This is a genomic window from Nostoc sp., assembly GCF_036917375.1.
GTDB lineage: Bacteria > Cyanobacteriota > Cyanobacteriia > Cyanobacteriales > Nostocaceae > Nostoc.
Map to the genome: position 1 here is coordinate 57672 of NZ_JBALDN010000096.1, position 57671 is coordinate 115342.

Sequence of the window (57671 nt, forward strand, 5' to 3'; positions counted from 1 at the left end):
GACAAATTTCCCCTTCTGGATAAAATGGACGTTGTACCTTCAGGGGTGCTTGTTGGCGATCGTAAATTAATTGGGTTTTACCCTGGCGATCGGCATAGACTAAATTAAGTTTGCCATGCCAACCTTCTGCTATTTGCGGATTGCAGGTCATTTATAAATTCAAGATTAAAGTTCAGATATCTTATATTTATTTAATGCATTATCTGCTACTTTACTTGCAATTTATCATTGTTTTTCGCCAAGGTGTACGCTAGTGCGATAGACCATATAAATAAAACCACTCTCATCACAAAAGCGCTGATATAATTCTTGAAAATTATCAATAAGCTGTTCGTATACCGAGCCTTCACGCGGAAGGTAAGAAACACTCATTGCTCGTCCGATAAGTCCAGTTAAATCTAACTTTTGTCTATAAGTAAATTTATATTCACGGATATTAATAAAATGGGGAGTTACTAACAATGGCTCTACCGATTGCATTCGAGATTCTGCTGGATGATTATTAGATGCTTCGCGGACTATTCGGCTATATTCTGTAGTTAATGCATCTTCTCGATCGCGGTTATTCCACACCACAGCCAAGCGTGCTGATGGTTTTAAAATGCGGTGAAATTCCAATAAAGTTGGTTCGGAATTGAACCAGTGGAAAGCTTGAAAACAAGTAACTAAATCAACTGAATTATCAGGTAGTTGGGTAAATTCTGCTGTTCCATCACGAAACTCTATCAAAGGATGTGATTTAGCAGCTTCTCGCATCGCCGCGTTTGGTTCTATGGCTATAACATTAACCCTCCGTTCAGCTAACAATCTGGAAGCAATTCCTGTACCTGCACCAATATCTGCTGCTACGAGTTGTGAATTTTCACCTAATCCTTCCAAGATAATATCAATTGCATCTGCGGGGTAGCTTGGTCGATATTTTACATAATCCTCTGCTCTGTCAGAAAATCGGTTGAGTGGGTTTAAGGTATGTAAGGGGGTTGTTTCAGGATTAATTTGGCTCATGGGTTTTGATGTAAAAGTAAAAATGAACCTGTTAGTTGGGCATATTTTCAGGGAAGCATAGAACTGTAGCTCATGAAATGCGTCAATCTACCAGAAATTATGACAGCTAAAGTGATAAGTATTTGCAACCTCAAGGGTGGAGTTGGTAAAACTACCATAGTCATGGCATTAGCAGAATACTTAGCAGGCGATACAATGTACAAAAAGCGTGTACTTGCTATTGACCTTGATCCTCAAAGTAATTTGACTAGTGCTTTAATGTCAGAAGAGGTTTGGGAAAAAGAATTTGAAAGTAAAAAATTGACATTGCCTTATTTATTTAAAGATCCTGAATATTTTTTAGAAAATATTAAAAATGAAAATTTTATAGTTAAAAACAATGTTTCAAATGTGAGAAACAGAAATTCCTTTGCCCACTTACATCTGATACCTAGCAGCCCAAGGTTATTTGAAATTCAGGAAGAATTGCCATCAGGTTACTATTCTTTTAACATTAAACCTGTTGATCTTATTCGTAGAATCCTCAAACCATTATTGAAGAATTATGACTATATTTTAATAGACTGTGCCCCAAATATTAACACAGTAGTTAAAAGTGCATTTCTAGCTAGCCATGCTTGTATAATTCCTTGTGTACCAAACCGAATGTCAATTCATGGATTAGATTTATTACTTGAACATATTGAAAAGTTTAATAGAGATTATGTATATAACTTAAAAACCGTTGGAACATTAATTTCTCGTTACAATCGAACTATAGCCCAAAGTGAAAATTTGAACTCTATTATTGTTAATCCTTTCTATCCACAAGTTTTTGAAACCAAAATTTTAGAAAGAGCCAAAATAGCAGAAGGGTTAGAGTTGAGTAGTTATTTGACATATAAACAAAAATATGATGATTCTCATGATTCTATGGTGAAATTAACTAAAGAATTTATTCAGAGAGTAGGTAAATAATGGAAGCATTACAAATTGCAGATTTATTAAGAGCGATCGCAGAAGCTATAGAATCCGATCCAAAACTTGCTAAGGCTGTAGAAAAATGTCTAACTAACAGTTTAAATGCTCAAAAAAGTAAAGATTCATCCGACGCAACACCAAAGCAGTCAGAGGCTAGTAAAACTCTCCAAAATGGCGATATTACCCTAACTGAATGTCGGCAAATTTTACGCAAACAGGGTGAAGAACAACTGAGGTTTTACTTAACTGAGCTAGGAGAACAGGTTAGAGAATTATTGAAACACGGTCAACTTGACCCGAAACGCTCTATGCGCCGCCGGAAGGATTTGAATAGTATTATTGAGCATATTATTCAAAAATTGCAAGCTCAAGATAAAAGCGGAAAACTACTTGCAGCCTCAATCTCTAAAATATGATGCAGCTTTATTAATTCCTTTATTGCTGTTCTAACCAAGCTATCAAATCAGTAACTTCTGAAAAATCTAACAACGCCTCTCCCAAATTTTCTAACTGTTCAGCAGATAAATTCCGAATCTGCTCGACTAACGATCCATCAATATCACCAAAGCGCCGCTTAAGCTGACGACTAATCAATTTAAAGGCTTCTTTTTGAACGATATCTTGATAAATTACAGACTTTTTCATAATATCCTCCCGCAAAAATTGCCGAACCAAATCTTTGTCAAATCGCAAACCCGCCAGAATTTCTACACAACCTGCGATATTTTGTCGCTCCTCCCTATCTGGAATTGTAGCGACTTGTTCAGCCACTTGTGCCAGTAAAGTTTGTGGCGAGTCAGTTCGCGTCAAACTTGCTAAAGGTAACAGTGCCGGATTAGCTAAAAATAGTGTTGAATCTTGCTCCCAAAGACGAACAACCTGATATTGGTGAATCGTCCTGTTGTCCCGATATTCTTCAGTAAAAACGATTTCGTTAGTAGTTTCTTGCAAAAAGATTAGCACTTGCACTACAGGACAACGGTACTGACGCTTCAACCTCACAGAATAATCGAGCATTCGGAAATTCAGCGCCGGATTAGATTTTGCCAAAGTTTGAAATTCAATGTGCAAAATTTGGTTAGCTGCTTGCAAAAATGTCACAGTATCCGCGCGAATTCGTTCAAGCGTGAGTTCCGTTTTTAAGACTTCAATTTCTTACACCTCTATCCCAAGTAACCAACGCACAAACTCTGCTGGGTACTGTTCAGCTAAATATTTACAAGCTTTGTCGTAACTCACCCATCTTCTCTTGACACAAAAAACAGCCACCTCCATAAAGGAAGCAGCTGTTTTACAAATTATCTAACTACAAAGTATTAGTAATCGAAGTCGCCGCCACCAGCACCAGCGCCAGCAGGAGCGCTATCTTTAGGCTCAGGCTTGTCAACTATAATACATTCGGTTGTCAACACCATACCAGCGATGGAAGCAGCGTTTTGCAGAGCAGAACGAGTCACCTTAGCAGGGTCAACAATACCAGCAGCTAACAAATCGACGAATTCGTTTGTCGCAGCGTTGTAGCCAACGTTGAAGTCTTTTTCTTTCACGCGTTCAGCGATTACAGCACCATTCTGACCGGCGTTTTCAGCAATCCGCTTCAGAGGTGCAGGTAAGGCACGAACGACAATCAACGCACCAATCAACTCTTCATCCTTAAGATTGCTCTTCGCCCAAACTTCTAATTCAGGAGCAAGGTGAGCCAGAGTTGTACCACCGCCAGGAACGATACCTTCTTCCACAGCAGCTTTGGTGGCGTTGATAGCGTCTTCTAGGCGCAACTTTTTGTCTTTCATTTCGGTTTCGGTTGCTGCACCAACTTTCACTACAGCAACACCACCAGAGAGTTTAGCAAGACGCTCTTGTAATTTCTCTTTGTCGTAAGAAGATTCGGTTTCATCGATTTGACGACGAATCTGTTCTACACGAGCCTTAACAGCAGCTTCGTTACCTTCGGCAACAATTGTGGTGCTGTCCTTGGTAATGGTGATCCGGCGAGCTTTACCCAGGCTATCCAGCTTGGTGTTATCTAGCTTCAAACCAGCATCTTCAGTAATTAGTTGACCACCAGTTAAAACAGCGATGTCTTCTAGTAGTGCTTTGCGGCGATCGCCAAAGCCAGGAGCCTTAACAGCAGCCACGTTGAGTACACCGCGCAAACGGTTTACTACCAAGGTTGCCAAAGCTTCTTTTTCAATATCTTCGGCGATAATCACCAAAGGACGACCAGCACGAGCTACTTGCTCTAATACTGGCACAAGGTCTTGTACCAAAGCGATTTTCTTATCGGTCAGCAGTATGAAAGGCTCATCAAAAACCGCTTCCATCCGCTCAGGGTCGGTAGCGAAATAAGGAGAGATGTAGCCTTTGTCAAAGCGCATCCCTTCAGTGATTTCCAACTCGGTGAACATAGATTTCCCTTCTTCTAGGGAAATTACGCCTTCCTTACCCACCTTGTCCATTGCTTGGGCAATCATCTGACCAACTTCTTCGTCATTACCAGCCGAGATCGCACCAACTTGGGCAATGGCTTTGGAATCTTCCACTGGACGGGCGTGTTCTTTGATTTTGTCTACCAAAAAGGCAGTAGCTTTATCAATACCACGCTTGAGCGAAATTGCGTTAGCACCAGCTGCAACGTTCCGCAAGCCTTCTTTGACGATCGCATGAGCTAAAACGGTAGCGGTGGTAGTACCATCGCCCGCAGCATCATTGGTCTTAGAAGCAGCTTGACGAATCAGAGCTACACCAGTGTTTTCAATGTGGTCTTCTAATTCGATTTCTTTGGCGATCGTTACACCGTCATTAACAATTTGCGGTGCGCCAAATTTCTTTTCTAGGACTACGTTACGACCTTTGGGGCCAAGGGTAACAGCTACAGCCTCAGCCAGGATGTCAATGCCTCGTTCCAAGGCGCGACGGGCGTTTTCGTTGTAGATAATGCGCTTTGCCATAGGTGTCTAAATTCCGGGAGTAAGTCAATTTTTTTCTTGAATTGGGCATTGGGTATTGGGCATTGGGCATTGTCTTTGACATTCCCTATTGCTTATTCCCGACTCCCCACTAGATAACAACTGCTAAAATATCTTTTTCAGAAAGCAGTACATATTCTTCGGTGCCTAGCTTGATGTCAGTGCCAGCGTACTTAGAGTACAGCACCTTATCGCCGACTTTAATTTCCAATTCCTGACGGTTTCCATCGTCATTACGCTTGCCAGGACCAAGGGCGACTACTTCCCCTACTTGGGGCTTTTCCTTGGCGGTATCGGGCAAATACAGACCACCTGCGGTCTTTTCCTCAGAGGCGTTCACTTTTACGAAAACGCGATCGCCTAAAGGTTTAACTGTAGAAACGCTTAGAGATAAAGCAGCCATAATTATTTTCTCCAGAGTTTAGCACTCTCAACTCCTGAGTGCTAATTTACCGAAAAGTGGCGTCCAATGGCAAGAATGCCTTGAGTACGGGTTCCCGAACTAGAGAGTCATAAACGTACTTAAGTATAAATGCTTAATTATTTCTACCTTTCAGGTTTTGTTCTGAAAGTTACGAAGAGAGTAGGGGTAGGGAGTTAAGAGTTATGAGAATTCTTTCCCATTCCCTGTTCCCCACTCCCAGTCAACTTTATTTGCAAAGCTTGCAAATTGTTATAGAACTGTAATCAGGGAGCCGCTCGATGAGTAACAATACAGTGACAGCGATCCAGTCCAGCCATCAAATTCTCAAAAACATTAAATCTCTGGAACATAAGACCCTGAGTAATTGTGTAGAAAGTTTAGGACTTGCAAAAATTCAGCAACACATTTTTATTTGCGCTGACCAGGCAATTGCTGCTCAAAACGAGCTAGTCTGGAATTCTGGGATTACTTAAAAAAAGCGACTTAAAGATTTAAAATTCAATGAGCCGCACTAAAGTCATTCTATTTGCGTCTATAAAACTAAAGCCAATTGCTTGCGTGTTTCTTGTTCTAGACCCATAATGGTGGTTTACCCTGATGGTGTCTGGTATCGCCAAGCAAACCCGGAAGTTACCCTGCGGATTATCCGAGAACACTGAATAGGCAATAAGGTGGTAGAAAAATATGCGTTTTCAATCCATCTTTTGCCAGAAACTTCCCTAGTTTCTTGTGAACACCTCATAGAGGCTTAACAACCAAAAGATATGGTATAGCAGTAAGCTTTAAGAAAGTGCGGGTTGGTTTTGAGGTAGGGTCATCTTTAAGCCAATACTTACTTGTGAGTCCGAAAGATTATTATTTAATCAGTGTTTTTTACCCCGCCCCTTTCAAAGCGATATATAATAGCGCATTATAGATACTACTGCTATACGTATCCTTGCTGGACTTTTGCTATCGAGCTACTAGTCTATTGAAAGTGCTCGGCATTTTTGAGACTTCGAGACAGTAAAGGCAAGTTAAGTAGGAAAAAGGACAACATCTCGAATAACCCACCATAGAGGATAAATATTCAAGACTTTGATGGACCGAAGCGCGACAAGTGCCACTGCTATGAAAGAGCCCAGCATGAAAGATCACAAACGACTTCTATTGATTGATGATGACCCTAACCTCATCTTGCTGGTGAAGGATTACTTAGAATTCCGGGGATATGAAGTCATCACCGCTGAAAATGGACGTGAAGCTCTGGAAATTTTAGAGCAAGATGTTCCAGACATGATCATCTGCGATGTGATGATGCCGGAAATGGACGGATATACTTTTGTGGAACAAGTCCGGCAAAACGAACGCACCAGCTGGATTCCGGTTCTTTTCCTTTCAGCTAAGGGACAAAGTGCAGACCGAGTTAAGGGTCTGAACAAAGGTGCTGATGTTTATATGGTCAAGCCCTTTGAACCAGAAGAACTCGTAGCGCAAGTTGAGTCCTCGCTGAAACAAACTATCCGTTGGAAAGAACACCAAGCAAAAGGAGGCGAAAACGGTTCCCGCATCCAGGTTCCCTTCGATGTGCAATTAACCCCAACCGAACTGAAAGTAGTCCAGTTTGTCGCTAGGGGTTTAGCTAACCGGGAAATTGCTGAAGAACTAAATGTTAGTCAGCGCACGGTTGAAAGCCATGTGTCCAATATGTTGGGCAAAACCAATCTCCACAACCGCACTGAACTAGCGCGGTGGGCGATTGAAAATCAAATGGCCTAAAATCGGCAACGAGTACTGAGTGCTGAGTGCTGAGTGTTTTTGACTCAGCACTCATAACTCAGGAATCAGCACTCAATTTACCAACCATCTTCTTCAGGGCTGGATTGGTGCAAAACTTCTAAATCTAGTTCATCCAGGTAAGTTAGGGCGCTTTCAATCTGAGAAACAGTACCTTGCAGTTCCAGATCGAAACAGCTATATTGTGGGACGTTTGCCCTTACCTGAGCATCAGCAATAATGACTGTGATACCGTAGTGAGAAACCAGTCGTGAAATGACTGGTTCCTCATGCAAGTCTTTAGGAATAAGAACCTGGATGCGAGTTTGGGTGCGTCTTTTATCTAAAATATCAGTATTAGATTTTACTTGTTTATTTGGAATTGCCATTCTAGCTTCCTATTCGACTTCTTGGATAAGGATTTGACTTTGCACAATTCTTTTAACACTAGCGTCACTTATCCCACGCAGGCAAGCAAGAAAGTATTTACCTTCTCATTGGATTGGTAATTGGCAAACCTAACCAATCGCTTAATTCCTGAGCTAGCCATTCCAGTTCCGCTTCAGATTTAATTGCACCATCACTACCACCAAGTTGATATTTTTTTACTCCTACCCAAATATCCAATTGTGCGGGAACGGCAATTCTCGTGCCTTCAGAATCTTTCGTAAAATGTTTGGGAATGTAAACTAATTTATTAATACTTTGTCTTGGCGATGCACGGGGACGATAAAATTTCCAAGCAAACAATTCCCAAGTTAGGGAAATTTGTTCGGAATTCAGGCGTAAACAGATGCGTCCAAAAAAATGAAAGAAAAATTTATACACCATCATAAAGCCAGCACCCCAAAATGGAAGTGAAAACAACGCAAAGGGGATGTTGACAGGAAAAGGTGCTGAGAGTGCGCCAATTGTCCAAAAAAGAATAAATGAATTCCAGACGATCGCAAATAAACCTGTAAATACTATTGATGGATCGAAACCAGATGGTGGAACGATAATTTCTAGAGAATCCCCATTTTTGGTTAGTTGAATATTACTCCCATCTGGTTTGCCAACAACTAAAGTAGGCAAATTTGTTGATTGTGGTTTTTCTAAAGCTTCAATCGCTTGGTCAGCAGAACTCAAACGCCGTTCTAAACTAGGTTCAATCATCCGCTTTAACCAATTGCTAAAGCTGGGACTGAGATTAGCCAATTTTTCAAACTGAATACGAAAATCCTTTTGGGGTAAATCGGCTGGGTGAGTACCCGTCAGCAAGTAAATTAAGGTTGCGCCTAAACTATAAAGGTCAGATGCTGCAACAGTGCGTCCGCCAAATTGCTCTGGTGGCATATAGCCATAGGTTCCTACTACAGTTCTTGTCCCGGTTTCGCTAGCTAGAACTGTCTGCACTGAGCCAAAATCTATTAAATAAACTTGACCGACACTATTGCCAGAACGCTCCCCTAATAAAATATTGCTAGGCTTAATATCACGGTGAATTACAGGCGGATGTAGTTCATGTAGGTAAACGAGAATCTCTAAAAGTGCTTTGGCTATCTGTTTGACTTCAACTTCGGTAAAAGTCCGCCCAGTCTGTAAACATTGCTCTAAAGTTTGTGCAGGGATATAAGTTTGTACTAGAGCAAATCCTTTGATGGTTGGTAAATTTACCTCAAAATAGTTTAAATAGCCAGGAATTGAGGGATGTGCTAGGTTTTTTAAAGTTTCAGCTTCTCGCTCAAACAACTTGAGTGAATCCCATTCAAAGTCACTACTAAAAGAGAGTAATTTAATGACAACTAATTTTTGAGTTTGCAAATCACGAGCTAATAGCGTCCGCCGCCCTGCTTTTTTTCCTAATAGCTGCTGAACTTCGTAGCGATCGCTTAATATTTCACCAATCATTATGTTTTCTTATAATGCTACCGTTGAAAAGTTTTATAGCTGATAGCTTTTCAATTTGGCAAATCCATATCTTTAGTATAATTGCGTAATTCTATGCCCTCCCAACTTTGGCCTTATATTACCCCAGGTATTCCCGATGACTTATTTGAGCATTTGCCAGGAATTCCCCTGAGTCAGCGAGAAGTCCGACTGCTATTGATTTCTCAACTGCGCCTAAAATCAGATTCTGTGTTGTGGGATATTGGTGCAGGGACAGGTACAATTCCGGTAGAGGTGGGGCTATTGTGTCCAGGCGGACAGATTATCGCTATCGAAAGGGATGAAGAAGTAGCTAGTCTGATCAAGCGTAACTGCGATCGCTTTGATGTGAAAAATGTTGAAGTTGTTGAAGGCAGCGCCCCAGAGTGTTTACATGACCTCAAAATTACCCCTCATCGCGTTTGTATCGAGGGAGGTCGCCCCATTCAGGAAATACTGCAAGCAGCTTGGCATTATTTGCCGCCATCCGGTCGGGTTGTAGCCACAGCTGCTAATCTAGAAAGTCTGTATGCTATTTCCCAGAGCTTTTCCCTATTAAGAGCTAGAAATATCGAAGTCGTCCAATCTGCGGTTAACCGCCTAGAGACACGCGGCTTTTCTCAAACCTTTACCGCCGTCGATCCCATTTTTATCCTCAGTGGTGAGAAACTAGACTAAATCAAAAAGATTTTAGATTTTAGACTTCGGCTCCTTTCGACTTACTTCGGCTACGCTCAGTACAAGTCGCTCAAGGCAAGTCGCTCAGTCGAACGATTTTAGATTTTAGATTGGGGATTTAGGTGATATGTCATCAGAAACCAAGCCACAATTACCAATCCCTAATCTCGAATACCTAATCTCTAATCCAAAATCCAAAATCCAAAATCCAAAATACTTTTATGCCTTGGTCTCGGATTATTAGTGGAATTGTTGCGATCGCTCTTGCTCTTTCCGCAACCCTTTTGGGGGGTTGGTACTTTACCATCATCTTTGCGGTCATCATCTTTTTGGGTCAACAGGAATATTTTAATTTGGTGCGAGCCAGAGGCATCGCTCCCGCCGCTAAAACCACTATGGCTGTCAGCCAAGTATTGCTAGTGATTTGTACCCTTGATGGCAGTTTAGCTGATGCTGTGATGCCAATAGCTGGCACACTTATTTGTTTTTACCTGCTGTTTCAACCCAAATTTGCCACGATCGCTGATGTTTCCGCTTCTATTATGGGGCTGTTTTACGTTGGTTATTTACCAAGCTATTGGGTGCGGTTACGAGCAATTGATAGTGCTGCTTTTAGCAATCTCCCTTTCGGAGGTTACTGGCCCACAACCTGGACAGATTTCTGGGAAAAGGCAAATTCTGCTTCTTTAGCACAAGGTTTTACAGCCACACTACTGACTTTTTTGTGTATTTGGGCAGCCGATATCGGTGCTTACACCATTGGCAAATTCTTTGGGAAAACTCGTTTATCTGACATTAGCCCGAAAAAAACTGTTGAAGGTGCTGTCTTTGGTATTACCTCAAGTGTTGCCGTAGCCATAGCGGGAGCCTATTATCTTCACTTGCCTGAATCTCCTTTCACTGGTTTAGCATTAGGTTTGCTGATTGGTATTGCTAGTCTTTTAGGGGATCTCACAGAATCTATGCTCAAGCGGGATGCTGGAGTTAAAGATTCTGGGCAGTTAATCCCCGGTCATGGTGGTATTTTAGACCGTACCGATAGTTATATTTTTACTGCTCCGTTGGTATATTATTTTGTGACATTGCTGTTGCCGCTACTATAGCGGTTTTCAGTAACAGTTAGAGTATTGCACTGACGCATATCCCGCCCGGAACTTAAGTTCCGGGCTAATAGCTCAAGTCCACTTAAGAGGACTAAAATTCTTGTTTAGTCCTCTGAAGAGGACTTAAGCTATTAGCCTTGGAATTCTATTCCCAGGCGGGATCGCAACGAAGCGCAGAATTCTCTGTATTCTTCCTTCAATGCAATAACTTGGAATTCTATTCCCAGGCGCGATCGCAACGAAGCCAGGGATTGTCTGCCTGCTCTCTCATCGCCTGAGAGCCGCAATATCATTTAAAATAATGTATTAGCATTTTTTAATTTCATAATCATCAAGGGTTAACGTTAATCCGCCCACGACATACTAGCTTGCCTGGGATCAGCGTTAATTCTTCGATATCAACATCTGAGCCAAGATCCAGATTGTACTCATAATTATCTTTTAATATATCTTCCGGATCGCGCTTGATTGGGATATGTACCAGTTGCAACTCATTCCCACTGAGTAATTGTAAGCCTAGACAAATCTCTAAAGGCGTTGTTTCACTATTGGTTACTCTCAAACCTCGCAGTATAATTTGGTTGTTCCCAAGCAGAATTTCTTGCCACTTGATTGGTTGTGACTGGGGATAATCTGTTGGTAAAACCTTAACCAAGAGATCGCTCAAAGCAGTCGATAATAAGTCTGATGAGAGAGAAGCATTCAGATCCTTCTCGTCTACGATCAAATCGCCAACCACTGGTACTGTTTCTAACAGTCGTAGAGGTTTTCCCTTGAGTACGGAACCGATATTTACCCGAATATTTTCTGCTATTAATTGAATTTGTGTAATTAGGAGACCTTGATAAACTGCATGAGTTGCAAAAACAGATACCGAAGGAATGCGTCCAGAGAAAAGTTGGCGATCGCTAGCTTTAATCTCCACTTCTAATTCTGATATTTGGCTGACCTGCGCTCTCAACCAGAGCTTGACTGCTGTTGTGAGTACCTGCGTAATTATGCGGATTTTATTTCCACTTGTTGTTTGGGGATTTTGCTCTGGCATTTAACCAATTTGTTTAGGAGTATTTGCTCAACAACCGAACCGAAATTAAATAAGCTTTAAATGTAACATTTATGCCTACTCGCTACAAAATGCAAATATCATTTAATTGATAACAGTAAATAAGCAATTTCCACATGGAGGTACGGTTACAAAAAATTCTTGCTCAATGGGGTATCGCCTCACGTCGTGAAGCCGAAGAAATGATTAGGCAGTCACGGGTGCGGATTAATGGGGTATTGGCACATTTAGGTCAAAAAGTCGATCCCGAAAAAGATGCGATCGCAATTGATGGTAAGCCTGTATCCCAAAAGCAGCGTCCGGCTTTAATATATCTATTGCTGCACAAACCAGCGGGAGTGGTTTCTACTTGCTACGACCCTCATCGCAGACCAACAGTCCTGGATCTACTGCCGAAAGAATTACGGGAGGGTTCAGGTATTCACCCAGTTGGCCGTCTAGATGCAGACTCTACAGGAGCATTAATCCTGACTAATGACGGAGAACTGACATTTGGACTAACCCATCCACGTCACAGTATTTCCAAGACATATCATGTTTTGGTCAAAGGACATCCTCCAGAAACAGTACTACAGACGTGGCGTCAAGGTGTGATGTTGGAGGGTAGAAAAACCAGGGCCGCTAAGGTACGCCTCATAGAACGTCGTACCGAGGAAAGCCTTTTAGAAATAGTGTTGCAGGAGGGAAGAAATCGCCAAATTCGCCGTATAGCTCAACAGTTAGGATACCCAGTAATCAAGCTGCATCGGACTGCTATCGGCCCAATTCAATTACAAACTCCAAAGCAACCCTTTTTGTCAGAGGGTAAATATCGTTCCCTCAAAGATCGTGAGATTCACTTTTTGCAAGATCAGATCGCGCAACCTAATTATTGATTCAGTGGAGTTAAGGAGTGTCAGTAGGCATGAAATGGCTAAGAAAGAAAAATAAGCACCAGCCATCACTTTCATTAGAGGAACAACGAGCCCAAAAGTTGGCAGAATTAGGCGCTCAACTTTGGGCATTGCGTCAAGAACAGGGTTTATCTCTAGAGCAAGTGGTTGCATTGACCAGGATTCCCCGACGATTATTGCAGGCGATCGAAGAAGGTAATTTAAACGATCTACCAGAACCAGTCTATATTCAGGGTTTGATCAGACAATTTGCCGATGCACTAGGCTTGAATGGAGTAGAATTTTCTGGCACTTTTCCGATCAGTTCTGCACAAGTTAGTCCTCTAAGTAGGGGGAATACTTCACCCCTAGCTCAACTACGTCCGATTCATCTTTACTTTCTTTACATATTCCTAATAGTCTGCTCTGTAAATGGGTTATCTCAGTTATTAAATAACGCCTTACTACAAGCAAGTAATAGCCCAAACCAGCAATATCCAAAACAAAAGTCTGTTGTTAAACCAGAAATAGCTCAACTAAAAGAATCAACACAGGTACAACCTGTCAGCGATACCCTAAGCGGTGTCCAAAAGGGACAGGTTGTACAGGTTGGTGTAACTTTGAAAGCCTCATCTTGGATTCGTATAGTAGCCGATGGCAAAACCGAGTTTGAGGGTATTCTGCCAGAGGGAACTCACCGAGTTTGGAAAGCCCAAAAGCAATTGACAGTGAAAACTGATAATGCTGGTGGTGTGTTGGTGAGCGTCAATCAAGAGAAAGCTAAGGAAATGGGAGAGCCAGGGAAAGAGGAAGAAGTTAGGATTGCTGCCAAGCCTAAGTTTTGAAATATGGGGCATTGGGCATTGGGGATTGAAAAGAGACAGGGTAGACAAGGAAGAGAGGAAAGAACAGGAAAAGATTTATTCAATAATTCCTCCTTGTCCCCCTTGTCCCCCTTGTCCCCTTGTCCCCCTTGTCCCCCTTGTCCCCCTTGTCCCCCTGCTCCCCTGCTCACTCAGCCCCACTCCTCACTGGACTTGATCTTCCGGGGCGCGTCCATTGAGTTTAGTAAGAACTTTCAAGCGATCGCGCAATTCATCTGTTATCGCTCCTGGTTGATAGCGCCACTCCCAGTTCCCCTCAGCAGTACTAGGAAAATTCATCCGCGCTTCGTTTCCTAATCCCAAAATATCTTGCAAGGGAATAATCGCTTGGTTGGCTATAGAACTCAAAGCTAGGCGAATCAAATCCCAGTGAATGCCATCAGGGCTGATAGAACCTAAATAAAGCAACAAGTTTTGCTTTTCCTCGTCCTCAGCTGTATTGAACCAGCCTATAGTTGTATCGTTATCGTGAGTCCCGGTATAAACTACAGCATTGTGCCGATAATTGAATGGTAAAAATGGATTAGTGGAATCAGCACTAAAGGCAAATTGCAAAATTTTCATCCCCGGAAATTCATACTTGTCTCGCAGCGCTTCTACTCCTGGTGTAATTACTCCCAAATCTTCTGCTAAGACGGGTAGCTTGCCCAACTTCTCCCTAATCACTTCAAAAAAAGCATCTCCAGGCGCTTCCACCCATTTCCCATTGATAGCAGTTTGTTCGCCTTGCGGCACAGCCCAATAAGCCTCGAAGCCCCGGAAGTGGTCAATGCGAATTATATCTACATAATCCAGCATTGCCTCAAAGCGCTGTACCCACCACTTAAAGTCTTGTTTTTGCAATTCATCCCAGTTATAAACCGGATTTCCCCACAATTGACCAGTGGCGCTAAAGTAATCTGGTGGAACTCCTGCCATTTGAGCAGCAGCACCTGTCTCCTGATTTAAGCAAAACATGTCGGGATGCGCCCACACGTCGGCACTATCATGAGATACATAGATGGGGATATCGCCAATAATACTAATGCCGCGCATATTAGCGTAACTTTTTAGTTCTGACCACTGGCGGAAAAACTCAAATTGGACGAATTTGTAATAATAAATCTCTCCGTTAAGCCGATGCTGTACTTGCTCCAATGCTTGTGGGTCGCGCTTGACAAATTCTGGTTTCCATGAATGCCAGTTTGCATTGTCGTTGGCATCTTTGAGCGCCATAAATAAGGCGTAATTATCTAGCCAATAAGCTTTACTGTCGCAAAAACCTGCAAACTCTTTCTGCTGAATGGGCGTAGCATTCCCTCTAAAGTTGTCACAGGCTTTTTTGAGTAGCCCAATCTTAATTGGCACAACCTTCTCGAAATCTACCTTTTCTAACGGAAATCCTGGTAAATTAGCAAAGTCTTCCTCAGATAGTAAACCCTCTTCTAAGAGCTTTTCTGGGCTAATTAACAGAGGATTTCCTGCCATTGCCGAGTAGCACATATACGGGGAATTACCGTATCCAGTGGGGCCCAGTGGTAAAACTTGCCAATATTGTTGATGGCTCTCTTTAAGAAAATCAATGAAGTGATAGGCTTCTAAGCCTAAATCCCCAATACCAAATCGACTGGGAAAGGAGGTAGGATGCAGCAAAATGCCACTGGATCTAGGAAAAGGCATAAGTAACCTGAATTATAAGAGGGAGCAATTGTCTGATGGAAACGCTAGGCGATCGCATCGAATTTATCACTGAACGGTATTTGCAGGGGAAATCAAGTAAACTCATCTTGTTTGTCTTTTGTCATTTGTTCTTTGTCCTTGGCTAATGACCAATGACTAATGACCAATGACCAATGACCAATGACTAAATAACTATGACTAAATAACTATGACTTACCGAAATCCTACACCGACAGTTGATATCATCATTGAACTAGTAGATCGACCTCATCGGCCCATAGTGTTAATTGAAAGACATAATCTACCTTTAGGTTGGGCTATTCCTGGTGGTTTTGTAGATTATGGCGAAGCGGTGGAAGTGGCGGCACGGCGAGAAGCTGAGGAAGAGACGGGTTTACAGGTGGAATTAGTTGAACAATTACTGGTATATTCTGACCCAAATCGCGATCCGCGTCAGCATACCATTAGCATTGTGTTTTTGGCGACAGCTACGGGGGAACCTGTGGCTGGAGATGATGCTAAGGGTGTAGGCATTTTTGAGTATTGGCGTGTCCCTGGTAATTTATGTTTTGACCACGATCGCATTCTGCGTGATTATTGGCGATATCGGCATTATGGGATACGTCCGAGGTTGGGGTAGGAGAGGATGGCAAAGCCAAGATTCTAATGCTAAGGCTTGCACCTGTTGTATCCTTTCAAAATCGCTGTCCCCTGAGACGACAGTGAGCTGTCGTAACAGTATTATACGAGTGCGATCGCGATCCTGACCTGAGACAATACTATTCGGTTAAGGCTAAAAAATAACTCCAATGTAGGTTGAGTTGAGGAAGGAAACCCAACATTATCAAGGCTGGTGATGATGGTAAGGGTGTAGAAGTTTTTAAGTCTTGGTATGTACCTGGTAATTTATGTTTTGACCACGATCGCATTTTGCGGAATTATTGGCGATATCGGCATTATGGTATACGTCCGAGGTCGGGGTAGGAGGAACGAACCACAGAGGCGCAGAGAGCGCAGAGGGAAGAAAACAGAGGAATACCTGTGACACAAAGTTTTTGTGATTATACTGTGTCAGTGGTATTTAAAGGTGCATTATGGATGCTGAGGAACTTTTAGAGAAATATGCCGCAGGACAACGGAACTTTCAAGGAGCAGTACTGAAAGAAGTAGACCTCAGAAATACAGAGCTGATTGAAATAGATTTATCGAATGCCGATCTGACTGGCGCTAATTTTAAATGTGCAGATTTAAGTAAGGCAAATCTAACAAAAGCAAAAATTAACGGAACTGACTTCAGTAAAGCATCTCTATCAGTAGCAAATTTTAGTGAGGTGAATGGTACAGGAATTTATTGGAGCCGTGGCAGTTGGCTAAAGCCTCCAGCAAACTTTGGTGGTGCAAACTTAAGCAACGTTAACTTAAGTGGAGCAAATTTGAGTGGTGCAAACTTGAGTCACGCCAATTTAGACAAGGCAGATTTAAGCCATGCAAATTTGAGTGGTGTAAACTTGAGCCACGCCAATTTAGAAAAAGCAAATTTAAATCATGCAAATCTAAGCAGTGCAAAACTTAGAGAAGTATCCTTAGCAGGAGCAGATTTGAGTAATTCAACACTCAATAGCATAGATTTTAGTGGAGTTTCCCTGGTAGGAGTGAATTTGAGTCGAGCTAACTTAGAGGGCGTAAACTTTCAAAAGGCAAATCTACAAGATGCCAAACTGCAAGCAGTGAATTTACAGAACTTTAATCTATCAGGCTTAAATTTGGCTGGAACTGATCTTGCTGGAGCCAATCTCTTACGGGCAAACCTGAGAGAATCTTGTCTCCAAAGAGCAAATTTGGAGAGAGCAGTTCTCCAAGGAGCAGATTTGAAAAAGGTAAATTTGAAGGAAACAAATTTGACCAGAGCAGACTTAACTGATGCCACTACCTATGGATGGTTAATTGAGGATGCTGATTTCAGTCGTGCGATAATGCCAGATGGAGAAGTCTACAAGCCGATCGCAGCTGAAGCGGAAATCGGTAAACAGGAAACATCGTTAGAGAAAGTAATATCTATGACCCGTAAAGTAATTAATACTGATAACGCACCCGCACCAGTCGGCCCTTATAATCAAGCGATCGCAGCTTCAGGTCAATTTGTATTTATCGCTGGACAAATTGCCATCGATCCCCGCCTTGGTGATGTTGTCTACACTGATGATGTTAAAAAGCAAACTGAGCAGGTATTAGCTAATCTTGAAGCCATCCTCACAGCAGCCGGGGCGACTTTTCAAGATGTCGTGAAAACCACTGTATTTTTAGCTGATATGAACGATTTTGCGGCGGTGAATGCCGTTTATGCTAAATATTTCCCGGAAGATACAGCCCCGGCGCGGGCTTGTGTGCAGGTATCGCGCTTACCTAAAGATGTGTTAGTAGAGATTGATGCGATCGCTGTAATTAGCGGTTAGAAGAAATAGAACAATGAGCAAAATCTTAACGGTTCCATTTAATGGTTCTATTTTGCAATGCAAATTTCATATTCTTACTCTAAAAACTCCATCACTTCTTGTAGTACATCGGCTATATGTGGTTTTTCGCAAGCAATTACGTCGTTCAAAAGATGTTTGTGATGCGGGAAGCTAGGCAAATTGGGAAAGTGTGGTGTACTGTCATAACGAAAAATCAGACTATTTTGCTCATCTTGAAAGTGATAACGGTAATCGATATATGTAATTTGATTATCTACAATAACAAAGGCTTCACTGACTGCCAGCAAATATTTAAGAGCGAAACGTATCCTAATGCGGAGATTAGCTCTTTCTGTCGTAAAAATTACCGCACTATATTCCTCAATGTATGTGTTAGAGCAGTTGAGTAAAAGTTGCTCAATTTCATCTAAATAGGCTTGAATAACTTTACGCGACATCTCTGAGTTTGCTCTCTATTTCTAGGTGTAGAGCTAGATAATGTTGGTAGTTTGCTGCCCATTCGACAAATACTTCCTCATCAGAAGTTTCACCTTGGTTATATTTGGCAAAAAATTCTTCTGAATTCATTTGATACTTTATTTCATAAGTATTTAACTGTTTAGTAAGGCCAATCAGTGCATCTAGTGGAGATGTATATTCGATAATTTGTTTACGCATTTATTTCTGTATTCAGCTTCATTAGTTTATCCTAAGCCTCTTCTTATAAACTCCCGTCTCTTTTTTGCAAATCTAGATAAAATTCTGTTAATTACCTCTCAACACACGCGTAGGCGTAGCCCGTCGTAGACATCGCCTTTACAACTTTGGGAATACTGAAATTAAGTACCCTAAAGGAGTATTAAAAATGGCAAAAAATCGTATCAGTGCCAGCCTCGCCCCAGCAGACAAAGAAGCAGTCATGCAGGCGATCGCTACAATTAGAGAAAAGTTACCATTTTTGGTTGATTTGACCCCTGAAGATCGGCGAACAATGCTGAAGATGGGAGATAAAAGTCGGGCTTTTGTGAGCAAAGCTTTAGAAGTGGCAACACAAAACCCTAACTTTTTGCCTCGCTACTTTGATTTAGAAGAAATGCGCCGGGACTTGGAAATATATGAGGACTTGTATCCGGTGCTGTTGTCTCTAACGCAACTGCAAGAATTGGTAGATGATACCTGTATAGCTGCTGCTAGTGAAGCGTATGCAGCAGCATTATCAGTTTATAGCTATGCCAAAGCTAGCGGTGATGTCGCAGGTTTAGATGCAGTAATTGATGAGATGGGACGCAGGTTTAACCGCCGTTCTAAGAAAAAGCAATCCGAAGTCCCAGTTAGCTAAAACTTGAAACAGGCAATTATACCAGTTGTCAACTTGATAAAATACACGTTATTTGTAGGGGCATAACATTGTTATGCCCTTTTTGCGTCTTGAATTCAAAGATTTTTGAAACCCGTGCAGGCGGTCACTAAGCTTATCAAAGTGCGGGTTTTGTCTGTGTAGCCGCGACTTCTAGTCGCCAGGACATTTTTGAGCCTCAGAAGGTCAAAGTTGAGCCTCAGAAGGTCAACGTTGAACCTCAGAAGGTCAACGTCGAGCCTCAGAAGGTCAACGTCGAGCCTCAGAAGGTCAACGTCGAGCCTCAGAAGGTCAAAGTTGAGCCTCAGAAGGTCAAAGTCGAGCCTCAGAAGGTCAAAGTCGAGCCTCAGAAGGTCAAAGTCGAGCCTCAGAAGGTCAACGTCGAGCCTCAGAAGGTCAACGTCGAGCCTCAGAAGGTCAACATTGAAATTAAATTAAAGTTACACGTAAAAATTACCTAAAATAAGTTTGATAAATTCTGAAATACAGCATTTATATTTAGTAGTTATTCTATAAGCATTAATACCTTAAAATTGAATCTTGTAATGAACCCGCAAAACAAGCCCAAGAGTCTACAAGATATTCTTAAGCAACGTCAACAATCAGGTTTTGTGGGTCGTGAAGACCAGGTAAACCAATTTCGCCAAAATTTAGCATTACCCCCAGAAGACGATCGCCGTTGTTTTGTGTATAACGTTTGGGGTCAAGGCGGAGTTGGTAAAAGTACCTTGCTGCAACAGTTTCGTAAAATTGCCGATCGAGCAAAAATCATTTCGGCTTACATCGATGAAGCTGAAAAAACTATACCAGAAGTCATGGGTCGTCTAGCAGAGGAGTTAGAAAGGCAAGGTCATAAACTAACGCAGTTTACAGAACGCTACAAAGTTTACCGTCAAAAGCGCCAAGAATTAGAAACCGATCCAGATGCTCCTCAAGGTTTTTCGGCTTTTGTAGGCAAAACTATGGTAAAAACTAGTGTGCGTCTGGCGCGTCAAGTTCCCGTTAGCGGTGCAGTATTTAACTTTATAGATGAGGATGCTTTCACTACCCAAGCTGGAGAATGGGCATCTTATGTTGCAAAAAAAATAACGAATAAAGATGACGTGCTATTAGTTCAAGAACCTGAAGAAGTTCTGACCCCGTTATTTTTGCAAGATATTTTTAAAATTGCTAAGGAAACTCCTGTTTTCCTGTTTTTTGATACTTATGAACGCACCGGAGAATTTCTAGATAACTGGCTACGAGAAATTTTGGAGGGTCGCCACGGTGAAGTATCTCTCAATATATTGATAGCGATCGCCGGTCGGCAGGAATTAGATAGAAATCATTGGGCACCTTACGAGGGGTTAATAGTTCGTTTTCCTCTGGAACCGTTTACAGAAAAAGAAGCCCAACAATATCTAGCTCGGAAAGGCATTACAGACAACCGCATCATTGAAGCGATTTTGCGCCTTTCTGGAAACTTACCCCTGCTAGTGGGAATGTTGGCAGATGCTCATCCCAATGACCCCAACCAAGTAATTGAACCTAACAGTAGTGCTGTAGAACGCTTTTTAAAATGGATTGATGACCCCAAGCGGCGACAAGTGGCGCTTGATGCTGCCATTCCTCGGTGCTTGAATCGGGATGTTATAGCCAAGTTGAGAGGGGAAGAAGAAGCAGATGAGCTATTTACTTGGCTGAAAGAAACATCCTTTGTCAACGAACGTTCTGATGGCTGGGTTTATCATGATGTCGTCAAAACCCAAATGTTACGCCACAAGCGCCTCTCATCGCCGCAGGATTGGGCTGACATACATGGCGAATTAGCAAACTACTATGACAACCTGCGAAACGATCTGCAATTGGACGAAGAGCATAAACAGCACGATCCTAGCTGGCAGAGCCACACATTAAACGTCTTCTACCACAATTTATGTCAATCACCGCAAAAGAATTTATCTGTATCTCTCAATGAATTTCTTGCTGCACTCAAAAATCAACGCAAATTTGCCCAACAATATGCAGAAACCATGCTTCAGGCTGGTAAAGATGCGGATTCTGCTGAAGTTCAGCGTTGGGGTGAGCAATTAGCAAATGGGTTAAAAGCTTATGAGGAGAACCTTTATATTGAACTTAACCCCAAATATGACTGGGCGATCGCACGTCGCGGTCAAACTTCTCGGTTAATGAAGCGTTACCCAGAAGCCCTACAAGATTTTGACCGCGCAATCGAACTTAACCCCAAACTTGACTCGGCGATCGCACATCGCGGTCAAACTTACCTAATGCTAAAGCTATATAATCAGGCTCTTATAGATTTCAACCGCGCTATTGAGTTACATTCTGACAGTAATTGGTATTTATATAATCGCGCTTTAGCCTACCAAGCCCTTAACCAACCAGATAAAGCATGGGCTGACTTAGCGCTTGCCATCAAGCTTGCTAAACAGCATTACGAAAAAGATGCTGAAGACTGGTCTAATACCTTTAATTTAGCCCTTTACTATTTAGCTGCTCAATATATTCAACCAGCAGAGCGGTTATATCGCTATGCCTTATCGAAGGGTGCTTCCTCAGAATCTGTTCGTAAAACTATCCAAGACCTAGATGACTTTTTAACCGTCTTTCCTGACCATGTGCAGGCTACATCTATACGACAGTTGTTGCAGTCTTCTCTAATTTAGGTCATCTAATTTCCAACCTAGCCGCCAGAAAACCCACAAGTCCCAACAACGCCTGGGAATCAATTTCCTCTCTTATACCTAAAGTTTTCTAAACTGCCGCAATGATGTTTCCCTACGCTATTAGCCAGGTAAAAACGGGATTTGTCTAAATCCACTCAAATCCCTGTGTGGCTAAAAATTCTTTAGCTGGTTCCAAAATATCTTTGCTTAAAACCAGTTTGACTTTTGGAGAATTAAGATACAAACGAAAACGCTCAATAAAAAGTTGGTTAGCAGGTTCAATTTTCCTAATGGCACTCCAGGGAATCAACAACGGCGTAAGTCCCAAGCTAAACAAGGGGAAAATACTCAAATAAATCCCTTGAGAATTTGTACCAACGTTTAAAGTTCCTTTGTAATACACCAAACCCACAGAACCGCTTTGCATTCGGCAGAAGTTTTGTGGCGGCGCTTCTTGAGTGCTGTAGAGTTTAGCGAGGCGATTCCAGTCATGACGGAATAGAAAAATCATGACTATCGTAGAAAATGTCAAAAAAACGATATATATCCACTCAGGAGTGTGTGGCATTTGTTTTTAAGTCATTGATGATTGGAGCTTCCACTGTAAGCGATATCTAACAATAAGCCTCAGTGCCTCTACGTATTCATCAATCAACCACATTCCTTAGAATTTTTCCAAATTATGGGAGCATCCCAATTCAAAATTGCTTAATAAAAATCCTCTTCATTCAAAAAACTGGCCTTAATTAAAGCCAGTTTTTTGATTTTATTGCAAACTTCTAGCGGACTTTACGGCCGAGTACTAACGGAACACACTTGAGAAGATATTATTAAGCTTTCTCATTCAAATGTCAAGATTGTATGAACTACTTCCCCAAAATTTACCATTTAGGTATTGCCGCTTCTCTTAAATTCTCAGGCTGTGCTGACAAATTTTTGTCGCCAAAATGCTGATTCATCAAGGCTGGAACCTGTGCAGCTTGAATTCGGCTATGGCGGGTTTTATCTGGCATTACTAAATTCGGCCCAGCTTTACAGTTCTTCATACAACCAGTGCCCTTGATTGTAACTTGGTCTTCTAAACCGCGATCGCTTAAAGCCGCCTCTAACGCCTGACAAACTGCTTTACCACCGCGTTTCATACAATCAGACTTTTGACACACCAAAATCGTGGCCTTAGTCTTAGCTGGTTTGACTTTGACATTATCAATAGATGGGGGTTCGTGTGGTGTAGCGATGGTTTGAATTGTCGTCACTTCAGAACGCGCTGCCATCACACGTTCAGCTTTCAGTGTAACTTTGTCTTTTTTTATATCGTATTCTTTATAACCAACAACTTGTAGCCAAGTACCTGCTGGTAGCTGCAAATCAAAAGCAGCCCGTAAGTGTTTAGCAAGTTTAACGTAGCATTCACCCTCATGAGTACCTAGCAGCAAACCTTTCAGCTTATAGCCGTCTTTAATAACAAAATCTATAAATCTGCCCTCAAGGCAAAATTCTGATACTTCCATATTGTGAGATGCACCCATTTTTTAACCTCCTTTTAGTTAAGACAAGCTGTTTAGCGAGATATTCTCAGCAGTAGCAAAAAATTAGAACTGTTGATAACGACTTTTCCAGCAACACTCAAGAGTCCAAATTTGGTCTTGACGAGAGGCTGTAAATCGCCGTACTACACTCCAAAGTTGAACAGCCGCAGTCGGATTGCTAATTTCAACTTTTAATGGCTGGTTAGCCGCACAACTACAGGGAACGTTTAACTCCTCTAAGCGTTGATAGACTTGCCATCGATCTACCCAATTCACCTCTACAAGGTGGTTTATTTCTATTTCTGAACTATGCGATTTCAAGAGAATTGCCCTCAAAGTGCAACAAACTTGCAGTAACTACCGCCATTTAACTCCCTGCTTTTTGAAAGTCTTAGTAATCTAGCCTCTTAAAACCAGCATAGCTTAAGTGCAAACAATTCTCATTAATTTTGCAAAAAAAATAAAATTCTTGCAATCATCCCATGAGAGAGATCCAGGGGATGACAAGTAGTATTAGGGCAAAGAGGCATTTACTCCTCCATTTCCCCTCACTCCCTTGAGGAGGTATACACACTTAACTTTTCATGTCAACAGTAATGAGAAATATACACAACTTGATGAGTGTGCCATAATCTAGCAAATAATAAACTTAAGAATTTTAGTAAACAAAAATACAAAATCTTGTGATGGCAAATTGGCTTGCTCTTATTGTGAAAATGTTAATATGTAAGGAATAAGCAGTTAAAATCTATAATTGCTAAATAGCGAGGAGAACAATGTCTGAAACGCAAACTTTGTTACGGAATTTTGGTCATGTATATGACAATCCTGTGTTGCTGGATCGCAGTGTAACTGCTCCAGTTACAGAAGGATTTAACGTTGTATTAGCTAGTTTCCAGGCACTGTACTTGCAGTACCAAAAGCATCATTTTGTAGTTGAAGGCTCAGAATTTTACTCTCTGCATGAATTTTTTAACGAAAGCTATAACCAAGTACAAGACCACGTTCATGAAATTGGAGAACGTTTAGATGGACTGGGTGGTGTGCCAGTAGCTACCTTCAGCAAATTAGCAGAATTAACCTGTTTTGAGCAAGAATCTGAAGGCGTATATTCCTCTCGCCAAATGGTGGAAAATGACCTAGCTGCCGAACAAGCAATCATTGGCGTAATTCGTCGCCAAGCTGCTCAGGCAGAGAGTTTAGGCGATCGGGGCACACGCTATCTGTACGAAAAGATTTTGTTGAAAACTGAGGAACGTGCGTATCATTTATCTCACTTCCTGGCCAAAGATAGCTTAACTTTAGGGTTTGTCCAAGCAGCTCAAAGCTAAAATTCTCATAATCTAGATTTGTCTACCTAGACTGAAAGAAAAAGTTGGCAGCACCAACTATTAAAATATTATAAAAAATGGCAGAGAATGATATCCCTATTTCTCTGCCATTTTTAATTTAAGTAAACATATTTATATAATATTTAACGTTAAAAATATTTAGCAATTAGCTAGTTAAGATAAATTTTTATCTAAGTAGTCTATTTGTGCATAAATAAGCAGACAGATATATACCAAAATCAATTATTATTTATCGCAAGGTTCATCGAATTAAATAATAAAGATTCGCAAAAACTTTAGAAATTTGAGCATCATAATTAAATAAAATTAAAAATACAAAATAATCATTAGGCATTGGGCATTAGTTACTAATTATTCTCCTCTGCTCCCCTGCTCCCCTGCTCCCCTGCCCCCCTGCTCCCCTGCTCCCCTGCCCCCCGTTCCCCACTCCCTTCCTGTCATCAAACTTAGAAAACTTAATAATAAAAAGCACCAGAGGGGGTAAAGACCCTTAAAATGATCAGGATTTCTATTCTCGTATTCCAAGGCAACGACTATGCCCCGCCGTGACGACCTCCAGAAGATTCTACTGTTAGGTTCTGGTCCAATTGTGATCGGACAAGCCTGTGAGTTTGACTACTCTGGCACTCAAGCCTGCAAAGCGCTCCGAGAAGAAGGCTATGAAGTGGTTTTGGTCAACTCCAACCCTGCAACAATTATGACCGACCCGGAAACGGCCGATCGCACTTACATTGAGCCATTGACACCGGAATTGGTTGAAAAAGTCATCGAAAAAGAACGCCCCGATGCTCTATTACCAACGATGGGAGGACAAACCGCCCTCAACATCGCCGTTGCTTTAGCCAAAAATGGGGTGTTGGAAAAGTACGGCGTTGAATTAATCGGCGCTAAACTCCCAGCGATCGAAAAAGCCGAAGATCGAAAGCTGTTTGGTGAAGCAATGGCAAGGATTGGAGTAGCTGTTTGTCCTAGTGACACAGCCGAATCTTTAGAAGAAGCCAAAGCTGTTGCTCGCCAAATTGGTACTTATCCCCTGATTATTCGTCCAGCTTTCACAATGGGTGGAAGTGGCGGTGGTATTGCCTACAACCAAGAAGAATTTGAAGAAATGGCACAGGTAGGTATAGATGCCAGTCCTGTTTCGCAAATTCTCATTGACCAGTCTTTACTCGGCTGGAAAGAATATGAACTTGAAGTGATGCGTGACTTAGCAGATAACGTGGTGATTATCTGCTCCATCGAAAACCTTGACCCGATGGGCATTCATACCGGGGACTCGATTACCGTCGCTCCCGCGCAAACCCTCACTGATAAAGAATATCAAAGGCTGCGGGATATGGCAATTAAAATCATCCGCGAGATCGGTGTGGAAACTGGTGGTTCTAACATTCAGTTTGCCATCAATCCGGTTAATGGAGATGTGGTTGTAATTGAGATGAACCCGCGTGTTTCCCGCAGTTCAGCTTTATCTTCCAAAGCCACGGGTTTCCCTATTGCCAAAATGGCCGCAAAATTGGCTGTGGGCTATACCTTAGATGAAATTAAAAATGACATCACCAAGAAAACTCCTGCATCCTTTGAGCCGACAATTGATTATGTGGTGACAAAAATCCCCCGCTTCGCCTTTGAAAAGTTCCCCGGCTCTGACCCAGTGCTGACAACCCAAATGAAGTCCGTCGGGGAAGCAATGGCAATTGGGCGCACATTCAACGAATCCTTCCAAAAGGCGCTGCGATCGCTTGAAACCGGACGCGCTGGTTGGGGTTGCGATGGAGCCGAAAAATTACCCAGTGGCGAACAAATTCGCGCCCAACTGCGGACACCTAACCCCGATCGCATTTTCTCCGTGCGCCATGCCTTGCAATTAGGAATTAGTGCTGAGGAAATCTATGAACTGACTGGTATTGACCCGTGGTTCCTAGATAAATTTCAGCAACTCCTAGATGTCGAAAAATTCCTGAAGCGGACACCTTTGCAGCAATTGACAAAAGAGCAACTTTATGAAGTGAAGCGGGATGGATATAGCGATCGCCAGATTGCTTATGCCACTAAAACTACTGAAGATGAAGTTCGCGCCTACCGCAAGTCACTAGGTATTATCCCAGTTTATAAAACAGTGGATACCTGCGCTGCTGAGTTTGAAGCCTTTACCCCCTACTATTACTCTACCTACGAAGAAGAAACAGAGGTTTTGCCCGCAACCAAGCCAAAAGTGTTGATTTTGGGTGGTGGCCCTAACCGCATTGGACAAGGAATTGAGTTTGATTATTGTTGTTGTCACGCCGCTTATGCTTTGAAGAAAGCGGGGTATGAGACGATTATGGTCAACTCTAACCCAGAGACAGTTTCGACAGACTACGATACCAGCGATCGCCTTTACTTTGAGCCGTTAACAAAAGAAGATGTCCTTAACATCATCGAAACTGAAAATCCAGTTGGGGTGATTATCCAGTTTGGCGGACAAACCCCGCTCAAGTTGGCTATCCCACTCCAGCAGTTTCTCAGCACTCAGGACTCAGGACTCAGCACTCAAATTTGGGGTACATCGCCAGATTCCATCGATATGGCAGAAAACCGGGAGCGGTTTGAAAAGATTCTCCAACAGTTGAATATTTCCCAACCGCCCAATGGTATCGCGCGGAGTTACGAAGATGCGCTGATTGTTGCTAAACGCATTGGTTATCCAGTAGTGGTACGTCCTAGCTATGTGTTGGGGGGACGGGCGATGGAAATCGTTTATTCCGATGCTGAGTTGGAACGCTACATGACCTTTGCGGTACTAGTGGAACCAGAACATCCGATTTTGATTGATAAGTTTTTGGAAAATGCGATTGAAGTCGATGTCGATGCGATCGCCGACCATACAGGAAGAGTGGTGATTGGTGGTATTATGGAACACATTGAGCAAGCAGGTATTCACTCAGGAGATTCCGCTTGTTCCTTACCTTCCATTTCCCTATCACCAGCAGTTCTCAATCAGATTCGCACTTGGACGATACAGCTAGCACAAGCATTATCAGTCGTAGGGTTGATGAATATTCAATTTGCCGTTGTTGGTGCAAGCAGCTATTCTCCCCAAGTTTACATTCTAGAAGCTAATCCCCGCGCTTCTCGTACAGTGCCATTTGTATCTAAAGCTACGGGCATACAGCTAGCGAAACTAGCATCCTTAATTATGTCGGGTAAAACCTTGGAGGAGCTAAATTTTACAGAGGAAGTCATTCCTATACATATTGCTGTAAAAGAAGCAGTATTACCCTTTAATAAATTCCCAGGAACTGATACAATATTGGGCCCAGAAATGAGATCCACTGGTGAGGTGATGGGGATTGACAGCGACTTTGGCCGTGCCTTTGCCAAAGCGGAAATGGGTGCTGGGGAGCGTTTACCGCTAACGGGAACTGTATTTGTATCAATGAGCGATCGCGATAAAGCTGCTGCAAGTGGTGTGGTGAAGGAATTTATCGATTTGGGCTTTACAGTGATGGCTACCCTTGGTACACGCCGAGTTCTTCAAGAACAGGGGCTAAAGATTGAATTAGTCTTAAAACTTCATGAAGGTCGTCCCCACGTCTTAGATGCAATCAAAAACCAGAAAATCCAACTGATTATCAACACACCTTCAGGGGAAGAAGCCCAGACTGATGCTAGGTTAATCCGTCGCACAGCCTTAGCTTACAAAATTCCCATCATTACTACCATCGCTGGTGCAAAAGCTACCGTCGCCGCCATCCGTTCCTTACAAAATACGACTTTGGACGTAAAAACTATCCAAGAGTACTGCCCTCTCTAGGAAGTAGGGGGTAGGGGAGCAGGGGAGCAGGGGAGCAGGGGAGACAAGGGGATAACTACACCCAATGCCCTATTCCCCATGCCCAATTCTCCATTTATAGCAGGAGGCAGAGGGCAGGAGGCAGGAGGCAGGAGGTAAAACTATTGCTAACTCTAGCATTCACCCTTTCCAAATGTCCTAACCTGTGTGACTACGGCTATACAATTCTCAATTCCCAGAAAAATTAAACAATTGTTAGAAGAGAATGAATATAGTTCTCATTGAGATATTTTAACAAATATGAGGAAAATTATTTGAACCAGATAATTTCTTAAATTGACTTTTAGTCAGCCTTAAGATAGAGGGCAACGTTACATTAACTGGAAAAACCAGGAAATTTCATGTCGCCATCTAGCCAAAATCTTCTCATAAATGTTACAATTGTTAATAGGACTTACATAAAAAATGTTTAAAAAGCAACCTTTTATCTAACTGTAGATACTTGTGAAAAGTAGGAAATAACTGTAGTTTTAGCAGTTAAGAAGCCTAAATTTGATTATTATGAGCAGCCGACGAGTTTCTCAGGCGCGTAAGTTGCAAACCATAGTACAGGTTCCCAGTCTGACTGGGTAGCACCCTAATAAATAAAGAAAGCATCTATCCCTTAATGACCCTACCGCCAACCCCATCATTACCAAAGAGTAGCGCCATGAAGACCGCTCAGACAGCCACAGACCTCGTGCGGACTTACCTGCGTGAGATTGGCCGTGTGCCACTTTTAACCCACGAGGAAGAGATTTTCTATGGTAAACAAGTGCAACGTTCCTGCGCTTTGCACGAATCAAGGGAATCTCTTGCCACCCAGCTAGGTCATCAACCGACTCTAGAAGAGTGGGCCAAAGCAACAAACCTAGAACCAGCAGAGTTGAATGAAGCGATCGCAGATGGTGAAATTGCCAAGCGCAAGATGGTAGAAGCCAATTTGCGGCTGGTAGTCTCCGTTGCCAAAAAATACATCAAGCGCAACGTCGATTTACTGGACTTGATCCAAGAAGGTAGTATTGGTATGCAACGGGGCGTAGAAAAGTTTGACCCCACCAAAGGGTACAGATTTTCTACTTATGCCTATTGGTGGATTCGGCAAGCTATTACTCGTGCTATTGCCGAAAAAGCTCGTACCATTCGGTTGCCGATCCATATCACGGAAAAATTAAATAAGATTAAAAAAGCACAGCGCCAATTGTCTCAAAAGTTGGGACGCGCTCCTACGGCTGGAGAGCTAGCTCAAGAATTAGAATTGACGCCCAAACAAGTGCGAGAGTATTTAGAAAAGGCGCGTTTGCCTCTTTCCTTGGATTTGCGGCTGGGTGATAACTACGACACTGAACTTGGAGAAATGCTGGAAGATCCAGGCGCTTCTCCCGAAGAGTTTGTTATGCAATCTTCCCTATCTTATGACTTAGATCGGTTGATGGGCGATCTCACGCCACAACAGAGGGAAGTAATCACACTGCGTTTTGGCTTAACTGATGGGCAAGCTCTCACTCTAGCTAGAATTGGTGAAATATTGAACATCAGTCGAGAACGAGTCCGACAAATTGAACGGGAAGCCTTAAGCAAACTTCGCAAGTCTAAAGCCAACATGGATGAATATTTGGCAAGTTAGTCATTTGTCATTAGTCATTTGTCATTAGTTGTTAACAAAGGACTAAAGACCAATGACTACTGACCAATTGGTGAGAAAATACGCTGAATTTGGTACGGTTACACCTACTTCCACTCTTACGCCAGGCTGTTACATTAGTTGACAGGAAGACAAAATAACTAAGTCAAATCCAAAACAAACATTTAATATTCAAATCACAAGCACCGCAGCTAATAGTGGTAGTTAAGGAGCTAAAAAATGAGTAACCCATCCAATCGCGTCTCAGAATTTTTTAATAGTGAAGCAGAAACTAACGATTTACTATGGCAGTACGTTAAATCCTTGAGTCCAGAGACAGTTACCCAGCTATCCAAACCCACGTCTGCCGAAGTCTTTCAGGTGATGGAACGGAATATTACAGGACTATTAGGTAATCTACCTTCAGAACATTTTGGTGTTACTGTCACCACGAATCGGGAAAATCTAGGTAGGCTTCTGGCTTCTGCAATGATTAGTGGTTATTTCTTACGTAACGCTGAACAGAGAATGAATTTTGAAATGGCTTTACAAGGATCTGAAACCGACAACAGCGAAATTGACTAGAAATGTAAAATTTGGGAAATTCAATCAATAGAGTTGAACTGATAGCTAGTCATAGTTACGGCGATACGAATTGAAAATAAGTCTCTGCGAAATCTTTGCGGCTAATTCCCGATTATACATCAGCTAAGTTTTTTAAAATATCCAAAATAGTGACAAATTCTGGTTGAAATTTAAATGCAGAGGAACGCGGAGTCTTTGATTTCGCTTCTCTGTGAACTCCTGTAATTTTGTGTTGATTCAATCAATTATTGATGTCAAACTAGTTAGGTATAACTTCCTAATCTATGCAAAATCCAGGAAAATTCCTTTTCTCTACGGTCTCTGCGGTCTTAATAATAAATTTTTAACCAGACACAATATTTGAGGTGTATTTATAGATGATTAATGCACATTTGTGGATAAACGAACAGTGCTAGATAATCTTTGCAATAAATAAATCTAAACTCGGCAGAGTTACAAGTAGTCTGCCGAGTTTTGTTATTAGTCAAGAGTCAAAATTCAGGAATTCTTTCTCTACTCCCTACTCCCCATTCAATTATGAGTGAAACCAGTTCTTGCCTACCCCATAAAATCATTGGTGTTGCAGTAATTTGGAATGACCAAAAGCAAATTTTAATTGACCGCCGTCGCCCAGAAGGAGCAATGGGTGGTTTGTGGGAATTTCCTGGTGGTAAAATAGAGCCTGGTGAAACCATCCAAGAATGTATTCAACGGGAAATTTCCGAAGAACTGGGGATAGTAATTGAAGTGGGAAAGCATCTGATTACTATTGACCACAGTTATACAAACTTGCGCGTTACCCTCACTGTACATCATTGCCGCCATCTTACAGGTGTCCCCCAACCTTTAGAATCCGATGAAATTCGCTGGGTAACTTTGGAAGAACTGGAGCATTTTACGTTTCCGAAAGCAAATATTCAAATTATTGCTGCATTGAAAGGAAGTGGGGGCTAGGAAAGAAGCAGAGGAGCAGAGGAGCGGGGGAGCAGGGGAGCAGGGAGATGAGGGGACAAGGAGATAAACAAAACTCTTAACTCCTAACTCCTAACTCAGCACTCAGCACTCACCACTCAGCACTCTGAATGCCCAATGACAAATGGCAAATGACAAATCCCGTAACAATCTATTAATTGCATCAGGTTGAGTCCCGCAATTTTCTACAATAGGCGCAGGGACTTTGATTTAAGGTGTCAGCAAATAAATGCCTAAAACCGTTGCCGATGTGATGAGCCGCGATCCTATTGTTGTCCGGGAGGAAACTCCACTCAAGGAAGCTATCCAAATTCTCGCAGAACGCCATATCAGCGGACTACCTGTTGTGGACGATCTCGGTAAATTGGTAGGCATTATCTCGGAAACCGATTTGATGTGGCAAGAAACTGGTGTTACTCCACCTGCGTACATTATGTTTCTTGATAGTGTTATCTATTTAAAAAATCCTGCTACGTATGACCGTGATTTGCATAAGGCTCTAGGGCAAACCGTCGGGGAGGTGATGAGTAAAAACCCGATCGCTATTTCCCCTGATAAAACTTTAAAAGAAGCAGCTACAATCATGCACGATCGCAGCGTTCATCGCTTGCCAGTACTTGAAAGTACGGGTCAAGTAATTGGTATTCTCACTCGTGGTGATATTATTCGGGCTATGGCTGCTAGTCAAGATTAGTCAAAAATAGAGACGCGATTAATCGCGTCTGTACAAAAGTCAAAAGTAGAGACGCGATTAATCGCGTCTGTCTTTTTTACATTTGAAAATCAAGGATAATTAAATGAGTATTACTCCGGAGTCTGTTAAGCAATTGCTCAGTTCTGAGGATTTAGGCGATCGCTTACGTGCTGTAAATCAAATCCGCGAATTGGAACCTGCGATTGGCTTTGAATTAATTCAAAGTGCTATTGGCGATCGCAATTCCCGTGTCCGTTACTCAGCAGTGAGTCAAATGGATACACTTGGAACCCAAGATTTACAGTTATCCTTGGATATCTTGCGCGATCGCTTACTTCATGACTCCGAAGTAGATGTACAAGCAGCAGCAGCAGACTGTTTGGGTGCTCTGAAGTTAAGCGAAGCTTTTGAAGATTTACAGCAGCTTTATCATACAACTGGTGAATGGCTAATACAATTCAGTATTATTGCTACATTAGGAGAGTTGGGCGATCCGCGAGCTTTTGAACTACTCAAAGAGGCACTTTCATCAGAAAACGAATTAGTCCAAACTGCTGCCATTAGTTCTTTGGGTGACTTGGGAGATGTACAAGCAGTTCCTCTGTTGGCTCCCTATGCTACCAACCCGGATTGGCAAATTCGTTACAGACTTGTACAAGCCTTGGCTCGTTTAAGTAATCCAGAAGCCAAATCTATATTAGAAATTCTGGCTAATGATGAAGTAGATGCGATCGCAAACGAAGCGAAACAATCTTTGCAGTCAGTTTAACTCTATCTAAGGTTAAGAAAATTCACCTTTAATATAGATTTATCTGGAAGTATAAAAAAATCGACCTGGTTGGTAAATTTTGCATTCCAGCCAGATCGAAATAGATTAATTAGAGTTACTTTTAATTGCTAAAAGTAACTTTTTTATATTTAGGATAGGACTATTGAATGGCACTTTTGCGACGGCGAGACATAACCATGCCAGCACCAACTAAACCTAAACCTAGCATTGTGGTTGGCTCAGGAACGCTAACTGCTTCGAGAGTTAAGTGGTACTCGCTTGTTTTTCCATTAAGAGAAGCACCCAAATTGCCAATCCCAATAGTTTTTCCATTAAAATTAAATTTCCCCGTAATCCCATCCAATATTACGTCATTAATGTTGGTTGCTGATTTCCGAGTTCTGGTAACTACAGAATCATCTAGATCAAAGGTAAGAAGCGCAGTAGTACTACCCAAGGTTCGCGATCCGAAATTAATGAAGGGAGTGTAAACGCCTGTAGAATATGTAGCTGTTGTGCCTGATAGAACAGCTGTCCTGGTTAAATTTAGAGTGTTAATGGTAATACCTGTGCCTGATAAGTTTGGTGAGAAGGCTGCAAAATCACCATCAGTATCAACACTATCAACGTCAACAAATTTAATACTGGTAGCAGTTGGATTGACTCCATCACTAGGAACCATAGATGTACCAGTAAGACCAATACTTCCGTTCAAGGTTACAGCTTGAGCCGAACCAGCAGATGTAAACATCCCAGCAGTTGCCAAGGGGATTGCAAAACTAGCAGCCAGAGTAGCGTTTAGTAATTTAGATTTAAAATTAATCATGAGCCTTTGAGAGTCCTAATAATAATCTGGAACAGAGAAATTGATTGCTTGACCTTTACTATCAGTAATCTATTTAAAATACTGTCAGTGAAAGCGAAACTTGCATGATGTATTTCTTATCTCCATAAAATCACATAGACTTAGAACCTGCAATATTTACTGAGTGGTCTTCATCACATCTTCAACTAATAAAGAGTCTTCATAAAATTTTAATTTCTTACATATCTGCGCTTCGTATATCTATTACTCTCTAGGGTTTAAATTATAGGTAATAGCTCTGACTTTAATAAAAACTATTTACGCCACTTACGATACTAGTATATTGTTATACTTTTAGTTGCTCAACCAGATTTTAGATCAATGGAGTATGCAGTGTATCTAATCTTTCTAGTTGCCAATATTTAGTGAAACGGTTCCTCTCATAGAAGAAATGGGAGGAACCGCTGTATTTGTTTACTATGGATAGTCTGTGCGATCTAATTGAATGTTTGTAACAAACTAGCTAATTGCTAGCTATTGATGCTTTTCTCAAATCTGTCAGATTTTTCAAATGCTAAGAGCCAAATACCTGTGGCCAGGTTGTTACAACAAAAACTACAACTGCGGCGATCGCTAACAACCCTTGAATCAAATTTCCAACCAAAGATCCGACTACAATTCCTATACCTGCTTTAACTGCTAACCGGAATTCACGTCGGTACAGGTACTCACCAATAATTGCTCCCAAAAGCGGGCCTAGTAAAATTCCTAGCAGCGGGCCCCCAAAAGGTAAAGTTGGCAATAATCCCAAAAATCCTACTACCAAACCGACAATTGCGCCAATTTGCCCCCACTTGCTAGCTCCGGCTTGTTTTGCTCCCACATAGCTAGCTAAAAAATCCACTCCGACACTAAGTAGTAAAACTATAATTGTCACAATTAGTGGAATTTTGATAGCTGCAAAGGAACTACTAACGATTCCCCAGATAATAATTGCAATTAAAATTAAGCTGCTACCGGGAATGGCTGGAACTACAGCACCAATAATACCCACAACCATTACAGCAACTAATAGCCAATAAATAATTTGCATAAATCAATTGTAAATTTCCAAATTTTCAGGGGCGCGCATCTGTGCATTGGTGTCAACTTAAGTTAAAAGGCTTATCCCACAGGTGTTTTACCCCACCCCCAACCCCTCCCCTTGGCAAGGGGAGGGGCGGTTTTGGCTTTAGACAAAACCGGGGTGGGGTGATGCAGATTGTGATGGTAACTGAGTGAACTCAATATCACGTCTTTATATATAACGTCTTTATAAGGGTTTTACGTTAAGTTGACACCAATGCCATCTGTGCGGGCTTACTGTTTATTCTATCTGGGTAAGATAGCGAAAAATACTTAGTACAATGTGGTGCAAGTTTGCTAATGCTTATAAACTGCTATTTAAAAGCTCAAAACCAATGACGAGAAAGATATTAACTGGACTAAGTTCTGAAGCCTACGAACACCCCTTCGATCGCAAAGCCTTGGCTTCTTTACAAAATATGCCCGGTGTCTCCCTACTACTCAAAAAAATTAACGAATACGGTATCGATCGCCTACTTAGACTGCAAAGCCTTGGTAGTGAAATTAGAATTTCGCCGCGTAATTTTCCCCAATTACATCAAGCATTTGTAGAAACCTGCCAGATTCTTGATGTTGCTCCACTTCCAGAATTGTATCTATTTCGAGGTACAGGTCACATTGAAACCTACATTGTTGGCGTAGAAAAACCCCTTGTCGGTATTAATTTAGATGCAATGGAGTGGCTTGACTCGGATGAGTTGCTTTACGTTTTCGGACACGAAATCGCTCGCATCAAAAGTCAGCACATGGTTTATCACCAAATGGCAATTGTTATGCCAACGTTGAAAAATTTGTTGAGCAGTACCACACTGGGAGTCGGTGGCTTAGTAGCTGGTGGAATGGAACTAGGTTTGTATAATTGGCGGATGATGGCTAGGTTCACTGCCGATCGGGCTGCAATGCTAGCTTGTCAGGATATTGACGTAGCAACTACTACACTGATGAAACTCGCGGGTTTACCAGATGAGTACTTGACTTCTACTGTAATTGAAGATTTCCTCATCCAAGCCCGTGAGTTTGCATCCAATAACTTTGATAGTGTGGATAAAGTCACGAAACTATTAAGCTATACAGAGCCTGGGCTTTCTTGGGTAGTTATGCGGGCTGGCGAGTTATTGAAATGGGTTGATTCAGGAGCTTATGATAATTTAATTCAACAGACAAATTTAAAGACACCAGAAAAACTAGAAGAAACAGAAGAAAAAACACCGGAAGAAAAGGAAGGTTGGAATTTTTTGACTTCTTGGTAATTGAATTTTAAGTTTTAGATTTTAGATTTAATTTTTAAATTTAAAATACGCTTGTGACACTCAATAACTTGCTAATACAGATTAGTTGCGATCTGCTTCCAAACAAGGGGCTTAAGCCCCTTGTCTCACTAAAATTGGCTGGCTTTCTAAACTAGCTGACAATCTAAGTACTAAGAGTAACGGCTAATTTATCAGCAATTCCCGCAATCCAGTTTTCATCTTGTTTGGTGTAACTGCGAGGAGCATTTGCTCCCAAAATTAATGCACCTTGGTTGCCAATAGGTTGACAAATTACACCTTGAGTATTTTCTGGTAAATAATCAAATTCAAGCCTACCTGGATATATTTTTAGAGCAACTAGATAAATCGGTTTTTGTTTTTCGAGTACTTGTTTCAAGATTACTCCTGGTACAACCTCAGATTTAGTACCCAGAATCCCGCGACGCAACAAAACTTTACCTTGATAAAAAACCACAAGCGATCGCGTTACTGTATTAGTCAACAATAAATGAGATGCCCAGGCTAGCTCTGTTTTTACGGCTTCAGGTAAATCTGCTGCTAGTACAAAACCTTCTTCTCCAATTAGTTCTACAGTATCAGGCGATCGCGGCTGAACTTGCTGCCAAATTAAACCCGTCAAAATTAACACCGCACTCAAAATCACGCCCACTACATCACCACGCGATTGAGACTGGGTTAATTCCGGTGTTAATAAACGGTTAATCAGTAAAAGTACAGCGCCTAGCCCACCCACGACAATGGGTAGACGCCGCAAAAATAGATTGGGATCGGGTTTAGTCATTAGAAATTGGGAATTGAGCATTGAGTACTGAGAAGAGACAAGGCACACAAGGAAGAGAGTGAGTTAAGGGAGAGACTTGTTCAATAATTCCCCTTGTCCCCTTGTCTCCTCTGCTTCCTTGCCCCTCTGCTCCCTCATCTCCTCCTCACTCCTCTCCTGGTTCAATAATCCGCTGGAAAAGATAACCAGTACCCCGTGCAGTGAGAATCAATTCTGGGTTGCTAGGATCGTCTTCTAATTTTGCTCGCAAACGTGATATATGCACATCTACCACGCGGGTATCCACATGACGTTCTGGTGTATAACCCCAAACTTCTTGCAAAATTTCCGAACGAGAAAAAGCTTCTCCAGAGCGACTGACTAACAACTCTAACAAGCTGAACTCCATACCCGTCAATCGAATGCGCTCATCGCCTTTGTAGACTTGTCGCTTATTCGTATCGATTTTAATATTAGCGACATGAATTACCCCAGAGCTGGGAATTCCAGAAGCACCGTTTTTATCTACTCGCCGCAGCACCGACCGAATCCGGGCTTCTAGCTCTTTGGGGGAAAATGGTTTAACTACATAGTCATCAGCACCCAATTCTAACCCGGTGATGCGATCGGCGACATCACCCAAAGCTGTTAGCATAATAATGGGGACATCTGATTCTTTTCGTAATTCTTGACATACACCATAGCCGTCTAGCTTTGGCATCATTACATCTAAAACTACCAGGTCTGGCTCCGTTTTGCGAAAAGTTTCCAAAGCTTCTTCCCCGTCGCCAGCCGTCACTACATCGTAGCCAATCATGGAAAGGCGTGTTTCCAAAATCCGGCGAATGCTGGCTTCGTCGTCTACCACCAAGATTTTTTCTTTATGGCTTTCCAAGTTTCTCTAGGCTCCTTGACTAAAAATTTACATGATTAATTTTTAATACCATAATATTAAGATATCATTCCATGAATTGATTTGGAAAAAGCTCTAAATACTACTATTATTAGTTTTTAGTTTTTTTCAAGAATTAAGTAAATATTAAGATTATTTAATAAGATTTAAGAATGGCAAAGCCAAAAACCTTTTTTGTTTGTAATGAATGTGGAGCAGAATCGCCACAGTGGTTTGGCAAGTGTCCAGCTTGCGGTACTTACAACTCTCTAGAAGAACAAATTTCTATTCAATCCTCAGTAGATGTACCCAGCCGGGGGGGAGTGAGTGGTTGGCAATCAACTCAAACTAATGGCAAATCTCACGCTAAACCAGCTAAAGCGCGAGCCTCGTTAACATTTAACCAAATTACCGATCGCCAAATCGCCCGTTGGGAGTCTGGTTATGGAGAATTAGATCGAGTGCTTGGGGGCGGGGTTGTCCCTGGCTCTATGGTGCTGATTGGTGGCGATCCAGGTATTGGTAAATCGACTTTATTGTTGCAAGTATCTAATCAATTAGCACAAAAATACCGCATCCTTTACGTCACTGGTGAAGAATCAGGGCAGCAAGTAAAATTACGCGCTTCCCGTTTGGGAGTATCAAAACCCCTAAGTGTGGTTAATGATGAGAAGGTAACAGTAGTAGTAGATACTACGCTTCCTATAGACCCTGACAGTATAGGTGCAGATTTATATGTACTGCCAGAAACAGATTTAGAAGAAATTTTACGGGAAATAGACTCTCTCAAGCCAAATGTGGCGGTGATTGATAGTATCCAAACGGTGTTTTTTCCAGCGCTGACTTCTGCACCAGGTTCAGTAGCTCAGGTACGGGAATGTACCGCAGCACTGATGAAGGTGGCGAAGCACGAAGATGTCACCATGCTGATTGTAGGACATGTCACCAAAGAAGGAGCGATCGCCGGGCCTAAAGTTTTAGAACATTTAGTTGATACAGTGTTGTATTTTGAAGGCGATCGCTTTGCTTCCCATCGGTTATTACGGACAGTCAAAAACCGCTTCGGCGCAACTCACGAAATCGGTATCTTTGAAATGGTGACAGATGGATTACGAGAAGTCTCCAATCCCTCAGAGCTATTTTTAGGCAACCGTGACGATCCCGCACCTGGTACTGCCATTGTGGTTGCTTGCGAAGGTACTCGCCCGATTGTTGTGGAATTGCAAGCTTTGGTGAGTCCCACTAGCTACCCTTCCCCTCGGCGGGCTGGAACTGGTGTAGACTACAACCGCTTGGTGCAAATTCTTGCCGTCTTAGAAAAACGGGTGGGAATTCCCATGTCAAAATTGGATTCTTACGTTGCTTCTGCGGGTGGGTTGAATGTGGAAGAACCGGCGGTAGATTTAGGAATTGCGATCGCGATCGTAGCTAGTTTCCGCGATCGCATCGTCGATCCCGGTACAGTCTTAATCGGTGAAGTTGGGTTAGGTGGACAAGTGCGATCGGTTTCCCAAATGGAACTACGGTTAAAAGAAGCAGCCAAGTTGGGATTTAAACGAGCGATCGTCCCTAAAGGACAAAAATTCCCCGATCTTGATATCGAGATTTTACCCGTTGCCAAAGTAATAGATGCGATCATTGCCGCCATCCCCCATCAAGAATTGACAGCCGACGATTTAGAACCCGATGAAGATGAGTAGACCTGCCTTATAAAAGGGGGTTGGGGGGATCTAAAACAGTAAATACCAGCGTAAAATCCGCGATAACACCACCTCAAAGGACAATCCACCATGACAGCCCTCACCCAAGACTACCAAATCACTTGGGAAAAACTACCCGATGATTACAAACTGCCCGACGATCCAGTGGATAACATCAACCAACCAGCCTTAGCTGCTGCACTTACAGAAAGCCTAGAATTAGCCGGAAAAATTTCAGCTAACACCCTAACAACAACTAATTACGGCATTTGTGCCACTCTAAACAACAAAATGGTCATTAAAGCTCCTGATTGGGCTTTCATTGCCAAAATTAATGTTAGTAGAGAAGAAGTAATACGCAGTTACACACCTCAATTACAAGGTGACATTCCCCTAATTGTGATGGAATTTGTTTCCGATACACAAGAAACAGAATATTCTATCAAAGCAACATATCCCCCAGGAAAATGGTTTTTCTACGAGCGCATCTTAAAAGTGCCAAACTACATTATCTTTGAACCAGATAGCGGCAGTTTTGAGATGTATCGCTTGCAGGACACAGAACAATACATTTTGCAAGAGCCTGATGAAAATCAACGCTACTGGATAGCAGAAATGAATCTTTACCTTGGGGTGTGGCAAGGTATTCGTGAAAACCGCACAGGAAACTGGTTACGGTGGTGGGATGAACAAAAAAACCTTTTACCTTGGGGAATAGAATTAGCCGAACAGGAACGCCAACGCGCCCAACAGGAACGCCAACGTGCTGAACGACTAGCAGCACAATTGCGGGCGGCAGGAATTGAACCGGAAGATTAGACTTCTTGTAAATAATTTAGGATTGCTAGGTTTAGTTAAAAATTTGCTAAATCTAGCATTTTTTTATAGCAATAAAATTTTAAAGAACTCGAATTAGACCTAATTTATTTACATTAAAATTTCGGAATTTATTGATAGAAACTTTTGAATTTATAGTTGATAAGTATAATTTTATACATTAATATAAAACTATGATAAAGGCGATCGCCTAATCCCGCGAAGAAGAATGCGATCGCCTTTATGTCACCCCTTTATCAGGAGATAAATACAATGATGGCACAATTACAAAAGTCTGCCCAATCACAGTTAAAGCAATACCTGGGTGAAAATTTAGATACACCCACCCGCAAGGAATCAACTGCACAGCCATTTCCCAAAAGAGAACCGATTAAGCATCTACTGATTGGTTCTCCCAAAGCCGTTAGCACTACAATTCACTACTTGCAGGTAATTGGCTATGCCAGTGTAGGAGATTGGAGTCCACTGCTACCAACTGCCAACCCAGGTGAAGTAATGAGTATTTTAAGCCGTCAAATTTTAACGCAATAACCCTTATCTAACTTAGCTCCCCGACTTTTTTGAAAAGTCGGGGAGCTGAACAGCGCAGCAAAACGCCATTCGTTTTAATTAATTGATAATAAAGACGAAGAATGGGAATATTTATACCTTTAAATAAGTAATATCTCGCTAATTAGCAACCTTGAGCAAGTTTGACGATTAGAGTCCAGTGGCATTTGACCCAAGGAAGCCGAACATTTAGAGATAATAGTAGCAAAGCTAATCTCAAAATTTGGTGTTAGCAGAGCGGTCCGCTGCACTTCGCAGCTAGTTGTGGAATAACATTATTACTTTTATGGTAATCCTATTTGATTGCGTGAAAAACTCACTACACATCTATTCGCTTCTGTTACCTATTCCCTTTTAGAAGCTGTAAATTTAGCCTAATAAGTACGGTAGAGCCATAAAAGTAATAGCCGAAAAATATCAAACCCAATTTTTATTATGACTTCTTCTCCCCATTACATCCCTCAATCTGACCCGCCGCTTCCTCCTTGGGAAACTCTACCAACGATGTATGATTTACCAAGTGACAACCCAGAGGAACCAGGTTTGCCAGACGATTTCCACTTTTTACAACCCTTACTTTTATACTTAACTTTTCAGCCCATCAACTGGAATCCCGAACTAGTTTATAGTGCGGCTGACCTTAATCTCTACTATGATTTACAGCATCCTTTGTGGTATAAACGCCCAGATTGGTTTGGTGTAGTAGGTGTAGGAAAGTTATACAAAGGGCAAGACTTACGGTTAAGTTATGTAAGTTGGCAAGAGCCAGCAAATCCCTTTGTGGTTGTTGAGTTATTATCTCCAGGTACGGAAGACGAAGATTTAGGCACAAGAAGAGAAAGTGCAGCAGATAAACCTCCTAGCAAATGGGAAGTTTATGAGCGGATTTTGCGGATTCCCTACTATGTTGTTTTTAGTCGCTACACTAATGAACTTCGGGCTTTTCACTTAGTTGGCGGTCACTATGAACCAATGAATTTGACTAATGGCTACCTACTAATGCCAGAGATAGATTTAAGTTTAGGCTTATGGCAAGGTTCATTTCGAGATATAGAAAGGTTGTGGTTAAGGTGGTTCACCTTGACAGGAGAATTAATTCCCGCACCCACAGAGGAAGCTGCTGCTGCAACTGAACGAGCTATGTTTGCTCAACAAGAAGCTACAGAAGCTAGACAAGAAGCTATAGAAGCTAGACAAGAAGCTGCTCAAGCCAAACGAAAAGCAGAACAATTAGCTGAACGTTTGCGTCAGTTAGGCGTGAATCCTGATGAGCTAAATGAATTATTGTAGCCTCAGGAGTCTTTTCTGATACGCAGCATCATTTTTTGCTTTTGAGGAATCATTTATACTGAAAACCTTGATAGCCGATGCTGAAACAGTTATTTGATAATGATATTGGCTCTCAGAAAGATTAATTTTTGAGAGCGATCGCATATTTAGCAGTTGAAATACATATAATATTTCTTTCAGCAAGTCTATAGCAACCTCATTTTTTATGACAAACCATGATGTCACGCTATATCCTTACTGTCCCTCAACCCAATTTCAATTGGGTAACTATGGGGAAAATAAGGTTCAGCAGCAAATCTCAAAGGCGATGCCCTGAACATTTGCAGATATTACCGCAGACACTGATTATGTTGCGGCGGCTAAAATACTTAAGTATTAGTAGTAGGATCGAACTACCCAGGTTAAAATTGTCTATTTGGTAACACAAGACCATCAGAAAATTGTAGAAAAGTGTATTTCCTTGGCTCGATAGTGGTGCTAACCTCAATTTAAAGGATGTTATTAGCCTTTATCTGCTAGAGTTTCTGACTTTCAGCAAATTAGATAATTTATCAATAACAAAATCGCTAGGAGTGCGATGATGATGTCACAGTCCCCTATGACAAGACCAGAAATAGCTGCTGGAACTCTAATCGATAACCGCTATATAATCCAAAAACTTCTAGGACAGGGAGGATTGGGACGAACTTACTTAGCATTTGACACTCGTCGGTTTAATGAAGCCTGTGTTCTCAAAGAATTTGCACCCATTGGCACAGGTGAAAGTGGACTGGAACAATATCGGAACTTATTTAAAAGAGAGGCAAAAATTCTTCATCAATTGCAACATCCTCAAATTCCCAAGTTTTTGGCTTGCTTTGAAGGAGACGGTCGACTATTCCTAGTACAAGAGTATGTTGATGGTAAAACATATTCCAGACTGCTAGGAGAACTGCAACGTCAAGGAAGAAATTTTTCTGAAGACGAAGTTATACAGTGGCTAAAGAATCTGCTGCCTGTTTTGGAATATGTTCATCAGCACAATATCATCCATCGAGATATTTCTCCAGACAACATCATGTTACCCGATGGCAAGGATCTGCCAGTGCTGATCGATTTTGGGGTAGGCAAGCAAATTGCTGACATGAACGAGGGGAGAAGTTCCAACCAACAGGTAACGTTTGTTGGCAAAATGTCCCTTGTAGGCAAAGTAGGATATGCTCCTCGCGAACAAATTAGTTTGGGTTTATGTTCGCCCTCTAGTGACCTTTATGCTTTAGGTGTAACTGCTATTGTATTACTCACAGGTAGAGATCCATCATTATTAATGGATCAATACTCACTTGAATGGAACTGGCGTGATTATACCTATGTTACTGATGAGTTTGCTCAAGTACTTGATTGTATGTTGGAAGATAGGCCTAACAAGCGATACCAAACAGCCAGCGAAGTTCTTCGAGATTTAGAGTGTATTCGAGAACCAGAAATGGCAATGTTTTCTGCAATCATGGTTGATGATTTACCAGCCACGGTATTTAACCCTGAATTTCAGGCTATGTCGGCTTTATCGCAGTCATATAACCAACCTGAAGAAACAATTTTTACTTCACCTACTAGTCCACAAAATGGACGACACATTGAACCACAACAATCTTCACTCCAACCAGCATTTATCAAACATTGCCAGCAAGAATTAGCCTACCACATCGGGCCAATGGCAAATCTGATTATAGAAGAAATACTAGCTCACAATCCTTATATTTCAGCCGATCAATTTATTGAACTTGTAACTAAGGAAATTCCTAACTTTCAAGCAGCTTTTGAATTCAAAAAAAGCTTATTTTCATAGAGATTTAGACATCATGAAATTGAGGAATAATTTTTAATCTTTTAACTAATTCTGTCAGTTGAAGTCAAGAGAACTCATAAAAGTAACAAGGTTTTTTGGCAAAGCTAAACGCAACGTCTTCTACAGAACTTCATGACGTTAGCGTAGCGGTAGCTAGTCCACGCACCCTACGGGGAAGCAAGCTAAATGTAGTGTCTCGTAGAGAGCATCATTACGAATTATTGTAATCGCTTGTACCTCCTTGAGTACGTTTGATTCTTTTCATCGCCATTTCTAAACTTAACTGCATCCGTTTAAAAGCTCTAGCTAAATTACCGATTTCATCATTAGACATCTGCTCAAATTCAACTTCCATGTGTCCCGTACTAACTTCTTCGGCTATGCGAGTCATGCGTTTGAGAGGAAGCACAACTTGTCGATTCAAGAACAAGTTGACTAACAGGATAGTCGCTATAAATATAGCTGATACAATCAAGATAATTAGTAAAGAAGACTGATTTGCTTTAGTGATGACATTCTTGGCAGGTACTGATATAATCTGAGCGCCAACAATTTCATTAAGCTTCCACCCAAATCCATTAGCAGCACCATAAAGACTAATCATACTTTGAGGTGCAGCTTCAGGTACACTATGACAGACCAGACAGCTTTGTTCAGACACTGCTAAAGGACGAGCAATATAAAAGATATCCCCTCCAGGAATTGAGCGAAATCCACTAACTTCTTTAAGGTCTGATTTATTTCTGAACTGTTCTACAATTTCCGTCTCAAAACCGTCAGCCTTATCCCGAAGATTTGTGGGATTGAGAGTTGCTTCTTTATAAAAGAAATCACGGTAGTCTGTTGTTTTCCGTAAAATTTCAAACACTTCTCGTGCTGAATATCCAGGAACGGTTTGTGGCAAAAATTCAGTAGCCAATTTATCAACTAGCTCTGGATTCACTTGAGTACTGGTGTATTTACGAACAGAACTCATTGTTTGGATGAGCATGAGACCAGTGGAGCTAATATCTTGTTTAGCATTCTCTCTCAGTAGAGAAGAAAGAGTAAATCCACTCAAGCTCAGACCAAATGTCAAAATTACCAGTAGCAGAATTGTAAATTTTTGTTTCAAATTGAGATTCTTTAGCATAATTTTAGATTACCTACAAGTCAAATTATTATGAATAAATATGTCTAAAGTTACTGTTTACTCTAGCATGAGCAATGAACTTTCATATTTTCGTATGAAGGCATAGTTTAGGCAAAACGATGAGGGTATATTAAAACTTTATACTATTAGTAATTATTGAGGTTAAGGAAAATGTTATCTAAGTAACTAAGTTCCAAAAAGCTACAACAGCAATTCAAATGGAATTCCCACAAATTCGTGTTGGCTGTTCTGATACCGTGCCAAAATAAATACCAGCAATTGTCAAATATTACTAATGGTGTGGAATGCAGGAAAGTCTTTATTCGGGGGACGCTACATTATTGAAAGCCAACTAGGTGAAGGTGGAATTGGCATTACTTATCTTGCCAGAAATCAACGAAATCAACAGCGAGTGATTAAAACCCTCAAAGAAGAAATCCTGAATCACCCCGCCTGGATACTCCACCGAAACAAGTTAAGGCAAGACTTTCGTGATGAAGCAGTACGGCTGGCTGTGTGCCACCATCCTCATATAGTACAGATAGAAACCATCTTTGATGAAGGGAATTTGCCCTGCATGGTGATGGATTACATCGAAGGGGAAGACTTAGCACAGCGCTTGAGGCGAATAGGGGTGCTATCAGAGGCAGAAGCACTACTTTACATCCGGCAAATTGGCGATGCTTTGACCCTAATCCATTCTAAAGGACTGTTGCATCGGGATCTCAAACCACGCAACATCATGATCCGCATTGATAAATTAGAAGCAGTGCTGATAGACTTTGGCATCGCTAGAGAATTTATTCCTAATACGATCCAAAGGCATACAGTGTATCGTACTCCTGGTTTTGCCCCACCTGAACAGTATGAATCAGAAGCACCGCGAGGAGAATACATTGATATTTACGCCCTAGCCGCTACTTTGTATAACTTGCTTACCGCAGTTGTACCAACTAGTGCAGATGATAGACGTCACAATATCAATTTAGAACCACCACAATATTTTAATCCCAACATCAGCAACAGGGTAAATCAGGCTATTATGTGCGGCATGGATCTGGAGTCAACGTATCGTCCCCAGTCTGTGCAGGAGTGGTTGGATTTATTAGGTCCTGAAACTGGGAAAGATGTAACCAAAATATCATCTAATTTAGCGATCGAGCCTAGACTGCAACTACCTGTACCTGTTGTATTAGATCGGCAGAACTGGCAATGCGTACAGACCCTCAAAGGTCATTCTAGTATGGTTCATGCGATCGCCATTAGCCCAGATGGGCAATTTCTTGCTAGTGGCAGTAATGACAACACCATCAAGCTTTGGCAAGTGGGAACTGGCAAGTTAGTGCGTCAAATGGGTCGTTGGTCTTCTAGTCATTCCAGTATGGTTAATTCCGTCGCCTTTAGCCCAATCTCTTCAAACATTTCTTATCAAGGCGAGTCCGGCAAATCTGCGGGAGTTGCAGACCTGAACCGAGGAATTTTAGCTAGCGGGAGTTGGGATAATACAATCAAATTGTGGTATGTCAACACGGGTAAAGAAATTCGTACTCTTACCGGTCATGCTAATTGGGTGAATTCCGTTACTTTTAGTCCAGATGGTAAGTTTTTGGCTAGTGGTAGCGCTGACTGCACAATCAAACTATGGCAAGTACACACAGGCATAGAAATCCAAACTTTCATAGGACATTCCGACCCAGTTTCGTCAGTCGCCTACTCTCCGAGAACGCCTGCAACCAATAGCCAGGATAGACAACTGGTGGCTAGTGGCAGTAATGATTACACTATAAAACTGTGGCAAGTATACACAGGCAGAAACATTTACACATTCACAGGCCATTCTTTCTTTGTCAACTGTATCGCCTTCAGCAAAAATGGGGAAATAATCGCCAGTGGCAGTGGTGACAACACGATTAAACTGTGGCATGTAAATACAGGCAGAGAAATTCGTACTCTCATTGGTCATTCTGATTCAGTTTGGTCAGTCGCCTTTAGCCAGGATGGACAATTTCTGGCTAGTGGCAGTTGGGACAACACAATCAAACTGTGGCACATACATAGTGGCAGAGAAATCAGCACACTTACAGGGCATTCCAACTATGTTAGATGTGTCGCCTTCAGTCCCGATGGCCAAACCCTAGTTAGCGGTAGTGATGATGACACTATTAAAATTTGGCGAAGGGGTAGTAAATAATTTGTAATTTTTCTATAAATCTACAGATAGAACTGCGATCGCCCCAAATTTGTGACAATAATGACGGCAACCGTTATTTTTGAACAAAAATAAATTATATGGGCTTTGGTATTGGTGATTTATTTTGGATTTTCCTCCTTCTGACTTCTTTGCAACCCCTTTGGCAAAAACGTCAAATAGAATATCGGCGCTTACGTGCTTTACAACAGTTCCAGCAGGAACGCAAAAGTCGAGTGATTTTACTGATTCACCGCCAAGAGTCCATTAGCTTTTTGGGAATTCCCCTATCTCGCTACATTACTATTGAAGACTCAGAACAAATATTGCGAGCAATTCGCCTCACACCGCCAGATGTAGCAATTGACTTAATTTTGCACACTCCTGGCGGTTTGGTTTTAGCTACCGAACAAATCGCCAGAGCATTGATTCGCCACCAAGCAAAAGTCACAGTTTTTGTACCTCACTATGCGATGAGTGGCGGTACAATGCTTGCCCTCGCCTCTGATGAAATTATTATGGATGCTAACGCTGTCTTGGGTCCAGTCGATCCCCAACTGGGTAACTACCCAGCAGCCAGTATCCTGAAAGTGGTTGAAGATAAACCCATCAGTGAGATTGATGACCAAACCCTAATTATGGCCGACCTATCGCGCAAAGCAATTGGGCAGGTACAGCGGTTTGTACGAACTTTGCTAAAAGACAGTATACCTAAACAAAAAGTTCTCCCAGAAAATATCGAACCGATTATCGAAGCCTTGACAACTGGGCGCGTCACCCATGACTATCCCATCACTATTGAAGAAGCAACAGAAATGGGGCTGCCCGTAACCGTCGGACTGCCCCATTCTATTTACGATCTCATGGATCTGTACCCACAGCCACAAGGAGGACGACCTAGCGTGCAGTACATTCCTATGCCTTACAATGACCGCCGTCCAATTCTACCTACACCCAAGGGCAGACCCTTAGAAGAACCAAATCAGATGACTTGAGCGGCTTTGGGGTAGGAGTCTTTTCTGGCAACTAGGGTGTCGCTGTTGGTGTAGCTGTCGGTGTAGCTGTTGGTGTAGCTGTTGGCGTCGCTGTTGGCGTCGCTGTCGGTGTAGCTGTTGGCGTCGCTGTTGGCGTCGCTGTTGGCGTCGCTGTCGGTGTCGCTGTCGGTTTAGCTGTCGGTTTAGCTGTTGGTTTAGTTGTCGGTTTAGTTGTCGGTTTAGTTGTTGGTTTAGTTGTCGGCTGACTGAAGACTGTCTTTGCTTCTTCATTCAGCTTTTGGCGGAGTGCTAAATTAGCAATTCCAGTTTCTTGCAACTGATATTTCTTCTGATACTCCTTCACCACTTCTTCCGTGCGAGAACCATAAAAATGATCGCGCGGCAGGGGAGGATTTGGCTTCACCACTGCATTCAAATTTCTGTGCAAAATTTGAACGATGTTAGCAGCAAAATCTTGGGTTTTTGGCCCTGCGATGCCATCAACAGGTTTTAGCTTGTAACCAGTCTGAAATTCTCGAATTGCCTTTTTAGTTTCCTCGTCTGTCAAAGCAGTATTTGTTACCTTGACGTTATAGCCTAATCCCCGCAATACTTGACGGAACTGCTGGGGCGTATAACTTTTTTGAGGGGCTGCAAAACCTGTGTCTGCAATTACCAAACTAGCAGTCATTAGGCAAGTAACAGCAAAGGTTGCGCTTGATTTTCCAAACCCACACCACATACTTAAAAACTCCTTTGGGTCAAATCAGCAGGATCATAAACGTTAACAGCTGCATTTTAAGTTTGTTTAATAACTTTTTTCACGATGATTTAATGAATTTTGAAAAAATTGTGATTTTTTTTGTTAAATTTAGCTAGATATTTAAACAATAATTTCTGTCATCCATCAAAAGAAGTATCTTGTCTTAGCAAAGATACAGCGGTTATCATTTGAAGCGAATATACCCTTTTAACCCTAAACTGCCTTAGAAAATCATATCTGTGCATTGGCGTCCACTGAAGGTGAAAGGCAGTCTCTTTACCTGTGGTTGTGCTGTAATGAGGAGTATTTTCAGCCTATGGTTGGAAAAGAGGTTTTAAAAAAGTTTTGTTTTGGGCTGAAGTTGACACCCATAACAGATGTGTACTTGTACTGGGGTCTACTCGACTGGAAATTGCTGTAATTGGTTAGAAAAGGCAAAAAATTAATAAATGAAAAAGTTTATGTTTTAAACACCTCAAAAAGTATCATATATTACAGAAAATGAAAAATATAAAATCTTCTAAACAGCGTAATCTTTGGTTTGAGAGATTAATGGCAATTACTGCCGCCGTAAATTTAGGTTTAGTGTTGTTTGATTTAAGTTACGTACCTTGGCGAGATTTCTACTTGCGCAAACTTCCCCAAATTACTAAGATTTATGACCCAATCAAAGGTATTGAAAGTCATCGAGACACAAAAAATTATCTAGAAACAGTAGATGCATTAGAGGAACAAGTTAGACAAACAGGGTTACAGTCGCCTCAGGTAAACAGCAGGCTAATACAGATAAGTCGTCTTAGTAGCGAGATGATTGACAGTAACCCGTTTGCGGGAGCGAATAAGAGCGGGACGCTAGAGAAAATCAAACAAAGGATGCGATCGCACATCGGTAAAGAATCTGCAAAACAGTCCTTCGCTACTTTTTGGAGTCAGCCCTATATATCACAAAATGGCTGGGATAAAGAAATTATTTTTTTTAACAAAAGCATCCGCCCTTTGATCGCCAGTAACTACTACCGCCAAATCGGGGAAAATGGCGATTTTATTGATAAATTCTGGCTTATTGACTTACCTTTTCTGATTTTATTTGGCTTAGAATTGCTGGGGCGCACCTTCTTACTCAAACGCCAACATCCTGGTTTTAGCTGGTTAGAAGCACTATTGTGGCGTTGGTACGATTTATTTTTACTACTGCCATTTTGGCGAGGGTTGCGAATCATACCTGTATTAATTCGCCTCGATCAAGCGCAGTTATTGAATCTGCATCCAGTGCGAAAGCAAATTAATCAGGGGATTGTCGCCAATTTTGCTGAAGAACTCACAGAAATTGTCGTCGTGAGGGTGATTAATCAGGTTCAGGGTTCAATTCAGCGGGGTGAATTGACAACCTGGCTCTCACAACAAGAAAATTTACGTCCCTACATAGATATTAATAATGTGAATGAAGTCGAAGCGATCGCAGGTCTTTTAATAAAAACAATTGTCTACCAAGTGCTACCTGATATCCAACCTGCGATCGTTGCCATTCTGCGCCACAACATCGAAACCGTTTTCCATCAAGTCCCCGTCTACCGCAACCTCCAAAACCTCCCTGGCGTGGGACAGGCTCAAACCCAGTTAAGCGAACAACTGGCGACTCAAATCACAACTAATCTTTACAAAACTTTAGTTAGCGCTGTTGAAGATCCTGTAGGAGCAAAACTCACCAGTCAGCTAGTAGAAAGCTTTACTAAGGTATTGGGATCTCAAATCAAGGAAAAACATGTACTCTCAGAAATTCAGAGTTTACTTTTTGACTTCTTAGAGGAAATCAAACTCAACTACGTCCAGCGTTTATCCCAAGAAGACATAGACCAAATTATCGAGCAAACCCGGCAGCTACGAACACAAGCATCAGTTCCCGTGGTAGTGGATAAAGGCATTATTCTTCCAAAAATACGGGAAGGGTAGGGAGAGCAGAGGGGCAGGGGAGCAGGGGAGCAGGGGAGAAGTTGTAGTAAGTTTTTCCCCTCTGCCCCTCCGCACCTCTGCCTCTTGTGCCCAATTCCCAATACACGACTATAAAAGAAATGCGCTAAACTCGAATTAGGCGAATCATCATTTGGTTCGTCACAAGACTTCTTGGAAGATATATCTATCGCAGGAAGTGGGTCGATGCCCACTTTTTTTATTGAATTCTCTCATGGCTCATCCTTTAGTTCCACAAATTATTGATTTGGCGACACCAGTTGCAGAAGAACTGGGATTGGAAGTGGTTGGCGTGGTTTTTCATACCAACCAAAGTCCACCAGTGTTGCGGGTAGACATTCGCAATCCTGAGCAAGACACTGGGTTGAACGATTGTGAGAGGATGAGCCGTGCTTTAGAAGCCTCCTTAGATGCTGCGGAAATCGTTCCAGATACATACGTCTTGGAAGTGTCTAGTCCTGGTATTTCGCGGCAACTGGTAACAGATAGGGAATTTATTTCCTTTAAAGGATTTCCTGTCATTATCTCCACTTCGCCCCCCTACGACGGACAACAAGAGTGGGTTGGTCAGTTGATTCGTCGGGATGAGACAGCACTTTACTTAAATCAAAAAGGTCGTGTAGTCGAAATTCCCCGCTCCCTAATTACTAAGGTGCAGTTAGAGGAGCGCCGATAAACAAAGGGCTATGGCTCAAGAGTTAGAGACTAGAGCACCTTAGCTCAAGGCTAAAGATTAGGAACTAAGGGCTAAAGGTTAGAGGCTAGGGGCTAGAGGTTAGAGATTAGTTTAAAGCTATTCTCTAATCCCTGGCTCTAGTGCGTAGTTTTTAGTCCCTAGTTCCCAGCCCCCACTCAGTAGAGATGCGATTAATCGCGTCTCTCCCCACTCCCTAATTTTTAAAGGAGATTGCTTATGTCAATGGTTACTTTACCTGGATTAAAAGAATTAATTGAAAGTATAAGTCGCGAACGGAATTTACCCCGGCTTGCAGTTCAATCAGCTATTAGAGAAGCACTACTCAAAGGCTATGAACGCTATCGCCGCGCCCAAAATTTAGAGCGCAAACAGTTTGACGAAGATTATTTTGAAAATTTTGAAGTAGAACTCGATATTGAAGGAGAAGGATTTCGCGTTCTTTCTACCAAAACCATTGTTGAAGAAGTAGATAATACAGATCACCAAATTTCTCTAGACGAAGTTCAACAAGTCGCTCCCGAAGCGCAGTTAGGGGACTCTGTAGTGTTAGATGTTACACCCGACCAAGGAGAATTTGGTCGAATGGCGGCAATGCAAACTAAGCAAGTATTGGCGCAAAAATTACGGGATCAACAGCGCCAGATGGTGCAAGAAGAGTTCCAAGATTTAGAAGGAACTGTGCTCCAAGCAAGAGTCCTGCGGTTTGAGCGGCAATCAGTGGTTCTAGCAGTTAGCAGCGGCTTTGGTCAGCCAGAAGTAGAAGCCGAATTACCAAAGCGGGAACAGTTGCCCAACGATAACTATCGGGCAAATGCCACCTTCAAGGTATATCTGAAAAAAGTCTCCCAAGGTCAGCAACGAGGGCCACAGTTGCTTGTGTCTCGTGCTGATGCTGGTTTGGTAGTTTATCTTTTCGCCAACGAAGTCCCAGAAATTGAAGATGAAGTGGTACGGATTGTTGCCGTAGCTAGGGAGGCAAACCCCCCTTCCCGTTATGTCGGCCCCCGGACTAAAATAGCAGTAGATACTCTCGATCGCGATGTAGACCCAGTAGGCGCTTGTATTGGAGCTAGGGGATCGCGAATTCAAGTGGTAGTCAACGAATTACGCGGTGAAAAAATAGATGTAATTCGCTGGTCGCCAGACCCAGCAACATACATTGCTAATGCCTTAAGTCCAGCACGGGTAGATGAAGTACGCTTGATGGATCCAGAGTCGCGGCAAACTCATGTACTTGTAGCTGAAGATCAATTGAGTTTGGCTATTGGCAAAGAAGGACAAAACGTCCGTTTGGCAGCCCGTCTGACTGGTTGGAAAATAGACATTAAAGACAAAGCTAAGTATGACTATGCAGCAGAGGATACCAAATTTGCAGCCGTCAGAACAAAATATCAATCAGAGGAATCAGAGGAAGACGACTCGGACTTTGAAGAAGAATTCGAGGATGAAAATCAGAACGAATTAGAAGAGGAAGATAGTTTTGACAATAACGATGATGAATAATTGATTAATTTTGTAAAGTTTTGATACTGTAAGATTGTAGTCTCAGTCTCAAAAGCTACTTGGTATAAGTAAAAAATAGTAATAATAAACTTATTTTTACTTTCATTATCCTGGACTGCGATCGCAAAGAACGGATGAAACCAAATTATCGGCGCTGTATTAGTTGCCGGAAAGTAGGCTCAAAAGATCAGTTTTGGCGGATTGTCCGCGTCTTTCCATCGGGAAAGGTACAATTGGATCAGGGCATGGGGCGTTCCGCCTATATTTGTCCAGAAACGAGTTGCTTACAAGCGGCTCAAAAAAAAAATCGACTAGGGCGATCGCTACATGCATCAGTGCCAGAAGCGCTGTACCAAAGCTTGTCGCAACGTCTAGCCCGCAGTAATACCCAAAACCAAATTTAGTTGGAACAACTTTGTGACGTAATCATTAGAGGAATTGTGTCGAAAGCCGAAGTCGCGCTTTCATCACACTCCCCGTCGATCGTTAAGGTTAGTGCCAAAATAGTAAATGGGTGTAAAAGGCATTCGGCTCTCCAATAACGAGGGGCCAGGCAACATTCCCAGAACAAAATGTAATCGATTGTGTTGTGGAAGACTCAGAATCAACAAAACAAGAAACTACAAAATGGCAACCTGGTAGCGCTCAGGCGCAGTTCGGCGTCAAGGGTTCCTATAAAAATCTTTTATTTAAGAAATTTTTATGGGTATCCCTCAACCATCATTCCTGGTGGGGATGCCATTATTAAACCGAAACATCTCTCTTTCCTGATTGGAGGCACCGGCAAAAACTGAACGGCAGTCTAAAAACAGTAATCCAAGGATGGAGATGTCGCAAACCAGGCAACCATCCGCTAAAACTGTAAATTAAAGGGGAAGAGTGGATGAACAACGGCAAAGTTAGAATTTATGAATTATCAAAGGAATTGAATTTGGATAACAAAGAGCTACTAGCAATTTGCGACCAGCTCGATATTGCGGTCAAAAGTCATAGCAGCACGATTTCAGAATCCGAGGCAGAAAACATCCGGGCGGCAGCAGAAAAGCTTGCAGCCACAAATGTGTCAGCCAAAAAGGAACTAGGTACAACCAGCCATAAACCAAATTCACCACCCAACGGCGGACGTAACCGACCTGCTGCACCCCACAAACAGCAAATTTTGGAAATACGCAAACCCAAAATATTGAGAAATACTACTCCCAACGCCCCAGAGGCGTCACTTGCTAACAATACCCAAGCTGCCTTGTCTGAAGCTAATCCTCCCTCTCCTCCACGGCCTTTCGCTACACCAGTCTCACCCCAAAAACCGGCAGCACCAACTCGACCTGTGCCCCGGACTCAATCTGAGACTCAAGAGCAACCTCTGATCGCTGACTTGGAACAAACGCCTAATCCAAATCCGGCACCGGAAAAAATAGCATCCCAAAAACCGGAAAAAACAGTTTCACCGAGACCAAAATCGGAAAAACCGATCAAACCACAATTAGTTGCTCCTCCAGCCAGACCGGCGGCAGAAGAAGCGCAGGTGGTGGCAGATGAGGCGCCAGTATCTCAGGCAGATAAACCAATCCTCAAGCGCGACCAACGGGTACGGCCCGCAGAAGGCGATCGCGAACAAATTAAGCCAAGAGTCGCGAAACTGCCAACAGACCAGTCTCCACCAGGTGCGCCACAAAGGACAAGTCGTCCCACCCCTGCACCCAGCAGACCAGAGCAGAGAGGCAATAGACCATCTGCACCATCACAACTGGGAGAGGGACAAAGACCAAGGCCTGCACGCCCAGGTGAAGCAGTAGCAGCGGCAATGCCGATCGCTACTCCACCCAGACAGATGTCAGGCATAGCGGGCAAATCTCAAGGATTGGGTGATGAACCAGTCACACCGCCGGATCTCCTCGATTTGAAACGCCCAAGTCCGCCTCGACCGACCAAAGGCGGCAAAAAGTGGGTAGAAGAGGAAATAATTGACGAAGTTAAAGAGAAGGCAAAAGCTGGCGTCAAAGGCAAGCGGATCAAACCCATACTTGATGATGAGTTTGAAGAAGATTTGCTTGATGATGACGATATAGATTCACCAGCCACAGTCCAAGTCAGTCTTTCTATCGCTCGTCCTCCCAAACCGAAAGCGACTCGACCTGTACAGATGCCAGGTGCAACCCTTGCTAGCGCCCCAACTGCAAGAGCCAGAAAGTCTGGTTCCAGGTCTGGTTCCAAATCTGGTGGGCGCGACCATCAAAACCGTCGCCAAGAAACCGAGACAAAGCGCGATCGCCCCGAAAAAGTGACGATCACAGGGCCGTTGACTGTGCAAGAACTGTCTGACGTTTTAGGTGTTGCCGATACAGAGATTGTCAAAATCCTGTTCCTGAAAGGTATGGCGGTGAGTATCACTCAAAATCTAGATATTCCCACAATTACCCTGGTAGGAAAAGAACTAGAAATAGAAGTTGAAACCGTCGAACGAGAAGCAGAAGCTCGGAAAATCACGGAAATGGTCGGTGCAGAAGACCTAGAATATCTCCACCGCCGTCCGCCAGTCGTGACAATTATGGGTCACGTAGACCACGGGAAAACAACTCTGCTCGACTCAATTCGCAAAACTAAAGTGGCTGCTGGCGAAGCTGGCGGGATCACTCAACACATCGGTGCATACCATGTGGATGTCGAACATGAGGGCAAACCACAGCAGATAGTCTTCCTAGATACTCCTGGTCATGAAGCCTTTACAGCTATGCGGGCACGAGGAGCGCGGGTAACAGATATTGCCATCTTAGTAGTGGCTGCTGATGATGGTGTCCGTCCCCAAACCATTGAAGCCATTAGCCACGCCCAAGCCGCAGGAGTACCAATTGTAGTTGCAATCAACAAAATTGATAAAGAAGGGGCACAGCCAGAGCGGGTTAAACAAGAACTTACCCAGTATGGTCTGACATCAGAAGACTGGGGCGGTGAAACAATCATGGTTCCCGTAAGCGCCATCAGAGGTGAAAATCTGGATACGCTCTTAGAAATGATTCTCTTAGTAGCAGAGGTTGCAGAACTATCTGCCAACCCAGATCGCACCGCCAAAGGAACTGTCATTGAAGCACATCTGGATAAAGCTAAGGGAGCAGTTGCTACCTTGCTAATTCAGAATGGTACCCTGCATGTGGGAGATATCTTAGTCGCTGGCTCTGCCTTCGGTAAAGTCCGGGCGATGGTGGACGATAGAGGTAAGAGAGTAGACATTGCTTCTCCTTCCTTTGCAGTCGAGGTACTAGGTTTAAGTGATGTGCCGGCAGCCGGCGACGAGTTCGAGGTCTTCCAGAACGAAAAAGAAGCCAGAGCACTCGCTAGCGATCGCGCAGACAGACAACGCCTATCCCGCCTGTTACAGGGACGTGTTACCCTCACAACTCTGTCGGCTCAAGCACAAGAAGGCGAGTTGAAAGAACTCAACTTGATCTTGAAAGGAGACGTACAAGGTTCGGTGGAAGCCATTGTGGGAGCGCTCAAGCAAATCCCGCAAAACGAAGTCCAAATTCGGATGTTGTTGGCTACTGCTGGGGAAATCACCGAGACGGATATCGATTTAGCCGCTGCCAGTAATGCTGTAATTATCGGCTTCAACACTACCTTTGCCAGTGGCGCTAGACAAGCCGCCGATGAAGCAGGTGTTGATGTCCGGGAATATAACGTCATCTACAAACTCCTAGAAGATATCCAAGATGCCTTGGAAGGTCTTTTGGAACCAGAGTTGGTGGAAGAACCCTTGGGCCAAACCGAAGTCCGTGCCGTCTTCCCAGTCGGTCGTGGTGCGGTTGCTGGTTGCTACGTTCAATCTGGCAAGCTAGTTCGCAACTGCAAAGTCAGGGTGCGACGTGGTGGTAAGGTGATCTATGAAGGCGTTCTTGACTCCCTAAAACGGATGAAAGAAGATACTCGTGAGGTCAACGCCGGCTATGAATGTGGCGTCGGCATGGATAAATTCAATGATTGGGTTGAAGGTGACATCATCGAAGCCTATCAAATGGTTACAAAGCGCCGCACTCTCACCTTAACGAGATAGTGTTCGGGGTAAAATGGTTAGAAGTTAGGAGTGGTAAATTAAGAGTTAGGAGTTAAAAACTGCTAATTCTTAACTCCTAACTCTTAACTCACAATTTTTTATAATATGCATTCATTTCGCTCTGAACCTATTTTGTGGATTCACGTCGCTGGATTGGCGACGTTGCCTGTTTTTTTAGTACTCTGCTTATTGTTTTTGTCTGTAGGCGAGCCATTTTTGCCAGTTTGGATGGAGCTATTCCTAGTTGCC

53 protein-coding genes and 1 pseudogene (2 of these 54 cut by a window edge) are annotated in these 57671 nt (G+C 42.4%); 34 read left to right on the forward strand and 20 right to left on the reverse strand.

Annotation, left to right across the window (positions count from 1 at the left end; translation table 11 throughout):
- Both V7K45_RS26190 and V7K45_RS26195 read right to left on the reverse strand, forming a co-directional pair.
- On the reverse strand, window positions 1-151 hold the beginning of the coding sequence (locus V7K45_RS26190; RefSeq protein ID WP_335007842.1) for an urease accessory protein UreD. Its footprint begins 686 nt before the window's first position; 151 of the gene's 837 nt are visible here — the first part of the coding sequence; it begins with the start codon at window positions 149-151; the stop codon falls past the left edge of the window.
- Between the two features lie 74 nt (window positions 152-225).
- Window positions 226-1005 (reverse strand): class I SAM-dependent methyltransferase, encoded by a 780-nt coding sequence (locus V7K45_RS26195; protein ID WP_335007843.1) that lies wholly within the window; start codon window positions 1003-1005, stop codon window positions 226-228.
- Between the two features lie 99 nt (window positions 1006-1104).
- On the opposite strand from V7K45_RS26195, the gene V7K45_RS26200 reads away from it, so the two are divergent.
- Window positions 1105-1962 carry a ParA family protein gene (locus V7K45_RS26200; protein WP_335007844.1) on the forward strand — a complete coding sequence of 286 codons (858 nt, stop codon included), beginning with the start codon at window positions 1105-1107 and terminating at the stop codon, window positions 1960-1962.
- Window positions 1962-2381 carry a hypothetical protein gene (locus V7K45_RS26205; protein WP_335007845.1) on the forward strand — a complete coding sequence of 140 codons (420 nt, stop codon included), beginning with the start codon at window positions 1962-1964 and terminating at the stop codon, window positions 2379-2381. The genes V7K45_RS26200 and V7K45_RS26205 overlap by 1 nt, the downstream gene beginning before the upstream one ends.
- A gap of 19 nt (window positions 2382-2400) precedes the next feature.
- Here the strand turns inward: V7K45_RS26205 and V7K45_RS26210 are convergent, their stop codons facing one another.
- The 3 genes from V7K45_RS26210 to groES form a co-directional block, all read right to left on the reverse strand.
- Entirely contained in the window at window positions 2401-3117 is a 717-nt protein-coding gene (locus V7K45_RS26210; RefSeq protein ID WP_335007937.1) for a DUF4351 domain-containing protein, read from the reverse strand.
- A 164-nt stretch (window positions 3118-3281) separates the two neighbouring features.
- Entirely contained in the window at window positions 3282-4916 is a 1635-nt protein-coding gene (groL, locus tag V7K45_RS26215; protein ID WP_190892556.1) for a chaperonin GroEL, read from the reverse strand.
- Window positions 4917-5025: 109 nt separating this feature from the next.
- Complete coding sequence (gene groES, locus V7K45_RS26220; RefSeq protein WP_100898362.1) at window positions 5026-5337, reverse strand: co-chaperone GroES; 312 nt, start codon at window positions 5335-5337, stop codon at window positions 5026-5028.
- 299 nt (window positions 5338-5636) lie between these two features.
- On the opposite strand from groES, the gene V7K45_RS26225 reads away from it, so the two are divergent.
- Both V7K45_RS26225 and V7K45_RS26230 read left to right on the forward strand, forming a co-directional pair.
- Entirely contained in the window at window positions 5637-5831 is a 195-nt protein-coding gene (locus V7K45_RS26225; RefSeq protein WP_335007846.1) for a hypothetical protein, read from the forward strand.
- A 607-nt stretch (window positions 5832-6438) separates the two neighbouring features.
- Window positions 6439-7116 carry a response regulator transcription factor gene (locus V7K45_RS26230; RefSeq protein WP_012407592.1) on the forward strand — a complete coding sequence of 226 codons (678 nt, stop codon included), beginning with the start codon at window positions 6439-6441 and terminating at the stop codon, window positions 7114-7116.
- Window positions 7117-7193: 77 nt separating this feature from the next.
- Here the strand turns inward: V7K45_RS26230 and V7K45_RS26235 are convergent, their stop codons facing one another.
- Complete coding sequence (locus V7K45_RS26235; RefSeq protein WP_335007848.1) at window positions 7194-7502, reverse strand: NIL domain-containing protein; 309 nt, start codon at window positions 7500-7502, stop codon at window positions 7194-7196.
- Window positions 7503-7599: 97 nt separating this feature from the next.
- Window positions 7600-9003, reverse strand: coding sequence for a serine/threonine protein kinase (locus tag V7K45_RS26240; protein WP_335007850.1), 1404 nt, complete (start codon window positions 9001-9003; stop codon window positions 7600-7602).
- Between the two features lie 93 nt (window positions 9004-9096).
- Here V7K45_RS26240 and cbiT point away from each other — a divergent pair, with 93 nt between their 5' ends.
- Window positions 9097-9699: a precorrin-6Y C5,15-methyltransferase subunit CbiT gene (gene cbiT / locus V7K45_RS26245; protein WP_335007852.1), complete on the forward strand. Its 603-nt coding sequence runs from the start codon at window positions 9097-9099 to the stop codon at window positions 9697-9699.
- A 221-nt stretch (window positions 9700-9920) separates the two neighbouring features.
- Complete coding sequence (locus V7K45_RS26250) at window positions 9921-10802, forward strand: phosphatidate cytidylyltransferase (protein WP_335007854.1); 882 nt, start codon at window positions 9921-9923, stop codon at window positions 10800-10802.
- Window positions 10803-11133: 331 nt separating this feature from the next.
- Here the strand turns inward: V7K45_RS26250 and V7K45_RS26255 are convergent, their stop codons facing one another.
- Window positions 11134-11847 (reverse strand): LmeA family phospholipid-binding protein, encoded by a 714-nt coding sequence (locus V7K45_RS26255; RefSeq protein ID WP_335007856.1) that lies wholly within the window; start codon window positions 11845-11847, stop codon window positions 11134-11136.
- Between the two features lie 134 nt (window positions 11848-11981).
- On the opposite strand from V7K45_RS26255, the gene V7K45_RS26260 reads away from it, so the two are divergent.
- Window positions 11982-12740 (forward strand): pseudouridine synthase, encoded by a 759-nt coding sequence (locus V7K45_RS26260; protein ID WP_335007858.1) that lies wholly within the window; start codon window positions 11982-11984, stop codon window positions 12738-12740.
- 29 nt (window positions 12741-12769) lie between these two features.
- Window positions 12770-13582 (forward strand): helix-turn-helix domain-containing protein, encoded by an 813-nt coding sequence (locus tag V7K45_RS26265; protein ID WP_335007860.1) that lies wholly within the window; start codon window positions 12770-12772, stop codon window positions 13580-13582.
- Between the two features lie 183 nt (window positions 13583-13765).
- Here the strand turns inward: V7K45_RS26265 and malQ are convergent, their stop codons facing one another.
- Window positions 13766-15280 carry a 4-alpha-glucanotransferase gene (gene malQ, locus V7K45_RS26270; protein ID WP_335007862.1) on the reverse strand — a complete coding sequence of 505 codons (1515 nt, stop codon included), beginning with the start codon at window positions 15278-15280 and terminating at the stop codon, window positions 13766-13768.
- A gap of 208 nt (window positions 15281-15488) precedes the next feature.
- On the opposite strand from malQ, the gene V7K45_RS26275 reads away from it, so the two are divergent.
- The 3 genes and pseudogenes from V7K45_RS26275 to V7K45_RS26285 all read left to right on the forward strand — a co-directional run bounded on the left by V7K45_RS26275 (window position 15489) and on the right by V7K45_RS26285 (window position 17733).
- Window positions 15489-15920, forward strand: a complete 432-nt coding sequence (locus V7K45_RS26275; RefSeq protein ID WP_322707800.1) for an NUDIX hydrolase — start codon at window positions 15489-15491, stop codon at window positions 15918-15920.
- Window positions 15921-16129: 209 nt separating this feature from the next.
- A pseudogene (locus tag V7K45_RS26280) lies at window positions 16130-16264 on the forward strand (NUDIX hydrolase); the annotation flags it as partial.
- 110 nt (window positions 16265-16374) lie between these two features.
- The gene (locus V7K45_RS26285) at window positions 16375-17733 is read left to right on the forward strand and encodes a Rid family detoxifying hydrolase (RefSeq protein ID WP_335007867.1); all 1359 of its coding nucleotides are present in this window, start codon (window positions 16375-16377) and stop codon (window positions 17731-17733) included.
- Window positions 17734-17807: 74 nt separating this feature from the next.
- Here the strand turns inward: V7K45_RS26285 and tumE are convergent, their stop codons facing one another.
- Window positions 17808-18191 (reverse strand): toxin TumE, encoded by a 384-nt coding sequence (gene tumE / locus V7K45_RS26290; protein ID WP_335007869.1) that lies wholly within the window; start codon window positions 18189-18191, stop codon window positions 17808-17810.
- Window positions 18181-18411 (reverse strand): antitoxin TumA, encoded by a 231-nt coding sequence (gene tumA, locus V7K45_RS26295; protein WP_335007871.1) that lies wholly within the window; start codon window positions 18409-18411, stop codon window positions 18181-18183. Before tumA ends, tumE begins: the two co-directional genes overlap by 11 nt.
- A 187-nt stretch (window positions 18412-18598) precedes the next feature.
- Between tumA and V7K45_RS26300 the strand changes: the two genes are divergently transcribed.
- Together V7K45_RS26300 and V7K45_RS26305 are read left to right on the forward strand one after the other, a co-directional pair.
- A complete protein-coding gene (locus tag V7K45_RS26300) occupies window positions 18599-19072 on the forward strand; it encodes a hypothetical protein (protein WP_335007873.1) in 474 nt (157 codons plus the stop codon).
- A 563-nt stretch (window positions 19073-19635) separates the two neighbouring features.
- Window positions 19636-21756 carry a tetratricopeptide repeat protein gene (locus V7K45_RS26305; protein ID WP_335007875.1) on the forward strand — a complete coding sequence of 707 codons (2121 nt, stop codon included), beginning with the start codon at window positions 19636-19638 and terminating at the stop codon, window positions 21754-21756.
- 145 nt (window positions 21757-21901) lie between these two features.
- Here the strand turns inward: V7K45_RS26305 and V7K45_RS26310 are convergent, their stop codons facing one another.
- The 3 genes from V7K45_RS26310 to V7K45_RS26320 form a co-directional block, all read right to left on the reverse strand.
- The gene (locus tag V7K45_RS26310) at window positions 21902-22324 is read right to left on the reverse strand and encodes a hypothetical protein (protein ID WP_335007877.1); all 423 of its coding nucleotides are present in this window, start codon (window positions 22322-22324) and stop codon (window positions 21902-21904) included.
- Window positions 22325-22637: 313 nt separating this feature from the next.
- Window positions 22638-23285 (reverse strand): (2Fe-2S) ferredoxin domain-containing protein, encoded by a 648-nt coding sequence (locus V7K45_RS26315; RefSeq protein ID WP_335007879.1) that lies wholly within the window; start codon window positions 23283-23285, stop codon window positions 22638-22640.
- 63 nt (window positions 23286-23348) lie between these two features.
- Window positions 23349-23606, reverse strand: coding sequence for an Asr1405/Asl0597 family protein (locus tag V7K45_RS26320; RefSeq protein ID WP_335007881.1), 258 nt, complete (start codon window positions 23604-23606; stop codon window positions 23349-23351).
- Window positions 23607-24061: 455 nt separating this feature from the next.
- Here V7K45_RS26320 and V7K45_RS26325 point away from each other — a divergent pair, with 455 nt between their 5' ends.
- The 7 genes from V7K45_RS26325 to nblB all read left to right on the forward strand — a co-directional run bounded on the left by V7K45_RS26325 (window position 24062) and on the right by nblB (window position 33092).
- A complete protein-coding gene (locus V7K45_RS26325) occupies window positions 24062-24616 on the forward strand; it encodes a Dps family protein (protein WP_322669776.1) in 555 nt (184 codons plus the stop codon).
- Window positions 24617-25172: 556 nt separating this feature from the next.
- Window positions 25173-28430, forward strand: a complete 3258-nt coding sequence (gene carB / locus V7K45_RS26330) for a carbamoyl-phosphate synthase large subunit (RefSeq protein WP_335007883.1) — start codon at window positions 25173-25175, stop codon at window positions 28428-28430.
- A gap of 688 nt (window positions 28431-29118) precedes the next feature.
- Window positions 29119-30075 (forward strand): RNA polymerase sigma factor, RpoD/SigA family, encoded by a 957-nt coding sequence (locus V7K45_RS26335; protein WP_104909800.1) that lies wholly within the window; start codon window positions 29119-29121, stop codon window positions 30073-30075.
- Window positions 30076-30312: 237 nt separating this feature from the next.
- A complete protein-coding gene (locus tag V7K45_RS26340; RefSeq protein WP_322698271.1) occupies window positions 30313-30657 on the forward strand; it encodes a DUF760 domain-containing protein in 345 nt (114 codons plus the stop codon).
- A 537-nt stretch (window positions 30658-31194) separates the two neighbouring features.
- Window positions 31195-31611, forward strand: coding sequence for an 8-oxo-dGTP diphosphatase MutT (mutT, locus tag V7K45_RS26345; protein ID WP_335007886.1), 417 nt, complete (start codon window positions 31195-31197; stop codon window positions 31609-31611).
- 247 nt (window positions 31612-31858) lie between these two features.
- On the forward strand, window positions 31859-32323 hold the full coding sequence (locus tag V7K45_RS26350; RefSeq protein WP_335007888.1) for a CBS domain-containing protein: 465 nt from the start codon (window positions 31859-31861) through the stop codon (window positions 32321-32323).
- A gap of 103 nt (window positions 32324-32426) precedes the next feature.
- On the forward strand, window positions 32427-33092 hold the full coding sequence (gene nblB / locus V7K45_RS26355; protein WP_335007890.1) for a phycobilisome degradation protein NblB: 666 nt from the start codon (window positions 32427-32429) through the stop codon (window positions 33090-33092).
- Between the two features lie 160 nt (window positions 33093-33252).
- Here nblB and V7K45_RS26360 read toward each other — a convergent pair whose 3' ends face one another.
- Window positions 33253-33918 (reverse strand): PEP-CTERM sorting domain-containing protein, encoded by a 666-nt coding sequence (locus V7K45_RS26360; protein ID WP_335007892.1) that lies wholly within the window; start codon window positions 33916-33918, stop codon window positions 33253-33255.
- A 553-nt stretch (window positions 33919-34471) separates the two neighbouring features.
- A complete protein-coding gene (locus V7K45_RS26365; protein ID WP_335007894.1) occupies window positions 34472-34990 on the reverse strand; it encodes a DUF456 domain-containing protein in 519 nt (172 codons plus the stop codon).
- 367 nt (window positions 34991-35357) lie between these two features.
- Here V7K45_RS26365 and V7K45_RS26370 point away from each other — a divergent pair, with 367 nt between their 5' ends.
- Window positions 35358-36272, forward strand: a complete 915-nt coding sequence (locus V7K45_RS26370; protein ID WP_335007896.1) for a M48 family metallopeptidase — start codon at window positions 35358-35360, stop codon at window positions 36270-36272.
- A gap of 163 nt (window positions 36273-36435) precedes the next feature.
- Here the strand turns inward: V7K45_RS26370 and V7K45_RS26375 are convergent, their stop codons facing one another.
- Window positions 36436-37074: a cofactor assembly of complex C subunit B gene (locus V7K45_RS26375; protein WP_335007898.1), complete on the reverse strand. Its 639-nt coding sequence runs from the start codon at window positions 37072-37074 to the stop codon at window positions 36436-36438.
- A 145-nt stretch (window positions 37075-37219) separates the two neighbouring features.
- The gene (gene rpaB / locus V7K45_RS26380) at window positions 37220-37948 is read right to left on the reverse strand and encodes a response regulator transcription factor RpaB (protein ID WP_012412029.1); all 729 of its coding nucleotides are present in this window, start codon (window positions 37946-37948) and stop codon (window positions 37220-37222) included.
- 170 nt (window positions 37949-38118) lie between these two features.
- Between rpaB and radA the strand changes: the two genes are divergently transcribed.
- The 5 genes from radA (at window position 38119) to V7K45_RS26405 (ending at window position 44149) form a co-directional block, all read left to right on the forward strand.
- Window positions 38119-39645, forward strand: a complete 1527-nt coding sequence (gene radA / locus V7K45_RS26385; RefSeq protein WP_335007900.1) for a DNA repair protein RadA — start codon at window positions 38119-38121, stop codon at window positions 39643-39645.
- Between the two features lie 90 nt (window positions 39646-39735).
- Window positions 39736-40464, forward strand: a complete 729-nt coding sequence (locus tag V7K45_RS26390) for a Uma2 family endonuclease (protein WP_335007902.1) — start codon at window positions 39736-39738, stop codon at window positions 40462-40464.
- A gap of 270 nt (window positions 40465-40734) precedes the next feature.
- On the forward strand, window positions 40735-41013 hold the full coding sequence (locus V7K45_RS26395) for a hypothetical protein (protein ID WP_335007904.1): 279 nt from the start codon (window positions 40735-40737) through the stop codon (window positions 41011-41013).
- Window positions 41014-41466: 453 nt separating this feature from the next.
- Entirely contained in the window at window positions 41467-42321 is an 855-nt protein-coding gene (locus V7K45_RS26400; RefSeq protein WP_335007906.1) for a Uma2 family endonuclease, read from the forward strand.
- Between the two features lie 583 nt (window positions 42322-42904).
- Window positions 42905-44149 carry a serine/threonine-protein kinase gene (locus V7K45_RS26405; protein WP_335007939.1) on the forward strand — a complete coding sequence of 415 codons (1245 nt, stop codon included), beginning with the start codon at window positions 42905-42907 and terminating at the stop codon, window positions 44147-44149.
- A 211-nt stretch (window positions 44150-44360) separates the two neighbouring features.
- Here V7K45_RS26405 and V7K45_RS26410 read toward each other — a convergent pair whose 3' ends face one another.
- Window positions 44361-45281, reverse strand: coding sequence for a Tll0287-like domain-containing protein (locus tag V7K45_RS26410; RefSeq protein ID WP_335007908.1), 921 nt, complete (start codon window positions 45279-45281; stop codon window positions 44361-44363).
- A 295-nt stretch (window positions 45282-45576) separates the two neighbouring features.
- Between V7K45_RS26410 and V7K45_RS26415 the strand changes: the two genes are divergently transcribed.
- On the forward strand, window positions 45577-47472 hold the full coding sequence (locus V7K45_RS26415) for a serine/threonine-protein kinase (RefSeq protein WP_335007910.1): 1896 nt from the start codon (window positions 45577-45579) through the stop codon (window positions 47470-47472).
- 98 nt (window positions 47473-47570) lie between these two features.
- On the forward strand, window positions 47571-48464 hold the full coding sequence (locus V7K45_RS26420) for an SDH family Clp fold serine proteinase (protein WP_335007912.1): 894 nt from the start codon (window positions 47571-47573) through the stop codon (window positions 48462-48464).
- A 31-nt stretch (window positions 48465-48495) separates the two neighbouring features.
- Here V7K45_RS26420 and V7K45_RS26425 read toward each other — a convergent pair whose 3' ends face one another.
- On the reverse strand, window positions 48496-49185 hold the full coding sequence (locus V7K45_RS26425) for a peptidoglycan-binding domain-containing protein (RefSeq protein ID WP_335007914.1): 690 nt from the start codon (window positions 49183-49185) through the stop codon (window positions 48496-48498).
- Between the two features lie 522 nt (window positions 49186-49707).
- Here V7K45_RS26425 and V7K45_RS26430 point away from each other — a divergent pair.
- The 6 genes from V7K45_RS26430 to V7K45_RS26455 all read left to right on the forward strand — a co-directional run.
- The gene (locus tag V7K45_RS26430; RefSeq protein WP_335007916.1) at window positions 49708-51156 is read left to right on the forward strand and encodes a hypothetical protein; all 1449 of its coding nucleotides are present in this window, start codon (window positions 49708-49710) and stop codon (window positions 51154-51156) included.
- Between the two features lie 232 nt (window positions 51157-51388).
- On the forward strand, window positions 51389-51850 hold the full coding sequence (gene rimP, locus V7K45_RS26435; RefSeq protein ID WP_335007918.1) for a ribosome maturation factor RimP: 462 nt from the start codon (window positions 51389-51391) through the stop codon (window positions 51848-51850).
- Between the two features lie 237 nt (window positions 51851-52087).
- Window positions 52088-53374, forward strand: coding sequence for a transcription termination factor NusA (gene nusA / locus V7K45_RS26440; protein WP_335007920.1), 1287 nt, complete (start codon window positions 52088-52090; stop codon window positions 53372-53374).
- A 134-nt stretch (window positions 53375-53508) separates the two neighbouring features.
- Window positions 53509-53778 carry a YlxR family protein gene (locus tag V7K45_RS26445; protein ID WP_094348539.1) on the forward strand — a complete coding sequence of 90 codons (270 nt, stop codon included), beginning with the start codon at window positions 53509-53511 and terminating at the stop codon, window positions 53776-53778.
- Window positions 53779-54257: 479 nt separating this feature from the next.
- Window positions 54258-57422: a translation initiation factor IF-2 gene (infB, locus tag V7K45_RS26450; protein ID WP_335007923.1), complete on the forward strand. Its 3165-nt coding sequence runs from the start codon at window positions 54258-54260 to the stop codon at window positions 57420-57422.
- Between the two features lie 105 nt (window positions 57423-57527).
- Window positions 57528-57671, forward strand: partial view of a low-complexity tail membrane protein gene (locus V7K45_RS26455; protein WP_335007925.1) — the start only. It continues 477 nt past the right edge of the window; 144 of the gene's 621 nt are visible here — the first part of the coding sequence; its start codon is at window positions 57528-57530; its stop codon lies off the right edge, out of view.

Excerpts from the sequence above, each read along its gene's own strand:
- groES (WP_100898362.1), bottom strand. The coding sequence starts at position 5,337 with ATGGCTGCTTTATCTCTAAGCGTTTCTACAGTTAAACCTTTAGGCGAT.
- V7K45_RS26395 (WP_335007904.1), top strand. The coding sequence starts at position 40,735 with ATGATGGCACAATTACAAAAGTCTGCCCAATCACAGTTAAAGCAATAC.
- V7K45_RS26230 (WP_012407592.1), top strand. The coding sequence starts at position 6,439 with ATGGACCGAAGCGCGACAAGTGCCACTGCTATGAAAGAGCCCAGCATG.
- V7K45_RS26205 (WP_335007845.1), top strand. The coding sequence starts at position 1,962 with ATGGAAGCATTACAAATTGCAGATTTATTAAGAGCGATCGCAGAAGCT.
- V7K45_RS26255 (WP_335007856.1), bottom strand. The coding sequence starts at position 11,847 with ATGCCAGAGCAAAATCCCCAAACAACAAGTGGAAATAAAATCCGCATA.
- mutT (WP_335007886.1), top strand. The coding sequence starts at position 31,195 with ATGAGTGAAACCAGTTCTTGCCTACCCCATAAAATCATTGGTGTTGCA.
- V7K45_RS26300 (WP_335007873.1), top strand. The coding sequence starts at position 18,599 with ATGGCAAAAAATCGTATCAGTGCCAGCCTCGCCCCAGCAGACAAAGAA.
- rimP (WP_335007918.1), top strand. The coding sequence starts at position 51,389 with ATGGCTCATCCTTTAGTTCCACAAATTATTGATTTGGCGACACCAGTT.
- groL (WP_190892556.1), bottom strand. The coding sequence starts at position 4,916 with ATGGCAAAGCGCATTATCTACAACGAAAACGCCCGTCGCGCCTTGGAA.
- V7K45_RS26405 (WP_335007939.1), top strand. The coding sequence starts at position 42,905 with ATGTCACAGTCCCCTATGACAAGACCAGAAATAGCTGCTGGAACTCTA.
- V7K45_RS26200 (WP_335007844.1), top strand. The coding sequence starts at position 1,105 with ATGACAGCTAAAGTGATAAGTATTTGCAACCTCAAGGGTGGAGTTGGT.
- V7K45_RS26425 (WP_335007914.1), bottom strand. The coding sequence starts at position 49,185 with ATGTGGTGTGGGTTTGGAAAATCAAGCGCAACCTTTGCTGTTACTTGC.
- V7K45_RS26420 (WP_335007912.1), top strand. The coding sequence starts at position 47,571 with ATGGGCTTTGGTATTGGTGATTTATTTTGGATTTTCCTCCTTCTGACT.
- V7K45_RS26370 (WP_335007896.1), top strand. The coding sequence starts at position 35,358 with ATGACGAGAAAGATATTAACTGGACTAAGTTCTGAAGCCTACGAACAC.
- V7K45_RS26310 (WP_335007877.1), bottom strand. The coding sequence starts at position 22,324 with ATGCCACACACTCCTGAGTGGATATATATCGTTTTTTTGACATTTTCT.
- V7K45_RS26335 (WP_104909800.1), top strand. The coding sequence starts at position 29,119 with ATGAAGACCGCTCAGACAGCCACAGACCTCGTGCGGACTTACCTGCGT.
- V7K45_RS26350 (WP_335007888.1), top strand. The coding sequence starts at position 31,859 with ATGCCTAAAACCGTTGCCGATGTGATGAGCCGCGATCCTATTGTTGTC.
- V7K45_RS26305 (WP_335007875.1), top strand. The coding sequence starts at position 19,636 with ATGAACCCGCAAAACAAGCCCAAGAGTCTACAAGATATTCTTAAGCAA.
- V7K45_RS26445 (WP_094348539.1), top strand. The coding sequence starts at position 53,509 with ATGAAACCAAATTATCGGCGCTGTATTAGTTGCCGGAAAGTAGGCTCA.
- V7K45_RS26430 (WP_335007916.1), top strand. The coding sequence starts at position 49,708 with ATGAAAAATATAAAATCTTCTAAACAGCGTAATCTTTGGTTTGAGAGA.
- nblB (WP_335007890.1), top strand. The coding sequence starts at position 32,427 with ATGAGTATTACTCCGGAGTCTGTTAAGCAATTGCTCAGTTCTGAGGAT.
- V7K45_RS26375 (WP_335007898.1), bottom strand. The coding sequence starts at position 37,074 with ATGACTAAACCCGATCCCAATCTATTTTTGCGGCGTCTACCCATTGTC.
- V7K45_RS26225 (WP_335007846.1), top strand. The coding sequence starts at position 5,637 with ATGAGTAACAATACAGTGACAGCGATCCAGTCCAGCCATCAAATTCTC.
- V7K45_RS26325 (WP_322669776.1), top strand. The coding sequence starts at position 24,062 with ATGTCTGAAACGCAAACTTTGTTACGGAATTTTGGTCATGTATATGAC.
- V7K45_RS26315 (WP_335007879.1), bottom strand. The coding sequence starts at position 23,285 with ATGGGTGCATCTCACAATATGGAAGTATCAGAATTTTGCCTTGAGGGC.
- V7K45_RS26250 (WP_335007854.1), top strand. The coding sequence starts at position 9,921 with ATGCCTTGGTCTCGGATTATTAGTGGAATTGTTGCGATCGCTCTTGCT.
- V7K45_RS26390 (WP_335007902.1), top strand. The coding sequence starts at position 39,736 with ATGACAGCCCTCACCCAAGACTACCAAATCACTTGGGAAAAACTACCC.
- V7K45_RS26260 (WP_335007858.1), top strand. The coding sequence starts at position 11,982 with ATGGAGGTACGGTTACAAAAAATTCTTGCTCAATGGGGTATCGCCTCA.
- V7K45_RS26400 (WP_335007906.1), top strand. The coding sequence starts at position 41,467 with ATGACTTCTTCTCCCCATTACATCCCTCAATCTGACCCGCCGCTTCCT.
- V7K45_RS26195 (WP_335007843.1), bottom strand. The coding sequence starts at position 1,005 with ATGAGCCAAATTAATCCTGAAACAACCCCCTTACATACCTTAAACCCA.
- V7K45_RS26340 (WP_322698271.1), top strand. The coding sequence starts at position 30,313 with ATGAGTAACCCATCCAATCGCGTCTCAGAATTTTTTAATAGTGAAGCA.
- V7K45_RS26265 (WP_335007860.1), top strand. The coding sequence starts at position 12,770 with ATGAAATGGCTAAGAAAGAAAAATAAGCACCAGCCATCACTTTCATTA.
- V7K45_RS26275 (WP_322707800.1), top strand. The coding sequence starts at position 15,489 with ATGACTTACCGAAATCCTACACCGACAGTTGATATCATCATTGAACTA.
- tumE (WP_335007869.1), bottom strand. The coding sequence starts at position 18,191 with ATGTCGCGTAAAGTTATTCAAGCCTATTTAGATGAAATTGAGCAACTT.
- V7K45_RS26410 (WP_335007908.1), bottom strand. The coding sequence starts at position 45,281 with ATGCTAAAGAATCTCAATTTGAAACAAAAATTTACAATTCTGCTACTG.
- V7K45_RS26240 (WP_335007850.1), bottom strand. The coding sequence starts at position 9,003 with ATGATTGGTGAAATATTAAGCGATCGCTACGAAGTTCAGCAGCTATTA.
- V7K45_RS26365 (WP_335007894.1), bottom strand. The coding sequence starts at position 34,990 with ATGCAAATTATTTATTGGCTATTAGTTGCTGTAATGGTTGTGGGTATT.
- infB (WP_335007923.1), top strand. The coding sequence starts at position 54,258 with ATGAACAACGGCAAAGTTAGAATTTATGAATTATCAAAGGAATTGAAT.
- radA (WP_335007900.1), top strand. The coding sequence starts at position 38,119 with ATGGCAAAGCCAAAAACCTTTTTTGTTTGTAATGAATGTGGAGCAGAA.
- malQ (WP_335007862.1), bottom strand. The coding sequence starts at position 15,280 with ATGCCTTTTCCTAGATCCAGTGGCATTTTGCTGCATCCTACCTCCTTT.
- tumA (WP_335007871.1), bottom strand. The coding sequence starts at position 18,411 with ATGCGTAAACAAATTATCGAATATACATCTCCACTAGATGCACTGATT.
- nusA (WP_335007920.1), top strand. The coding sequence starts at position 52,088 with ATGTCAATGGTTACTTTACCTGGATTAAAAGAATTAATTGAAAGTATA.
- carB (WP_335007883.1), top strand. The coding sequence starts at position 25,173 with ATGCCCCGCCGTGACGACCTCCAGAAGATTCTACTGTTAGGTTCTGGT.
- V7K45_RS26285 (WP_335007867.1), top strand. The coding sequence starts at position 16,375 with ATGGATGCTGAGGAACTTTTAGAGAAATATGCCGCAGGACAACGGAAC.
- cbiT (WP_335007852.1), top strand. The coding sequence starts at position 9,097 with ATGCCCTCCCAACTTTGGCCTTATATTACCCCAGGTATTCCCGATGAC.
- V7K45_RS26415 (WP_335007910.1), top strand. The coding sequence starts at position 45,577 with ATGGTGTGGAATGCAGGAAAGTCTTTATTCGGGGGACGCTACATTATT.
- V7K45_RS26360 (WP_335007892.1), bottom strand. The coding sequence starts at position 33,918 with ATGATTAATTTTAAATCTAAATTACTAAACGCTACTCTGGCTGCTAGT.
- V7K45_RS26235 (WP_335007848.1), bottom strand. The coding sequence starts at position 7,502 with ATGGCAATTCCAAATAAACAAGTAAAATCTAATACTGATATTTTAGAT.